The following is a 57,671-nucleotide window of genomic DNA, read 5'->3' as shown; positions in this document are numbered from 1 at the left end:
TAATATACTACACGTTGATAACAAAAATATGATAGAGGAATTAACGGGAATAGATGTTATCATAAAGGTAAAAGGTGACTGTGAAGATATGGATATTTCCTGTGAAAATTTACTGAAATTATTTAAATAATCATTGACAAAAGATTAAAATGAGTATAATATGTTAGGAAACTAACATATTCAGAAGGTGTTTTAAATGAAAACAAAAAAAGATATAGGCAGGATAATCAATATTTTATCCAATGAACTAAAAAAATCCATGAACAAAGACGCTGCGTGTTACGGTGTAACGGGGATACAAAGCAAAGTGCTTTATTATATCAGCAAACAAAAAAGTGATATATTCCAAAAAGATATAGAAGCACAGTTCCATACAAGCAGAGCCACTGCCAGCGGGTTATTGCAGCTTTTGGAAGAGAATGGACTCATCAGAAGAGAATGCGTAGACTATGATGCAAGGCTCAAAAAAATAATAATAACCCAAAAAGGTCTTGATATCAAAGAGAGTATCGGAAAAGAAATAGATAAAACCGAGGCTAAATTGAAACTGGGTATTTCCGATGATGAGATAGATACTTTTTTAAAGGTATGCGATAAGATGTTGATCAACCTAAGATAATATTTTTTAATTATATAGTTAGGCACCTTACAGTTATGAAGCTAACTTTAATTTAGGAGGTAAAGAAATGTTAAAGACATTGTTCGGTTCTATCAGAGAGTATAAAAAAGATTCTTTGCTAGCACCTTTTTTCGTCATAATAGAAGTCTTCATGGAAGTATTGATCCCATTTTATATGGCTAATATCATTGACCTCGGAATAGAAAAAGGTAACTTAAATTATATTGTTAAGCTGGGTGTTTTTTTATTTGGCATTGCACTGGTTTCACTTATATGCGGTGTCCTTGCCGGTAAATATGCCGCAGGAGCGGCTGCGGGGTTTGCAAAAAATTTGAGAAAGGATATGTTTCATAAGATACAAGACTTTTCTTTTTCAAATATAGATAAATTCTCAACGGCTAGTTTGGTTACCAGACTCACGACCGATGTAACCAACGTACAAATAGCATATCAGATGATAGTAAGAATGCTCATTCGTTCGCCTATTATGTTATTTTTTGCACTTGTGTTTGCAATCAAAATAAATCTTCAGGTTTCGATAGTATTTTTTATCGCAATACCCGTACTGGGCGTTCTGTTATTCTTCATCGCAATCAAAGCACATCCTCACTTCGAGAGAGTATTCAATACATACGATAAATTAAATAATGTTGTGCAGGAAAATGTTACGGGGGTCAGAGTAGTAAAGGCTTATGTAAGAGAAGATTATGAAGTCGAAAAGTTCGGCGGGATATCAAAGCTTATATTCAAGTTTTTTACAAAAGCAGAAAAAATCGTAGCTCTAAATACTCCTATAATGCAGTTTACCATATATACTTGCATCTTGGCTATTTCATACTTGGCTGCAAGACTCATTACTTTCGGTGCTATGACTACGGGAGAACTTACGAGTATGGTCGTTTATGCTTCACAGATACTTTCCAGCCTTATGATACTTTCCATGGTATTCGTTATGGTGCTTATGGCACAGACGTCTGCAGAACGTATCGTGGAGGTTCTTAATGAAGAAAGTAACCTATCTAACGGAGAAAATCCCAAAACAACTGTAAAAGACGGTTCCATCGATTTTGAAAATGTAGATTTCAGCTACGGCGGAGACGGTGATAACCTTCCTTTAAGGGATATAAATTTACATATAGATTCCGGTAAAACGGTGGGTATCATAGGAAGCACCGGCAGCTCAAAGACATCTCTCGTACAGCTTATCCCAAGACTTTATGACGTAACAAAAGGAAGTGTTAAAGTAGGGGGCGTGGATGTAAGAGAGTACGATATAGAAACACTTCGAAACGAAGTTGCGATGGTTTTACAGAAGAATACTCTTTTTGCAGGTACAATTAAAGACAATCTGAGATGGGGAAATGAAAATGCGACCGATGAAGAAATCATAAGAGCATGCAGACTTTCTCAGGCAGATACTTTTATTGAAGAGTTCCCCGATAAATACGATACCAAAATTGAACAGGGAGGTACGAATGTTTCGGGAGGTCAAAAACAGCGTTTATGTATAGCAAGAGCACTTCTTAAAAATCCCAAAATACTTATTTTGGACGATTCGACCAGTGCTGTAGATACCAAAACCGACGCTTTTATAAGAAAATCATTCAGAGAAGAGATCCCTGGGACTACAAAAATAATCATTGCTCAAAGGATATCTTCCGTAGAAGATGCGGATATGATAATCGTAATGGATAACGGAATGATAAATCAAATCGGGACTCATGAAGAACTTATAAAAGAAAATGAAATATATAAAGATGTTTATAATTCTCAAGTGAAGGGAGGTAAAGAATAATGGCTAACAAAGAAGCAAATAAAAGTAATTATATCAAAACTGCCAAGCGACTTTTGGGATATGTATTCAAATCATATAAGCTGGAATTTTTTGTGGTATTTATAGCTATCATAATAAGCTCTGTAGCCAGTATGTCGAGTTCATTATTTTTGATGTATTTGATAGATGATGTCATCACTCCTTTGCTTAAAAGTGCAGTCCCTGACTTTGCGGGCGTACTGAAAGCGGTAATGTTGTTCGGTGTGATTTATTACACCGGTGTACTTTGTACTTTCATTTATTCAAGGCTTATGGTCAATATCGGTCAGGGAGTACTTAAAAAGATAAGAGATGATATGTTTATCCATATGCAGTCTCTTTCCATAAAATATTTCGATACCCATTCTCACGGAGAACTTATGAGTTTATATACAAACGATACTGATACTTTAAGGCAGATGATATGTCAGAGTATCCCTCAGGTCTTCTCTGCGGTCATTACCGTAATAGCGGTATTCTGTGCGATGTTATTCATAAGCATACCTTTGTCTGTACTTGCAGTCTTTATAATAATATTGATGATACTGGCTACAAAAATCGTAGGAGGCAAGAGCGGTAAATACTTTGTAAGTCAGCAAAAGAATTTAGGTGCTTTAGACGGATATGTGGAAGAAATGATGAGCGGACAGAAAGTAGTCAAAGTATTCTGCCATGAAGAAGAAAGCAAAGCTGAATTCGATGAGTTGAATGAAAGTTTATTTGAAAGTGCGGCAAAGGCAAACGGATACGCGAATATAATAATCCCTATAATAGCGAACTTAGGTTACATTCAATATGTACTAACAGCTATATTGGGTGGATATCTTGCTATTTCGGGCGTAGGTGGACTTACCTTAGGTGCCATTGCTTCATTCCTTCAGTTGACAAGAAATTTCAACTTCCCGTTCAGCCAAATCTCAGGGCAGTTCAATTCGATTATAATGGCACTTGCCGGTGCAGAGAGAATATTTAAATTGATAGATGAAGAAAGCGAAGAAGACAACGGATATGTAGGTCTTGTAAATGCTGTTATAGATGAAGACGGAAATGTAGAGGAAAGCGAAAAGCGTACGGGACAGTGGGCTTGGAAACATCCTCATTCCGACGGAAGTGTTACATATACGCCTTTAAGAGGAGACGTAAGGTTTATTGATATGAGTTTCGGGTATAATCTCGATAAAATAGTTTTAAATAAATTAAACCTTTATGCAAAACCGGGACAGAAACTTGCTTTCGTGGGTTCCACTGGTGCAGGAAAGACTACGATAACAAATCTTATTAACAGATTTTACGATGTAACAAAGGGTAAAATAAGATACGACGGTATAAATGTAAATAAAATCAAAAAAGCCGACTTGAGAAGGTCTCTCGGTATAGTTCTTCAGGATACGAACTTATTTACAGGGACCATTATGGATAATATAAGATACGGTAAATTAGATGCTACAAACGAAGAAGTATATGAAGCAGCTAAACTTGTTAATGCGGATAAGTTTATAAATATGCTTCCTCAGGGATATGATACGATGATTTCGGGAACGGGAGAAGAACTCTCACAGGGACAAAGACAGCTACTTTCAATAGCAAGAGCGGCTCTTAATAATCCTCCTGTTTTGATTTTGGATGAAGCCACATCGAGTATCGATACCCGTACCGAAAAAATAGTTCAGGACGGTATGGATGAACTCATGAAAGGCAGGACGGTTTTCGTAATTGCCCACAGGTTATCCACAATACGAAACTCCGATGCAATAATAGTTCTTGAACATGGAACGATTATCGAAAGAGGGGATCATGAACAGCTTATCAATAAGCATGGTACTTATTATAGACTGTATACCGGTGCCTTGGAACTATCATAACTTAATAATAAAAAGACAGCTAATGCTGTCTTTTTTAATTGTCTTTGAGTTTTTTATTTATATTTTCCGCTTCCTTTTTATAATACATATAAAAGAAAAACCATATTGCAAGTGAAATAATTATCCAAAATGCTATTGACAATATTACTGCGCCGAGTCCGAAACCGGTGGGAACCCAGCCTGCCATATAGGCACATATCATATAAATACAAAAGCCTGTTCCCATATGAACGGTGAATTGAAGGAATTTTGATATGTTTTCATAATCGTAAACTATACTCGGAACCGTAAAACCTATCCCGATTATAATCGATAACACAGCCTGCTTTATATAATCCGAAGTACTCATCATAAAAGAATTATCCTGCCCCATTATAAGTGCAATTATAATACCTATTATAGTAAACATCGTACATCCCCAGGCAATCCCGCCTAGTATCAGTTTTATTATTTTTTTCATTTTTATCCCTCCTATAGTCCCAGCTTTTCTTTAAAACTCTTTAAATATCTTCTGGAAATATAATCTTTTACTTTGTTTTTCATTACTATCATCATCGTGCAGTTGAAAGAAGGCTCTACATAATCTATCTTTTTGATATTTACTATGGTGGATTTGGAGATCCTAATAAAATCTTTTCCTAAGAGTTCTTCCACCTCATATAATCTTTTATTCGTATAACATTTTTTATCATTTAAGTATATCGTGGTTCTTCCTTCTTCTGTTCTAATTATTTCCGCTTCGGCTTTATCGATTATTATTATTTTTTCGTTATAATTTCCCGTTATGATATTATCTTTTTTAGATAATATTTCATTGATGTTTTTTATTTCCTCCGTTATCTCATCAGTAAAGATAACTGCGTAGGGTTCTTTTATATTTTTATCAAGTTTAATTTTTACTTTCATATGGATTCCCCTTCCTTAAAATCATAATATAGTATAACTATAATTCTGTCATCTGTTTTTATATAAGAGGTTAGAAATATAGGGTAAGATACAAAAATTAACATATTTAAAGAATATTTATTTAATAAAGAGAAATAATATAGGGATATAAAGTTAAATATAGGAGGATAAAATGGAAGTAGTTATTGATAGAGAAGGCTGTATTTCATGCGGACTTTGCGTTTCAACATGCGAAGATGTATTTCAGTTTGCTGATGACGGGAAAGCCGAAGTTATCAAACAGCCCGAAGGGGAAAATGAAGAAACGATGGCAAGAGAAGCCGCAGAAGGCTGTCCTGTTGCTGTTATTGGTGTAGAATAAGATATAAGGCTCCGCCTTAAAATCCGCCAATTTTTATCCGAAGCAATAAAAATTGGATTTAAATTCTTTCGCTCAAATGGCGCGAGCCTTATAACGCAGCCATATCTCATGAAAAATCTACCCGATTTTTCTATGAGTGGCTGCTACCCCTTCCCATATATTATGTAAGTAGTGTCAATATTTTATGGGGTGGGACATAATAGAATAAAAAAGAGATATAATGTTTATCTCTTTTTTTATTTAAAATTTTTATTTTATAATCTTGTAAAGTTCGTCTTGTTCGGGAGGGGATAATATTTCCTTTTTATTATTTTTAATAGTATAAATTTCTTTTTCTTCCGTTAAATATCCTATAGTGCTTGCGGGGATATTTTCTTTTTTTAAATCTTCAATCAGCTCTTTGTCGTTTTTGGTTATAAATAACATCACACCGCTTGAAATAAGTTTATACGGGTCTATACCGAAATGTTCTGCAATTTTTTTTGTTTCATCCAAAATCAGTATATCGTCAGTATTTATTACGGCTCCGAGGTTTGAATTTGTTGCCATTTCCCAAACTCCTCCGAAAATCCCGCCTTCAGTTGCGTCGTGAAGAAGACTTACTTCATGATTTCTTGCTATCAATCCTTCTTTTATCACGTTAGTGTGATTTATGAGTTCCCTCGTTTTTTCAAACTCTTCTTTTGTTAAGATATTTTTTACTTCTTCTTCTAAATCAAGAGCGGCTATTGCGCTACCTTCAAGTCCCGCATATTTGCTCATGACTACTTTATCTCCCGCACTTGGCAAAAATTCTTTTCGCTTTTCTTTTCTTCCTATACATACACCGCTTAAAATAAATTTATTTACGCTGGAAGTGACTTCCGTATGACCTCCTATGAGATCCACATTATTTTCATCGCAAGTCAAAAGGATATCATCGATTATTTCTTCCACATCTTTTATTTTTGCATATGTTGGGATAAGCATGGTTATCATTATAGCTACCGGTCTTGCCATTGCGGTAGCTATATCGTTGCAGGAAATATTTACGCATAGTTTTCCAATGCCGTTCTTGCTTCCTGTAATAGGGTCGGTGGAAATAATGAATAAATCATTTTGAAAGTCCAGCATGGCTGTATCTTTTCCTATACCCGCACCTATTTTTACTTCTTTATTTTTTATTTTGATTTTATTAAATAAAATTTTTTCCAATGTTTCGTTTGATAATTTTCCGTTTTTCATATTTTAATTTTTCTCCGTCTGATTTATAAATATTTTATCACATTTTGGTTAATACTCATAGTGAATACTTTTTAGGAGATTTTTAATGAATATCAACTGTACTTTGGACTGCAAACATCAAGAAAGCGGGATGTGTACTTTATATAAAGTTCCCCTTTATATTTCCGGACTAAGTGAAAAATGTATGTACTATTTACCAAAAGATGAGAATAAGATTTTAAAGAGTAATGAACATGATAAAATCCATTTAAAATAAATGGATTTTTTTTATGTTCATAAGTCAAATTAAGTTGAAAAATAGTATATATTTTGTTATTATAACGGTGTGTGTAACAAAAGGAAAAATGGAAGTAAACATTAGTTTTAACATGTCTTATATTAACTTGGAGGTAATTAGGAAGTTATGGAAAATTTAGACCCAAAAAAAGTATTAGCAGATTTAACTAAAAATGCTAATAAGTACTGCGGTGCTGTAAATCCGATTTGTTTGGATGATTATGTAGCATTCGGCGGCTATGAAGCGAGCAGTAAAGTTGTTAATAATGAAGTGGATGTTATCAGTATCCTTAAGGATGCAAACCTTGTAGCCAGAAAAAAATTAAATGAGCTATGTGCCGATAGGTGGAGCGGAGCCGAAACCGTTGTATGCGAAACGGAAGATCCTATGGCTACTCTTGATTTAAAAGTTCAAACGGAAGCTCCTCATGTGATCGTGGAAGCTATGATAATTTTTATGCATGTAAATAATGCTAAAAAAGGTGTTATCGTTGTAAATGATGAACTTGCATATAATAGGCTCAATAAAGCTGTAACCGATGCGAAGAATGCTGGTCTTAACGATAAAGATATTATTGTAAGTAAAGTATCCATAGACGGTTTAAAAGAAAATGCACAGCTTCTTGCAAATGTAGTTGCAATCGTACAAAACAGTTATAAACCTGCTCCTGCAAAAGGATTAAAGGGAGTTGCTATCGGAGGAAAAGTTAAAAATCCCGGCGTATATGAAATCGAAGACGGAACTACATACAGAAAATTAATAGAAGAAATAGCAGGCGGAGCCACAGGAAAAGTTAAAGCAATCAAAGTCGGTGCTCCTTACGGGGAATATTTATCCAGTGATATATTAGACGAAAAAATCAATTTCATGTCTCTTATGATGAACGGTATGGTAAGGGGTACCGCACTTATCGTAGTATTGGATGAAAGTACCGATATGGCAAAAGAAATTTCTGATTATCTTGGATTTTTATTAAATGTTTCCTGCGGAAAATGTTTTCCTTGTAAAGTCGGAACGAAGAGAATGGATGAAATGGTAAAAGAAGTTGTAAAGGGAAATGCAACTAAAGAAAACTACAATATGATAAAATCTATTGCGGTGAACATGAACATAGGTACACTTTGCCCTATAGGTCAAAAAGGTGCGGTTCCTGTTTTGACGGCTTTAGAAAATTTCAGAGACGATTTTATAAAGGAATAGTTAGGAGTATTAAAAAATGGTAAATTTAAAAATAAATAATGTTGATGTTAGCGTAGAAGAAAAAACAACTATCCTTGAAGCTGCAAGACAAATAGGTATCAACATTCCGACTTTATGTTTCTTGGAACATAATAAAATCGGAGCTTGCAGAATGTGTGTTGTTGAAATCAAGGGTTCCGATGTTCTCAGAAGTGCATGTAACTTCCCTGTAAAAGAAGGAATGGAAGTTTTTACGAATTCTCCTAAAGTAAGAGAATCGAGAAAAAATACTTTGGAACTTACTTTATCCGACCATAACAGAGACTGTACGACATGTATAAGAAGCGGGAACTGTGAACTTCAAACTTTGGCGAACGACTTGGGAGTAAACACGGTTCCGTTCAAAGGAGATTTTTCTTCGGATACATATGATGATAAATCACTTTCTGTAGTAAGAGACGAATCAAAGTGTATTTTCTGTAAAAGATGTATAAATACTTGTGCTAAGATACAAGGTATCGGGGCTTTGATAGGTAAAGACAACGGATTTGATTCTAAATCAAGACCTGTAAAAGGAGATGTCCTTGCTGATACGAATTGTATAAACTGCGGACAATGTATCATAAACTGTCCTGTGGGTGCATTGACTGAAAAAGTTAATGTTGATGAAGTTTGGGAAGCACTAAGTGATGAAAACAAACATGTTGTTGTTCAGCCTGCTCCTGCGGTAAGAGCCGCTTTGGGCGAAGAATTCGGATATGAAATCGGAACAGATGTTACAGGTAAAATGGTTGCTTCAATGAGAAGACTCGGCTTTGATAAAGTATTCGATACTGATTTCGGTGCTGATATGACTATTATGGAAGAAGCCTATGAACTTGTTGACAGAGTTACAAACGGAGGAACTCTTCCTATGGTTACAAGCTGCTGTCCTGCATGGGTAAAAATGTGTGAACAGGAATATCCGGAACTTTTGGATAACCTGTCTTCGTGTAAATCTCCTCAGGCTATGACAGGCGCTTTGATCAAAACTCATTATGCAGAAGTAAATAACATTGATCCTAAAGATATTTATGTGGTAAGCGTTATGCCTTGTGTTGCTAAGAAATTCGAAGTAGCAAGGGAACAACTTAAAGAAGATGATTTATTCGACAGCGATGTATGTATCACAACGAGAGAACTTGCAAGAATGATAAAAGAAGCGGGTATAGACTTCAAAAACTTGGATGATGAAGATTTCGACCCTATCTACGGAGAAAGTTCCGGAGCAGGCGTAATCTTCGGTGCAACGGGCGGTGTTATGGAAGCAGCTGCAAGAACAGCCGTTGAAGCCATAACAGGCGAAGTATGCGAAAATGTTGACTATGAAGCTGTAAGAGGATTGGACGGACTTAAAGAAGCAACTATAACCGCCGGAGATAAAGAAATAAAAGTTGCTGTAGTACACGGCGGTGCAAATATTAAAAAGCTTATGGATAAAGTTAAAAAAGGCGAAGCGGATTATGACTTTATCGAATGTATGGCTTGTATTGGAGGCTGTGTAAACGGAGGAGGACAACCTATCGTTAATTCTCAGCTTATAAATGCAGGATTATCTCTTCCACAGGAAAGAGCAAAAGTCCTTTATAACCAAGATAAAAATGTAAGACCTGTCAGAAAATCTCATGAAAATCCATCAGTTCAAAAAGTATATAAAGAATTCTTGGAAAAACCAAATTCACATAAAGCTCATGAAATACTTCATACTACATACGTAGACAGAAGCAATGACTTTGTAAAATAATAAAAAAATTAAGGACCTTGCATTTGAGGTCCTTTTTTATTGTTAATTTTATTAAATTATATTGTTATTAAAATTATGATCGATATTTAATTTTATTTATCTTAATAATTACTTATTTGAAGTTAGAGAACTAATGGTTTATTCATATTAAGAGTTTTAATTTTTGATTATATCTTATTACCTAACTTATAAATGTAAATATTAAACAAATCATTATTATTAATGTCGGGAGGATTCTGGTCAAATCACTTTGAAGATCATCTGCTTTTTGGGGGCTTCTGATCTTTATAATGAATTTATATAATATATATCCGATGACAGCTCCGAAAATATTGGTAACTAAATCATTTATATCAGTTGCTCTGTATAGAGTAAACAGCTGGCTTATTTCAATCATTAATGATAATCCAAAGGCAAAGTATATTACCTTTGCCGGGCTTTTGTAGGAACGACTGAGCATTGGGAGTAAAAATCCTAAAGGTACAAAGCAAAAGATATTTAGTATAAATTCTGCTCCAATTCCATTATCCAAGGGGATTAAGTTGATATTTGGATTGAAAAAGGGTTCTCCCAAGCGCGATAATCTAAAGAATTCTTTTAGTGTCGGTATCCCAACAACATTATTAAATAATAGACATATATAATAGTACATTAAAACAGAACATATTATTATTTTAGTCTTAGGTAATTCTGTGTTGTTTTTAAAAGCTATATATAAAAATATACAAATTGGTAATAACCCAATAATAAATACAGGTTTTAAATATAATGTATCCATAATAGCTTCAAATAAACTTAATTGAATTTGCATAGTGAAATTCCTGCTTTCTTATTTTTATAATTTTTTTAAGAATAAAAACAAAGCTAATTATAAACTTTTAAAAGTATAAGAAGTATAATAACAATTATCATCATAATACTTCCTAGAATTATAATAATTTTATTTGTGAGTCCTTCTTTTCTGAATATTGATTTTAATAAATTATATATACCTATTCCTAAAATCCCTCCGATCACATTATATATTATGTCGGTTATATCACTTGCGCCTATTGCAAGGATATATTGAAGCGCTTCGAAACAAAAACTAACGAGAGAGAATGATACTATATTTTTAAAAAATGAATTATGCGGTAAAAGGATCTTTAAAAATAATCCGAAAGGAATAAATAATATCATATTTCCAAAAATATCAAGCTTATTATATACACCTTCAAATAGATCGTTGAATGGTATCAAGTTTATACTTCTTGAGAAGTATCTACCGTCTTCGAATAGTCCCACGGGCGTCACATACTTGAATAATATATTGCTTAATAAAAAGTAAATATAAAATCCTATTATCAAATATAATAAAATCTTCCAAACGGATACATATCTTTCGCTTTTCATGATCTTCCCTCCTTATACCAAAAATATAGCATAAACTTTTTAGGATATTATTTAGAAAATATTAATATATTATGAAGATAATTCATATAAAAAAGACTTAAGCTTTAATTTGCTTAAATCTTTTCATTTTAAGTTATTAATTTAATAAATTTTCTATTTCTATAGTTTCCTCTTTATCTTTTTTATCACTTTTTATGAATAAATAAACCCCTGATAAAATGATAAGACCTCCAATGATTTGGAAAGGAAGTACTTTTTCGCCGAATACCAGAAAATCATAAAAGGTACAAAATAAAGGTCCGGTGAGACTTACTACACTTACTACCGTTGCGGAAACGTACTTTACGCATATATTCATTATTGCGTGTCCCAGTATTGTGCAGAAAAACGTAAGTCCGAAGCAGTTTAGATACATCATTGCCGGATAGCCGGTAAAAGGTGTTTTTGTTATTATTGCGCCCAAACCTAAAATCACTGCACATGTAGTAAATAATATAGCAAGGAACGTATATTCTTTGACTCTTTTAAGTACTCCTCTCGAACATAATAAGTAAGCACAAAAGAATAAAGCCGTCATCATTGAAATTATAAATCCTATGAAAGAATTATTTCCTTTTGAATTCAAATAAGTAAATATCCCTATGAAGAGGATACCTATTATTGCTGCTATCATTCCAAGAATACTTTTATTATTTATGGTTTCTTTAAATAAAAAGTAGGATGCTATCGCTATAACGATTGGCTGAACCGCACTTGTTATGGTTGCTATAAATCCGTTTGTGTACATAAGGGAAGAAAAATAACAAAGAAAGTGTAGTGCCATAAATATTCCTGCGAGCATACTAAATAATTTTTCTTTAGTCGTTAAAGTAAGAAAGTGTTTTCCTTCCTTATATAAAGCAAAAGGCACTACGATCAGTGCTGAAAACCCTAATCTATAGAACCCTATTATAATCGGCATGGCACCAAAGCTTAGTGCATTCTTGGTAAAAATCACAGCAGTATTGGCAAACATGATCGAAAGTACCAATATGATGTAAAATTTTTTATTTTTATTATCCATTGCCCGTCTCGTATATGATTTTAGGCTACACACCCACCATCGACATGATAAAATCAAATGCTTTCCCATAAGTGAACTCAAGCCAGGTAGTTTCGGGGCACATCATAGCACTTACTTACCACTGCTTGCTCTCGCACCTGGTGGAGTTTGTAAGGTATGATTGCACGAAGCCCAACTCTCAACATCCAAGTATGGGTGCAAACCTTAATTTTACCAGCCTCAAAGTGGGAATTCAGTCTTGCTGCAGCGGATTGCAAGTACAGGGCACCGCTAACTCCCCACCTAGTGTAGCTAGTTATAAATTATAGATTTTTTCTTCTCTTAAGTCAAGTAAAATAAAGGATATTTTTATACTCCACTGTATATTGTGGTGGCAAAAATTACATTCCACAATCGTTCTTCAAAATTTGACAAAATACTTTATTTAAGGTATATTTTAAATACTATAAATCTTTAAAGGATGTGATTATTGTAGTATGAAAAATAAACTTTTAGAAAAATTAAATACTATAAAAAAATCAAAATCGGAAAAAGACATTAATGAAAATAGTATAAATGAAATAAAATCCGAAACAGAAAATATTCAAGATATTGAAGACGAAAAATTGAATGATTTAGTTGATATCGAAGAAACAAATAAAGATGTTGATTTAGATAAAGCATATGACGATAATGTTTCTTCAAAAGATGAAAGTATAATATCGAAAGAATCATTTGATGAGGGAAAAGAGAGAGTATCTGTGAACGAAGAAATAGACGATGATACTCTTAAGGCAAAAAAACTTATCGAAGAAGAAAATATGGATGTTATCGAAGCTTTGGAGCATTTGGATAAAATGGATGAAGCCGAAGAAGTAGATGAAAATGCTAATAAGAAAAAAGCAAAAGATTATTTAAATAAAAAATTGATACCTATTTGCATTTGCTTTTTTATAACCGCTATGGTCGGTCTTTCCGCACTTCTTATAAATATGTCTACTCTTAACATAAGTATAATCGTGGATGATGAAAAACCCGTAAGTGTAAAACAAATAGGTACTTTGACTACGTCACAGGCTCTTGCAAAAGCAGGTATTTCGCCATCAAGCAAAGATACCATATCAAAACCCTTAGATGCGGAACTTAAAAATAATGACGTTATAAATATTACAAGTGCGGATAAAGTTTTGGTTACCAATGGTAAGAAAATAGTAAAAGTCGATACCGGACTGACAAATAAAAAAGATATTGTCAAGCAGGCAAATTTTAAAGTAGATAAAAATAAAAAAGTATCTTCCATAAAGCATAAGAATACTTCAGTATATGCGGTACTTGATAAAAATCAAAAACTTGTCAACAAGACACAAAAAGTAAAATATAAAACTGTTTATAAAGAAGTAGATACTCTTGACGGCGAAGATGAAAAAGTAGTAAAGGAAGGACAAAACGGTAAACTTAGTTTTATAAGCGTTGTGACTACGAATTCCAAGGGAAAAGTCGTTAACACAACTCATTTGACTAAGACAGTGGTTAAACCGGTTCAAAACAAAATCGTTGAAGTAGCGAAAGATTCCGATGATACCATAATGCTTCCTGATGCAGACGGAAAGGCTCCGGTTAAGTACAATCAAAAGATAACAGTTAACGTTACAGCTTACTGTGGATGTGCGGTGTGCTGCGGTAAATCTACCGGAAGAACCGCAAGCGGTACATATGCCACTGCGAACAGGACAATAGCGGCTTGGAGCGGACTTCCTTTCGGGACCAAGGTTTATTTCCCATCTATGGCAAACAGACCTAACGGAGGTATATACACTGTTGAAGACAGAGGAGGGGCTATAACTTCGGGAAGGATTGATATTTACTTCTCTTCTCACTCGGAAGCATTGGCTTTTGGAAGAAGGACAATGGACGCATACATACTTAAATAAAATATAACACATTGGATATCCAATGTGTTTTGTTTTATTTAATGTGACTTTGATTTTCACTTTTTTACTATTTTACTGACTGCTATTACTATTATCAGTGATAATATATTTGACATTACAATCCTTATGATTTGTAGTTCGTCTATTCCAGTAGATGATACTACATGGATAGTATTTGATATAAAGTTATTAAAGAAATGTTCGGACATATTTATCCATAGTGTACCCGTCATTGAAACACAAAGTCCCCATTCTATTCCGAGTATTCCCGCAAGTACTATATAGCCTATCCCCATTACTACAGCTGTCTGTAAATTCATCGTTTTATCATATAGACTCACCGCAACCATGACAAAATGCCATATCCCAAATAGCAGTGCCTGGATATAATTTGCAGTTTTGCAAGAATATTTTTTTTGTCCCAGGTTAAGGAACAATCCTCTAAACAGTCCTTCTTCCGCAGCTGCATTTAGTATATTTACTACTATACATATCATAACGGCGGTTAACGACGCATTAAGACTGTTAGATGCACCAGTCAGTGCGAAATTTGTAATAAAAAATTTTATGGAAGGGCTATGTCCATTTACCGTTAATATCAGTATTTCTATAAAATATGAAATGGTAAAAGTTATTATTCCCAAAGATATTCCATAAATTATTCCTTTTAGTATTCCTTTAAATTTAAATCCTATATCTGAAAATTTAAGCTGGAAACTTTTCAGTGAAATAAATAATATAAAGACTATGAATATCTTGGTTATGATATTGTCCGCTATAAAAGTCATATCTGTTCTTATGAATAAAAATTCTATATATTCCACAGCTGAACAAATAAAAAATAATAAAAGAATCGTTTTCATGATTTTTTTATTTTTCAATTTTAAAATCTCTCAATATATTTTCTATTTGTTCATCAATTATTTTTTCATTTAATGGTATTACTAAACTTGAGATTCTAAGTCCTTCAAGAAGGAAAATTATATGATTTATTGTTTTGTTTATTTCCACCTTGAATTCTTTATTTTTGATTCCATTTTGAATAATTTTATATAGTGTTTCATAAGCTATGCTGTATTTTTTACTTAGATTTAAATTTTCTTTATTATTAAATTTATAAAATATATATTCGTATGTAGCTACTATTAAGTTGTTATTTTTATTAAGAAGTTCTTTTTTTACTTCTTCAAGAAAATATTTTATTATATCTAAATTTGATAAATTTTGAGATATTAAAAGTAAAGATTTATCATTATTTTCTTCTTTTTTTATGACCTCTTCAAAAATTTCTTGTGTATTTTTAAAATATAGATATATACCGCCTCTGCTGATATTACATCTATCAATAATATCTTTCATGGTTACATCTTTAAACCCCTTTTCTTTAAATACCTCAATCGCATTATCAACTATAAATTGTTTTTTATCCTCTGATTTGCTCATTATATTCCTCCTGTAATAAAATGACACTAATGTCATAAATTAATCATATGACATTAGTGTCATTTTGTCAATTAAAAATAATAAATAAAAAAGGATAGAATAATCTATCCCTTTACTTTGATACTTCTTTTTCTTCAAAAGATGATGTGAAAGCATCTATAACTTTGTTATTATCATATGATATAACATATATCAAATAATTGTTGTTTTCATAATAGCTTCTGTTTACCACTAAATTATATTCTGTCTGATTTTGACCTTTCCACGTATTTTCATATCCGATCATATAATTATCTATGGATTTTTTAACTTCTTCTTTTTTATCCGGCTTTACTTTTGCAAGTATATATAGATTGCTTTTTGTCCTCAATGCGGATTGTCTTATTATCAGTTCTTCTAACATGCTTTCGTCTATTTTATAGATTTTATTGATTTCTTTCTCGTTCGGAGAAGTCATATTATAAAATATTGGAACATTTTTATTATCCTTTTCATATGTAAGTTCCTCTATTATATTAGCTGTCTTTCTGAGATTTAAAGTAGTTATATATTCTTTTTTACCGCATCCCATAAATAATGTAGCACAAAATATAGTGACTATTGATAAAATAGCTATTCTTCTTTTCATTTATTCCCCTCGTTTTAAAATTTCATCGGCGATATTAGTTATAATAGTATCAACATTTAAATTTTTAATATAATTATATTCTCTTAAAGTATTAATAGTATAACAATTTACTTCAATATTACATTCTCTCGCTTTATCCATTATATTTTCATCAATGCATAAAAATTGTGGATGTATGGCGTCAAAGCTATTTTCTTTTGCATAATTTATTATATTTTCAAAAAAGCCTTCATATAATGCTCCGACTTTTAATGTTTTATCTATTTCTTTTATATTTTTAAGTGCTCTGTGGTCGAATGAAGAAAATATGGTATAGTCTTCCATATTATAATCCTTTATCATATTTACTGTTTTGTGTTCAATATCATTATAAAGGTATGAAGAGCTTTTTAATTCTACGTTTAAGTTTATATCAGTATCGGTAAATAAATCAAGTACCTCTTCAAACAGAGGTATATTATCTTCATTATTTATTTTGATTTTTTTGATTTCGTCATATGTAAGTTCTCCTATATATTCATTGATATCACACATTCTTTCCAGTGTGAAGTCATGAAAAACCACTAACTTATTATCTTTTGTTAAATGTACATCAAGTTCGATACTGTCTATATCATATTTCATAGCTTCTTTAAACGAACTTATTGTATTTTCTGTCTTTTGTTTTAGCATTCCTCTATGTGCGCATATTTTTGACATATTATTCACCTTCTTTGCTCTAATATATATTACTTAAGAGGTAAAGTAAATAGGTTTAATGTTTTCATAATTTATATTTAATGGAATATAAATAATTATAAGTAAGTAGGAGGAGAATATGATAGATTTAGTAAATAAAGAGTTTGTTAACCTTGGAAATAACAGTGCGAATTTGATTTGTGATATAAAAGAAAAAAATGATACTTTTGAAATAAATTTAAAATTGGAGAATTTGCCTGTCAGCGAATATGCGGTGGTATTTATAATGAATACTAAAGAATATACTTCTGCTATATTTGAAGTTAAGAGTTTAAAATCGGAAAATAAAAAAATAAATGTTGAAAAAGAAAAAGTCAAAACCTTCGATAAAATAGAAATAGTTGATATTTATTCCGGAGATGTTTTGTTTGAGTATGTTAAAGAGGAAGAGATTGAAAACTCGGAAGAAGAAAAGGAAATTGAAATCCCTTTTTTAAAAAATAATGAAACTATAAACGATGAAAAAGAAATCGTAAAAGAAGATATAACGATAATAAAAGAAGAAAAAAACGAGAATAATAATAACATAGAAGAAGTCAAAGAAGAAATCAAAAATGAAATTTATGAAAATGAAGACGAAAGTTTCGAAAAAGAAGAAATAACTGATTTTAAAGAGGAAAAAGTTATAGATAAAAAATATGAAATTATAAACGAAGAAATAAACAGTCCTATCACCGAAAAAGATATGAAAAAAAATATTTCTTTAGAAAATGAAGTTCGAAATACTGAAGAGGATGTCGAAGCATTAAGAGGATTATTTGAAATTTTTTCACCAAAAAACAAAGATAATTCAGATGACGACAATCATGAATTTGAAGCTGCCATAGATAATATCAGTGATGATAATTCTAATGAGAAAAAAAATGATGAATTTGAGTTTGTTGAAGAAAAAACTGAATTAGAAAAAGAAGAAGTTCCAAAAGTAGTTATAAATGCAAATGATGTTTTGGTAGAAGACATTATGGAGGAATTTCAAGTAGATAATCTTCCTAAAGTGGAGGGAGATCATAAATTTTTTATCGTTGATGAAACAGATGAAAGATTAAATGATATCAACATTATATATAATGGTTTTGTAATGCCTATGCTATATCCTTATATGGGATATAAAAATTTAGAACTGGAAAACGCGATTTTACCTAATTGGATTTTTGGAAAACTATTCGAAGACGGAGAAATAAAGTATTATGTTTACGGGATTTTGGGAAGTAAAAATGATAAGACACAGCCGTTTTTAGGCTCAACTGGATTTATTTATTATGAGCCGAGTGCTTATGACGGTTTTGGATACTGGCTTATGTATATAAGTGAAAAAACAGGTAAAATATGCCTTCTTTAATATACAAATAATACTTTATAATCAAGTTATTACCAGCATATAAAAATCCTTCTTTTTAAATAATAATATAGAAAGGAGGATTATAAATGAATAAAAAAATAATGACTATAGCTTTAGCTTCATTTATGATGCTATCGACTTTTGCAGGCTGCGGTAATGTGGGTAATACCGATACTACCAAGAATAATGACAATGCTGTTGAAAACGCTGCGGACGATGTGAAAAACGGTGCCGAAAATATAGGTAATGATGTAAGAAACGGTGTGGATAATGCTGCGGATGATGTAAGGAACGGTGCTGAAAATGTTACCGACGGAAATGATAATGTAACAAAGAATGATTCTTCGTTAACACCATATCAATTTGATTACAGCGGAATGTACAGACAGTATACCTCTAATGATACCGGATATTATAATTCATCATCAACTGCTAAGCATAAGCAGGAAGGTAACGCTGCATACAGTGAAATCAAAAAGATTTCCGGAATCAGTGATGTAAAAGTTGTAATAATAGATAACAAAGCATACTGCGGAGTAAAAACACAAGCAGGCGCAAATAGCTTATCGACTAAGAAAAAAGCAAAAATCGGAAACATCATTAAAGAAAAATACCCTCAAGTAAAAAATGTGTACTTTTCTGATAAAGTTAACGGATACACTTCTTTAGTTAACGTTATCGGAAATGATTTAAGAGATATAACCGATGATGTTTTAAATTTGTTTGATATAAGATAATGACATTAAAAAGTCTCTTTGATTTCAAAGGGACTTTTTTTATTATGTTATTTTTATATTAATATTTAATTAAATTTTAGCATTTTTTCTAAAATAATGTATAATAAATAATATAGCTTAAACTTTTGTTTAGTTTTCTTAGTATAATTAAAAATATTAAATTGTTATTTGTTGGGAATAATAATATTTAAATAATGATAAATATTTAATGTAAGTATTCATTTACTAAGTGATATTAATATAAAAATGAGGTAAGGTAAATAGAATGTCTCAGATAACATCTTTTTTTAATCAGATATTTCAATCTTTTACTATATTATCGGCGATCGATATTCTTATAATGACTTTTATTATATATGCTATTATTAGGCTAATAAAAGGAACTCAAGCGGAGCAGGTAGCAAAGGGAATAATCATAATTTTGGTAATAACCCAAGTCAGTGACTGGATCGGGTTGGTTACCGTTAATTTTGTATTTAAAAATATAATTACCGTTGGATTACTGGCATTACTGATAATGTTTCAGCCTGAGCTTAGAAAAATGCTTGAAACTATCGGTAAAACAAATGTTAAACATTTAAAAGATATATTTATGGAAAAGGATTTGGATTCTCCAAGCGTTGCCGTGGATCAAATAGTTGAGAGTGTAAGTGCATTATCAAAAACCAAGACCGGTTTACTTGTTGTAATCGAAAGACAAGTTCCGCTTGATGATGTGGTTGAAACTGGAGTCAAACTTGATAGTTTACTAAGTACGGAACTATTAAATAATATATTTCAGTATGCTACACCGCTTCATGACGGAGCCGTTATAATAAACAGCGAAACCCTTAGGATAAGAGCAGCCGCTTGTCTTCTTCCATTGTCACAAAACAAAAATCTTTCTACCAGTATAGGAACAAGGCATCGTGCTGGTATCGGTATAAGCGAACATTCAGACTGTGTATCACTCATGGTTTCCGAAGAAAACGGAGTTATCTCTTATGCTATAGGGGGTAAACTTTCAAGATTTGTAGGAGAAAGAGGAATAAGGAGAATATTGACTGAAATATTGATAAAAGAACCTTCTCATAAAAATGGTAAATCTAAAATACTAAGGAGAAAAAACAGTGATGGGAAAAAATAATAGCACAATAATGACATTATTGATTTCTTTTCTTTTAGCTTTACTTTTATGGGCATATGCTACGAGTGACGGTGATAATATGGCTTATAGCAGGATAGAGGATATTCCTATCGCAATTACAAATACAAATAATTTAGATCAAAATGATTTTGTAGTAAAATTATCAAAAGAAAAGATTGAAAGTATAAAAGTATACGGAAAAGGCTCTTTGGTAAAAAGTATGAATAGTCAAAATATCCATGCAAGTGTGGATTTAAAAGATATTTCTTCAGAAGGGACCTATACTTTAAATATAAATATTAAAGGTATCCCAAGTGATGTTACCGTTGTTGATCAATCTCCTAATGTTGTAAAGGTAACGGTTGATAAAATGGGTAATAAAGACATAAGTATCCCATTGATTAAGCAGACCGGAGAACTTAAGAAAGGGTATAGTGTCCTATCCCTTTCTTCCAGTGTAGACAGTGTGCATATATCGGGACCTTCAAACAGTGTAGACAAAGTAAAAGCCATTGTCGGTACGGTAGATGTTTATAACAGAAGCGAAGATTTTACTTCAAATGTTAATTTATATGCTGTCGATGAGAATGGTAAAAAAATAAAAGATGTCGATTTATCTCCTAAAACTACGAGCGTTAATGTAAATATAGGGAGGACCAAAGACGTTGATATAAAGGTAAAAACGAAAGGGAAGTCTAAAGACGGCTATAAAATTACAAGTATAACTCCTAATAAAACTAAAGTAACAATTTCAGGTCCTGAAGATGTATTGAACTCAATCGAAACAGTAAATACCGAAGTTTTGGATTTATCAGATATAACTTCTTCAATTGATAAGAAGCTGAATTTAGTTTTGCCTGAAGGAGTTCATGTAGTGGATTCGAAGGATACCGTGGATGTCAGTGTTGCTGTTGACAGAGATAAACAAAAAACAATATATATAACATCGTTTACTTTTGATAATCTACCTGACGGACTCAGTGCAGAAGTGATCGATGACAAAGTCGGTGTTTTACTTTCGGGGGACAATGCTTTATTGAATGAAATAAGCGAAAAAAACCTTGTTGGCTCACTTGATTTATCGGGATTGACGGAAGGAACTCATTCTGTTGCAATAAAAATCAGTACCCAGGGATTACCTGACGGCGTAAAAATTCAAAGTGTAAGTAAAAATACAGTAAGCGTAAAAATAACAAAAGGACAAATATAATAGTGAGAAAATATTTAATTGAAAATATAAAAATAAATATAGAAAGTCTAACTCATAGCGGAGAGAGAGAAGTAATAATCAATAAACTTAAACTTACCGAACAAAAGGTTAAGGATTTAAAAATCATAAGGAAATCGCTAGACGCAAGAAAAAGGAATACTGACGGGATTTTCTATGTTTATTCCGTTGTACTTTCGTATCCGACAAAACCAAAAGCAAGAAGTTTTAAGGTAAGCGTATATGAAAATAAAAAAGAGAATTTAATCAATTATAATAAGAATAAAGAAATAAAACCTATTATAGTGGGAAGCGGTCCAAGCGGATTATTTGCCGCACTTTATCTTGCTAAGATGGGGTATAAACCTATTATTTTTGAAAGAGGCGAAGAAATAAAAGACAGAGTCGGAACAGTAAAGGATTTCTTCGATAATGCGGTTCTTGATGAAAATTCAAATGTTCAATTCGGTTTAGGCGGGGCAGGGACATTCTCTGACGGAAAAATTAATTCAAGGATCAAAAGTCCGCTTAAAAATGAAGTTTTAGATACTTTTATAAGCTGCGGAGCTCCAAGAGAAATAAAATATTTAAATAAACCTCATCTCGGAACGGATAAACTCAGAACAATAGTCGATGATTTAAAAGCTTTGATAGAATACTATGGAGGAGAGTTTAAATTTTCATCAACTGTAACCGATATTATTGTAGATAATGATAAAGTTAAAGGTGTCGTAGTTAATGATAAAGATGAGTTTCTTTCCGATGTAGTTATCATGGGAATCGGTAACGGTGCAAGAGATACATTTAAGATGTTACATAAACATAATGTAAGTATGGTAAGTAAATCTTTTGCTTTGGGATTTAGGGTAGAACATTTAAGAGAGGATATAGACAGATGTTGCTACAGTGATTATGCCGGACATAAAGTTTTGGGGGCTGCTGACTATAATCTTACATATCATGATGAAGAAACCAAAAAGGGTGTTTATTCTTTTTGTAACTGTCCGGGAGGTGTAGTTGTTGCGGGAGCAAGCTCAAAGGGACAGGTAGTTACAAACGGTATGAGCTTCAGAAGCAGGAATATGATAAACACCAATTCCGCTATCGTTGTAAATGTGAATGAAAATGACTATGGAAACGACCTATTTTCAGGAATAAAATTTCAGGAAGATTTAGAAAGAAAAGCTTATGAAATGGGCGGAAGCGACTATAAAGCACCATATATGAGTATATATGATTTTTTAGGCTTAAAAGGAAAGACAAATGTCAAACCGAGCTATTTACCGGGAGTAAAAGAAAGCGATTTGAATCAGCTTCTACCCGAAAATTTAAATAATGCAATAAAAAATTCTTTGATTTCATTTAATAATTTTTTTGAAACATTTTATAACGGGATAATTACCGGAGTAGAAACGAGGACCTCTTCTCCCGTAAGGATTTTAAGAGATAAAAATACATTAGAAAGTGAAAATATAAAGGGGCTTTATCCTATTGGTGAAGGCGCAGGATATGCCGGAGGTATATTATCAAGCGCAGTGGATGGGATAAAAGCCGCACTTGCCATAAACGAAAATTAATATTACATAGGAGGAAATTATATGGGAAGATTATTTGGAACAGACGGAGTAAGAGGGGTAGCAAATACGCAGTTGACATCCAAATTGGCGCACAAAATAGGATATGCGGCTACAATAAAATTAACAAAGGATAATGATAAAGCACCTACTTTTGTGGTAGGTATGGATACAAGGATTTCAGGAGACATGATTTATGCCGGATTAGTAAGCGGGATAATGTCTGCAGGAGGAAATGTTTTAAATGCAGGTATCATACCAACACCTGCTGTTTCCGTTTTAGTTAAAGAGTTCAATGCCGACAGCGGTATAGTTATTTCCGCTTCTCATAATCCATATGAATATAACGGAATAAAGTTCTTCAGTAAGACGGGGCATAAACTTCCGGATGAAGTGGAAGATGAGATAGAACGATATATATTCGACAAAGTAAGAGACAGGAATATTGTCGGAGATAAAGTAGGAAGAGAAACTAAAATTGCTTATCCGGGAGATATTTATATAAAATATTTATTATCTAAATTAAATATAGATTCTTTGGAAGGTCTTAATATCGTATTGGATTTAGCAAACGGTGCTACATATAAAGTCGGACCGGAAATCTTTAAAAAACTAGGTGCCAATGCTGTCTTGATCGCAAACGATCCTAATGGAGTAAATATCAATAATAAATGCGGTTCCACAAGTGTTAAGAACTTATCAAGTAAAGTTTTGGAGACCAATGCTGATTTTGGGATAGCTTTTGACGGCGACGGTGATAGAGTCATTTTTGTAGACGACAAAGGTAAGGAATTTGACGGAGATAAGATAATGTACCTCTTAAGCTGTTATTTAAAGGATAAAGGCAAATTGAATAAGGATACTTTAGTTCTTACGGTAATGAGTAATCTTGGCGTAAAAAAAGCTTTGAAGGCTAAAGGCATAAATATCAGTGAAACCGGGGTCGGTGACAGATACGTTGTGGAAAGAATGTTGGAAGAAGGATATAATATCGGCGGAGAGCAATCTGGTCATGTCATTATCTCTGATATAAATTCTACCGGCGACGGAATAGCTACAGCTTTGCTTGTTTGTAAAGCGGCGAAAGAATATGGTAAGAATGTAACGGAGCTTACAAAAGATTTGGTTATTTATCCTCAGGTACTGGTAAATGCAACTGTAAATAACGACAAAAAGAATGATTATGATAAAGATGATGTTATAGTGTCTGCTATTAAAAAGATAGAAGAGAAATATGCGGGAAACGGCAGGGTCCTTATCAGAACAAGCGGAACAGAACCTTTGGTCAGAGTTATGATTGAAGGTGAAAATCAGGATGAAATCAAGAAGGATGCGACTGTACTTGCTAAATTGATTGAAGAAAGATTAGTTTGATATGTCAAATAAAACTGCAGTAATAAGCGGAGCAAGCGGTGATATAGGTATTTCCCTTGCTCATGCTTTTTATAATGAAAATTATGATTTAGTACTGTTATATAATAGAAATCAAAAATCCATAGATGATTTTATTAAAGTTCATAATAGTAAGGATATAAAGATATTACCTTTAAAAGCCGATTTTACGGATATAAAAGAGATAAATAATGTTATTAATGAGATAAAAAGTAATATTGAAAATATAGATGTTTTAATAAACAATGCGGGAATCAGTTTAATTAGATTTTTTGACGAAACGAGTTTAGAGGAATGGGATAATGTTTTCAATATAAATGTAAAAAGTGCATTTATGTTATCAAAAGCATTTATTCCAAATATGATAAATAGGAAAAAAGGAAATATAATAAATATTTCTTCAATGTGGGGGATAAGCGGAGCCAGTATGGAAGTTGCTTACTCCGCTTCAAAAGCTGCTTTGATTGGTATGAGCAAGGCTCTTTCCAAAGAAGTCGGGCCGAGCAATATAAATGTCAATGTGATAGCACCCGGAGTAATTGATACAAAAATGAATAATAATCTTTCCGATGAGGATTTAAAAATATTATCTAAAGAGACTCCGATCGGTAGACTTGGAAAACCGGAAGATGTTGCAAATATGGCAGTATTTTTAGCAAGTGATAAAGCGTCTTTTATAACTGGACAAGTTATAAGTGTGGACGGCGGATTTATATTATAATCAATTTGACAATGGTCATTATAAAGTGTATATTTTATTGTAATATCAAAAATGTGTTAGGTGAAAAAAAGAATGAAAGTAAACATATTAACCGATTCTACAGCAGATTTAACTAAAGAACAAATGAGTGAACATGATATCAATGTGTATCCTCTAAATATTTATTTTGGGGAAGAAGAATATATAGATGGAGTGACTATCAATCATAGAGAATTTTTTGATAAGTTATCTACCTGTACGGAACTTCCTACGACCAGTCAAATTCCTGTAGGACAGCTCAGGGATTTATTTTTGAAATTTACCGAGAATGGGGAAGAAGTAGTTGTAATAACGTTGTCGAGTAAGCTCAGTGGTTCTTATAATTCTGCTTTACTTGTCAGAGATTCTTTGGATATGGACAGGAAAAGCAGGGTTCATCTTATCGATTCAATGAGCGTGACCTTAGGACTGTGTAATATAGTTCTAGAAGCATGCAAACTTAGAGATAAAGGTTTAAAAGGCAAAGATATAGAAGAAGAAATAAATAGGATTAAATCTAAAAGTACTCTTTTGGCTTTAATCGAAGATTATAAATATCTTGTAATGGGAGGCAGGCTTTCAAAAGCAACTGCATTTATAGGAAATACTTTAAATATCATGCCTGTGATTGAAATCACCGGAGGTGAAGTAGTTCCTATAAAAAAAGTAAGAGGAAGGAAGAAAGGTTATCAATTTATAATAGAAAAAGCAAGAGCGTATGGTATAGACACCTCCAAAGCTTTTTTCATGGGGCATATTGATGATGAAGAAGCTTTTAAGCATTTTGAAGAATATATGTTAAATAATTTTGATGAATTGGAAAATATCGATATATCTCCGGTAAAAAATATCGGAGCGGTTGTCGGAACTCATGCCGGTCCTCACTGTGTAGGAATAGCTTTCTTTAAAAAATAAATCAAGGGAAATAATATGGCTGATAAAAATAGAAATGATAATAAAGATAAAGAGAATAATAGACTTGCAATTACTTTAGGTCTTGGTTTATGTTTCGGTACTGCATTTGGGATATTTGCCTAGAGATTATAAATAATATATAATATAAAAATTTGATTTTGGAAGATCATAAAATACATAAATAGCAACAAAAAAAGTCCTTATCGGACTTTTTTTAGTTTCTTTTTTCTTTAACTTTAGCAGCTTTACCCACTCTGTCTCTAAGGTAGTTAAGTTTTGCTCTTCTAACTTTACCTTGTCTTGTTACTTCGATTTTATCGATTCTTGGTGAGTGTACCGGGAAAGTTCTTTCTACTCCAACACCATAAGAAATTTTTCTTACTGTGAATGTTTCTTGAACTCCGCCATGTTGTTTCTTAAGCACAATACCTTCAAAAACCTGAATTCTTTCTCTTTTTCCTTCAACAACTTTAACGTGAACTTTTACAGTATCACCTACGTTAAATTTAGTTACATTAGCTTTAAGGTTTTCGTTTTCAACTAGTTTTAATAAATCCATCGTTTGTGCCTCCCTTCATCTTCAAGCATTCTTACTTACTTCTTAAGCAGAGGAACACCCCTAATAGCTATAGTAATCAGACTTATAGCCTAAAAAGTATATCATAACCGTAAGATTTATTCAACCGATTTTTAATTTTATTTGAATAAATCTTCTATTTACTTATATTTTATCCTATTTTAATAAAATATTAAAAAATATTATTGTGTTTATGGTAAAAGAATATCAAAGAAACGTTATCACAAAAAGGGGAAATTTTATGAAAAATATATTAACAAATAAAAAAATATTTTTTACCTTTTTATTTGCAGTATTATCTTTGTTTATAACTTTTAACAGTGTGTTTGCCGTAACGGCATATCCATATAAAAGTATTATATCTCAGCCTGACGGAACAAATTTTAATGCTTATTTTAAAGGGGATGAATACTTTAGTTATTATATCGATGAAAATAATAATGTTATTGTAAAAGACGATGAAGATAACACTTGGAAATATGTAATAAATGAAAATGACAAACTTGCCCTTGGTTCTAATGTAGCTGTAAATGCAAAAAACATCAAATCTTCAAAGGATAAAAATATTAAAGCAAGTGTTTTTAAAAATGATACAAAAAAGAAAGAATACTTAAAACTACAGGAGAAAAACAGTACTTTAAGGAAGAGAGAAACTCCCGATCCTATAGATTTATCGAAGGTACCTATTTCTAAAAGCAGCAAAACATATAAAGGACTTAAGGATAAAAACTCTACAACAAGGGAACTTCCTATGGTAATCATAGATGTAAGTTTTCAAGACATAGAGACAGAGAACACCGAGAAATGGTATGACACTATTTATAATGATCCTAATGGGATAATAGCGTATTATAAAGAAGTCTCCAATGATAAGTTTACGGTGGCTCCTGTCAAAGAAACCAATACGACTCATCCGGGAACTATAAAAGTAAAACTCGACAGAAATCATGGTAATCGGGGTGCAGATTTTGTCAGTGATGATTTCGATAAAGCAATTCAGGAATCTCTAACAAAAGCCGGCTCTACAATAAATTTTAAAGATTATGATATAAATAAAAACGGAAAAATATATAATAACGAACTTGCGGTAGTCATTATTTTCGCAGGATATGAAGCTGCTGTTCCGGATCCCGCTGAACCTAATTTTTGGGCAAGTCAGACAACATATTGGGAACCTTATTTAAATGCTAATGATACATATATAATGAACTTTGTCGGATTTGCGGAAAAGCTTAAACAAACTACTTCTCCTGATGAAGCTATGAACGGTATCTCTACGCTTTGTCATGAACTCGGACATTATATTGGACTGCCTGATTTATATGATGTTGATTATGATGCAGGTGTATGGTCCGATTTTGCAAATGTTGAATATCTAAGTTTGATGGATGGTGGGAACTGGGCTTTTGAAAAGCATGAAGGTTATGTAAAAACTAAGTATATTCCTTCTCATTTAGATGCACTTTCAAAATGGATGTTGGGTTATTATGATGAATCATATATAAATAAAAGCGGAGAGTATACGCTGCATACTGCATCTGATAAGGATAAATATAATTTTTATATAATACCAACAAATGATGCAAATAAATATTTTATTATTGAAAACAGGCAATTTAAAAATTTTGACAGAGTTTTAGGTCCATCATATAAGGCAACATATGGTTTGGATAGGTGTGATCCCGGTATAGTTATTTATAGAGTTGATTCTAAAATAATTTATGAAAATTATAATACGAATACGGTTAACAGCAGTTATCATTCACCGGGATTAAGCGTTATAAAACCATTTGGCACAACTCATTCATTCCCTTCACCTATGTGGAGCGATTTTATCTATAATTTAAATGATCCTGAGAATTTTGAAAAAGTTCCGTATATGGGAATGTTGGGAAGAGAACCCGGTTATAGGACTGATACAGGTATAAAGATTGATACAAATATTTCATCTTCAGATGAAATGACAATTAAAGTTGAGCTTCCAAATGCAAAAGTAAGCTCCATAAAAGCTAAAAATCCCGATCTGAACAACAAAGGCGGGAAGGTTTCTTTTTCCGTAAAAGGTAAAAACTTCTACGGAGATATGACACTCAGTGTGTTCGATAAAAACGGAAATAAAATAAATGAAGATTGGGCTAATAAGGTAATTAAAAATGAAGATGTATATAATATAACGACAAGGAATGCAGCAATCAACTTTCCTGAAAATGCTACAAAAGTAAATAAAAATTATTTTGTCAAAGCTTCTTTCAATAACGGAAAAACTTATGATAAAGTTGCTTCGAATTTAACGGTTAAGACTTCATATAAAAAACAAGAAAACAGTAACAGCGATAAAAGTAATATTTCAATCAACAAAAATTCTAAATCACCAAATTCCGCAAAGACTTCGGATGAAGAAAATATGAATGTTTGGTTTATCATTCTATCAATTTCTGTATTGGGAGTTATAGGTATAGGGTTTAAGCTCAGACGTAATGCGTAAATAATAAAAAGAGCCATTACTTAGGCTCTTTTTTATTATTTATCATATACGTTTAAGATTTCTCCATAGAATATCATATGATAATCATTATTTCCTTCATAAAATCTTTTTTCAATGTTTTCATAGTCAATTATCCCTGTCGGGTCCATAGATTGTTTATATACGATTTTACATTCATAATGTACTTTTGCTTCATTTATTATAGGACTTTCTACACTTTTGGCGTCGCATAATGTGAGACCTGTTTCTTTATATTTATCAAAATCTCTTCCCGACTTTGTTCCCATAAATGCAATTTCTTTTTTAATTGTATCATATTCCGGTACACTTACGGTAAATGAGTCTGCATTTTTAATAAGGTCATATGTATTCCTTGAAAATCTAACCATAACAGTCATAATTTCTTTACCCCATACTCTTCCGACCGTTGCCCAGCCTATTACCATAGTGTTGACTTTATTGTCATTCTTTACATTAAGAAAAACTCCCTTTGGCAGCTGTTTATTAAGTAAATCAAAAGCTTCTTTTGTTTCCATTTTAATTTCTCCTTGTAACTATATTTAAATATTACATATTTATTATATCACTCTTCATTATTATAACATAGAAGAAAAAAGTCGAAGTTTAGTTTTTATACTTCATTTTTTATGGCATTGCAATGTATATCATTAGTGCTTATCTATTTTATATATAGTAGAGATCAATAATAAATTAGATTATAAAATTAAACAATTTAAATTATGTAAGAACATATACGCTTGCTACGATAATATCAATTATAAATATAAATCACATTAGGAATGATTTTGGTGAGGAAGAATTTGCGAATAAATACGGAAGTATAGTATTTAATATTTCAACAGTGATTTGTGTAATTGGTTTCATTTTTCTTCCTGTTTGTGCATACTTGACTTAAAATAAAAGGCTCTTAGTAAACTAAGAGTCTTTTTATTTATTTATTTTATATTCCATTAGTTCTTCTACGAATGGAGATAAACTATTACGGTCAACCATTATAAAGAGTTTTTCCTTTGCTCTGGTCATTGCTACGTAGAACAGTCTTCTTTCTTCCGCATATAAAAAATTTTCTTTATTTTTTAGAAGTAATTTTATAAGATTATCATCTGTTATATTACAGGGAAAACCCATTAAGTTATTGAATGTATTTAATATGAAGACATAGTCACATTCCAGTCCCTTTGCTTTGTGTACGGTCATAAAGTTTATATCTAAATCCGGTCTTCTGATTACCTTTATATTTACCTCTTTTTCTTCATTGACTGTAATTTCAGTCTCTTCGGTTTTTGCATATCTTAGGATATCTTTTTTATACCTTCCGAGGAGCATTACTTCACTTCCAATCGGAAGAGAATATAGTTTATCCAAAAATAGTTTTGTTAGATTATTTTTATTGGGTGAAGTTACGAATTCCACCGAAGAAACCCCGGCTCTTTTACTTTTAAGTTCTTTTTTTATTTGGTGAGGATTTTGAAGAATAAATTTATTTGATAAATTTGCAATATTGCTGTCAAATCTATAATTATTTTCTATTAAATACTTTTTAGCATTATATTCTTTTTCAAAATCATAAAATATATTTATATCACTTCCCGTGAAACGAAATATACTTTGATAATCGTCTCCCACAGCAAAAATTTCACTTTCTGATTTTCTGTATATGCTATCCACAAGTCTCATTCTGGAAGATGATATATCCTGAAATTCATCTATGAGGATGTATTTATAGTCCTTTAAATATAATCCTTTATTTACATAATCCGTAGCTTTTAATATCATATCGTTAAAGTCGATTTGATTATTATGATACAAGATTTTTTCATATGCTTCATAAATAGGAAGCACCAACTTGTAAAATGATTTGGATCTTATTTCTTCGGCTTTATTGTAATAGTTATCTATTTTTAATACATTTTCACTTTTTCTCGCTGTAGTCTTCATCAGGGTAATAAAGTTGGCTATCAATTTTTTTATAAAAGAAATATTATATGCAAAGACTCTGGATATTTCTTCATCTATATCATCGTATGAAAAATCTCTTTTTATATTATATTTATCTAATTCTTCATTCAACTTATCCGCGAATTGATTGTTTTCAAAGTCATAAGAATAAGTGAATATACATTTATCTTTAAAGCCCGGATATGTATTTAAAAAATTTATATATGCATCATAATTTTTTTGTGCCACTCTTTTATTTTTAGGATATCCCCATAAAGGTTTATTCCCCTCTTTATCGATGTAAAGGTTAAATATATATAAATCGTAATCAGGAAGATAAAATCCTGAGCATAGCTTTCTGAACTCATCTCCTAAGGGATTTGTCATAAAGTATTCATAATTTATCTTATGAAGAAATAAATAGTTGGATATCACATTTTCTTCAAATGTCATTTTATATTCATTATCAAGGCTTATAATAGCTTTTTCTTTAAGATATTTGTATTCATGTTCTTTCTTATCGAAGCTTTTAAATGGTACATACTCATGATAGTGGTTTATAAGAAAGTCGTAGAATTCATAATACTTTCCCTTTTTTAGTCTGATATCCAAATATTGGCTGACAAATTTACTTACTCCGTTTTTATAAAGGGTAACGTCGTATCCGTCCACACTGTTTATTATACTTTTACCCAGCTTATGAAAGGTAAATACATCTATATCTTCATGGGTTACTCTTCTTATTCTTTCTTTGAGCTCGTTTGTTGAGGAATTCGTAAAGCTTAATATGAGTATATCCTCTTTATTTGCTTTCCTTTTTTCAATCAAATATTTAACTCTTGCGAGAAGAGTCGTAGTTTTTCCGCAGCCCGCACCTGCTATTGCAAGTATATTTCTTTCTTCGCTGTTTACACATTCCGTTTGAGTTTTATCAAGTTCTTTTTCTTCTATGTTTGTAATTAAATCTTTTTGTTCATTCATAAATTTTATTATATCACTTTTATCAGTAACACAAAATATTATTTCTCATATTATATAAGTGTATAACAAATAAGAACATAAACTTAGGAGGATTTAAAAAGTGGAAGAAAGAACATGTAATACTAATACAAGAGGTGTGGAATGTCTAATTGTTGATAAGGTTTATGATGCCTGCTCAAAAAGAGAATGTATTCAAAATATGACATTTGACTTAGCGTTGAATGGAGATATCTCAGAATATACTTTCCTTTATGCACAATTCGGAGATTCTGAAGTTGAACAATATGAAGATGAACCATTCTTCACAGAAATGGATGAATGTCATGCAAGACTTAAATGTGTTGTAGCTATTCCGATTTATGCGGTACTTAGAAGAAAATGCGACTGTTCAATAGTAGCAGTTGAAGCTAAACCTGTATGCGGCAGCACTGTACAATCAGACAATAAAATCAGAATTCCTGTAAGTACGGTTATGGACTTAAACAGAAAATTCGTAAGACAAGGCAGATTTGCACCTGTAGCTGAATGCTTTACTGAAGCTAACTGCGTAAACAGATCAGGCGGTTGTCAAATATCTATGACACTTGGTTTCATGATCGTTGTAAGTGCAGTATCTAAAGTAAGCTTAAAGGTTCCTACATTCGGATATTGTCCAATACCTGAAGAATGCAGAGAAGAAGAATGTGCACCAAACTTCTGTGAAACATTTCTTAGTGAAGATATTTCAGCATTTAGGGATTTTTTCCCATCTAACAGCTCATGTGACACATGCGGATGCGATGACTAATATCTATTATTATTAAAACATATTATGTATTAAAAAAACGAGGGATAATCCCTCGTTTTTTATATAAATGTATTTAAATAATCTGATACATCTTCAGGTATTTTAAAATCAAATTCCATTTTTGCAATACTTAGTGTTACGTAATTGATATCTTTATAAGTTATTATCTTTGCTACCTGAATGAATTTTGTAGAGTTATCTTTGCTTCCTTCTTTTTTAGTTTTGTTTTTGTACATAACGAATTCTGCGTCTTTCTTTGCATCCTCGGGAAGTTCTTTTATTTTCCATTCATCAAGTTTAAGTGCATTGACGAAGTCTTCGATATTGTTATGACCAGAAATCATATCAACTCTTTTATCGTCTATGATAACATCGATCCTATCGCTGTTATTTATAGTATCATTGTAATCATCTATATTAAAACCATCGTTTACGTTAAATCCGCATCCTGCAAATCCTGTTAGTAACAATACTGATAATAGTATCACAAATATTTTCTTCATTTTCTTTCCCTCTTTAATAGATGTTTTATTTTAAGTTTTCAGGGTTTAGTCCTTTTAGTTCGTCTAATACAAATACTCCGTTTTTTCTGATCAGTACATCGTTGAAATAAATTTCTCCGCCGCCTTTTTCTTCTGTTTGTATCAATACAAGATCCCAGTGAAGAGAAGATTTGTTTCCGTTATCCGCATCTTCATAACAACAGCCCGGAGTAAAGTGAATACTGCCTGCGATTTTTTCATCGAATAAAGTATCAAGCATAGGTTCGTTAATGAATGGATTGATACCTATAGCAAACTCTCCTACGTATCTTGCACCTTCATCCATATCAAATACTTTATTTATTCTTTCATTATTGTTTGATGTTGCTTCCACGATTTTACCGTCTTTAAATGTCAATTTTATATTTTCATAAATAAATCCAAGGTGGTCGCTCTTTGTATTATAAGAAATAGTTCCGTTTACACTGTCTTTAATAGGTGCGGTATAGATTTCTCCGTCGGGTATATTCATATTGCCGCAGCATGGTATTGCATTCATTCCTTTTATAGAGAATGTTAAATCCGTACCCGGACCTTTAATCCTTACTTTGTCGGTTTTTTCCATTAATTCTTTTAATGGTTCTACCGCCTTAGCCATTTTAGAATAATCAAGACAGCATACATCGAAGAAATAATCTTTAAAAGCGTCTTTGCTCATTTTTGCACTCTGAGCCATCGAGCCGTTAGGATATCTTAAGATTACCCATTTTGAATTATCTACTCTTTCTCTTAATACCGGTCTTAAAACCGAGGATTGTAATGATATATTATCGCTTGGAACGTCGCTTAATTCACTTGCATTGTCTGAACATCCGATACCGATATATGCATCCATTCCTTTCATTTGATATAATTCATAGTCATTTTGAAATTCAAGCTGTTCTTTGCTTACGCCCATTAAAATTTCTCTATTTATACTTGAGTCGGTAAGTTTTAAATAAGGAAAACCTCCCGCTTTATAAACTTCTCTTACAAGTGCCTTTACCAAGTCTCTTGTATCTTCTATTCCTCCGGCATTTATAAGTACTTTTTCGCCTTTTTGAACGTTAGTCGAAAAAGTAACGAGATTATGTGCCAGTTGTTCTATTCTTTTGTCCATAATAAATTATGCCTCCATATATACTAATTTGTTATATATTATTTTACCATATTTTATTAATATTTATTATAGATATGGAAAAGAAATATTTTTTTTGATAGAATATTAAAAAACGCAGAGAGTGGTAATATGAAAAATAATGTAGTAATAGGTAAAATATTCAATGTTCATGGGATAAAAGGAGAATTAAAGGTTCGTCCTTTGACTGATGATATCAATAGATTTAAGATTTTAAAAAGATGTTTTATAAAGAATAAAGAGTATGAAGTATCGGCTGCAAGAATAAACAAAGACCAAATAATTTTAAAGCTTAAAGGTCTTGATGATAGGAATGAAGCTGAAATATTAAAAAATGAATATGTGGAAGTACTTAGAGAAGACAGCGTAGGATTGGAGGAAGGAGAATACTTTATAGAAGATTTAAAAGGGTTAAAAGTATTAGATGAAGACGATAATGAAATAGGTATCATGTCGGATGTCCTTACCAACGCTGCCATTGATATTTATGTATTTAAAATTGAAGGTAAGGAACAAATGCTTCCTGCATTGAAAGAAAATATCTTGGAAATCAACATTGATGAATATATAAAAATAAATTCCAAGAATTTGGTTTATTAGGGGATACTATGATTTATAATGTACTCACTTTATATCCGGAAATGATAGAAGCCTACAAAGAAGTAGGGATTATAGGCAGAGGTGTAAAAAGCGATAGGCTGCAAATCAATGCTATAAATATCAGAGATTATTCAAAGGACAAGCATAAAAGAGTCGATGATGAAATCTACGGCGGGGGAGCGGGAATGCTGATGAAAGCTGAACCTGTGTATGACTGTGTGAAAGATATAAAAAAAGACAGAGATGTCCCTGTAATTTATTTTTCTCCGAGAGGCAGGACTTTTAACAGCGAGATCGCCAAAGAATATGCAAACCTTGATGAAGTAATTCTTTTATGCGGACATTACGAAGGGATAGACCAGAGAGCTGTAGACCTTTGTGTAGATGAAGAGATAAGCATAGGGGATTATATTTTAACAGGCGGACATATCGCTTCTATGGTATTTATGGATACTGTAAGCAGGTACGTAGACGGGGTTTTGGGTAACAGCGAAAGCTATCAGAATGAGAGCTTTGAAGACGGACTGCTCGAAGCAAACCAGTATACGAGACCCGAAGAGTTTATGGGAATGAAAGTTCCCGAGGTGCTTATGTCGGGACATCATAAAAAAATAGAAGAGTACTATAAAGAGGAAGCACTAAAAGAGACTAAGATAAGAAGAGAAGATTTGCTTTAGTAGTAGAGTATTTTGAATTGTATAGGGGCGCGGAGTCTGCTTGCAGGTGAAGTGCCCCGTTATGTAATAAAAAAGAAACCTTATTAATAAGGTTTCTTTTTATTTAGTACTAATATATTATTTATTTTTACTTTCAAAATATTTATCAATACCGGCAGCGGCAGTTTTCCCTGCTCCCATTGCTTTGATAACAGTGGCTGCACCTGTAACGGCATCACCACCTGCAAATATTTCCGGACGGTTCGTTGCAGCATCGTCGTCTGTGTAAATACCGCCTCTTTTGTTTTCTTCAAGATTATCGGTAGTTTCCAAAATTAATTTATTTAATTTTGTTCCTATTGCCATGATTACGCAGTCTACATCTATAACGTAGTTTGAACCTTCTATTACAACCGGTCTTCTTCTTCCCGAAGCATCAGGTTCTCCAAGTTCCATTTTAACGCATTCTATTCCGCATACTTGACCTTTTTCATCTCCCAATACCTTAACGGGATTTGTTAGATAACGGAAGTCGATTTCTTCTTCCACTGCATGATGGATTTCTTCCGCTCTTGCAGGTATTTCTGCTGCAGAACGACGATAAATCAGATATACTTCTTCTGCACCCATACGTTTTGCACATCTTGCGGCATCCATCGCAACGTTCCCTCCTCCGACAACGGCAATCTTATTTGCTTTTAAGATCGGTGTATCGTATTCAGGAAGGTATGCTTTCATTAAGTTGATTCTTGTTAAGTATTCATTTGCGGAACATACTCCGATTAAGTTTTCTCCGGGTATGTTCATGAATGATGGAAGACCCGCTCCCGTACCGATAAATACGGATTCGAAACCTTCTTCTTTCATTAATTCATCAACTGTTATGGATTTACCTATAATAGCGTTAGTTACGAATTTAACGCCTTTATCTTCAAGTTGTTTTACTTCTGCAGCTACTATTTCTTTTGGAAGACGGAATTCAGGGATACCGTAAACCAAAACGCCGCCTGTCTTATGTAAGCTTTCGTATACTGTAACGTCGTAGCCTTTATTTATCAAATCTCCCGCACAGGCAAGTCCTGCAGGACCTGCTCCTACAACGGCAACTTTATGACCGTTACCTTTAACAGGTTCTACTTTTTCATCTTTGAAGTTTGCAGCATGCCAATCGGCAGCAAATCTTTCAAGACGACCTATAGCAACAGGTTCACCTTTTTTCGCGTGAACACATTTTCCCTCGCATTGAGTTTCCTGAGGACAAACTCTTCCGCAGATAGCCGGAAGTGAATTTGTTTCTTTTATTATTTGATATGCTTCTTCAAATTCTCCCTCTGCAATTTTAGCTATAAAATCAGGGATTTTAACCATTACAGGACAACCTGACATACATGGTTTCTTACGGCATTTAAGACATCTCATGGCTTCGTTTATTGCCATTTCTTCTGTATATCCGTTAGCAACTTCTTCAAAATTTTTATTACGTATGTCGGGTTTTTGTTCCGGCATAGGGTTCTTTTCTTTAATTAGATTAATCATGGTAACGAACACCTCCAGTCAAACGGCAAACATGTGCTCTGTCTTCAGCTTCTTGATCTGCATAATATGTACTTCTTTGAATAAGTTCATCCCAGTCTACCAAAGAACCGTCAAATTCCGGTCCGTCGACACAAACGAATTTATTTTCTCCTCCGATAATACATCTGCAGCCTCCGCACATACCCGAGCCGTCTATCATATAAGCTGTTAGAGATGCAACAGAAGGAATACCATGTTCTTCGGCAAGTTTACATACCAATTTCATCATGATAGGAGGACCTACGGCTACAACCTCATCATATTTATTTCCTTGTTCAATTAATTGTTTAAGTTTATCAGTGGTAAAAGCTTTTTCTCCGTAAGAACCGTCATCCGTAACCATATATAGGTTATCTGTTCCCGCACGGAATTCGTCTTCCAGGATTACCAAGTCTTTATTTTTAAATCCTGTAATCATATCTACTTCTATACCATGTTTGTGCATTCCCGTAGCAAGGGGATAAGCAAGGGCATTACCCGAACCACCGCCAACTACGCATACTTTTTTAAGTCCTTCCATGTGTGTAGGTTTTCCAAGAGGACCTACTATATCAGCAAAACAGTCACCTTCTTCAAGCTGGTCCATTAACATTGTTGTTCTTCCGACTGTTGCATAGATTAAATCTATTGTTCCGTCTTCTTCATTATGTCCGGCCATTGTAAGAGGGATCCTTTCGCCGTATTCATCGGTACGAAGGATGATAAATTGTCCCGGTCTGGCTTTTCTTGCAACAAGAGGTGCATATATTACCAGCCATGTCATATTTTCATTTAATTTTCTTTTTTCGGTGATTTCAAACATCTTCATTTTTAGCATCCTCCTGCCTTTTTATCCATGCTTTTCTTTTGCATAACTAGGTTATCATACCTATCCATTGCAGCTTCTTCAGCTTTTGTAAACAACTCTTCCGCTCTGTCAGGGAATTTAAGTTTAAGTGAGTTATAACGAACTTCACCCATGATAAAGTCTCTGTAGCTTTGAGTTGGAGCTTGACTGTCAATAGAAAGAGGATTTTTGCCTTCTGCTTCAAGATCCGGATTATATCTAATCAAATTCCAATATCCCGAACGAACCGCATTTTTCATTTCTAACATAGATCTGTTCATTCCTGCTTTAACACCATGGTTTATACAAGGAGCGTAAGCTATGATAAGTGAAGGTCCGTCATAGTTTTCCGCTTCTCTTAAAGCTTTTAGTGTTTGTTCAGGATTAGCGCCCATAGCGATTTGTGCTACGTAAACATATCCGTAAGCCATAGCGATTTGTGCAAGGTCTTTCTTTTTAACTGCTTTACCTGAAGCCGCGAATTTAGCTACAGCACCTATAGGCGTTGATTTTGAAGACTGTCCTCCTGTATTGGAGTAAACTTCGGTATCAAATACCATTACATTGATATTTTCCCCTGAAGCCAATACATGGTCAAGTCCGCCGTATCCGATATCATAAGCCCAGCCGTCGCCGCCGAAAATCCATACAGACGGTTTTATAAGCATATCTTTATTATCTATAACGTATTTTGCATATTCGTTGGAATCAGCTATCTTTTCACATTCTTCAAGTAAAATTTTACCTGTTGTTTCAGCTGCTTTTGCATCGTTCATTGATGCTATCCATGCTTTTGCCGGTACGCCGATAGTATCAGTTAATTTTTCAACTGCACTTTTCATTTCATTTCTACGAGCTTGCATTGACATAGCCATACCGAAACCGAATTCTGCATTATCTTCAAATAAAGAGTTAGCCCATGCAGGACCTCTTCCTTCTTTGTTTACAGTATAAGGAGTACTTGGAGCACTGCATCCCCAAATAGATGAACATCCCGTTGCATTTGCAATGAACATTCTGTCTCCGAATAACTGAGTAATGAGTTTAGCATAAGGAGATTCTCCGCATCCAGGACATGCTCCGGAGAATTCAAGAAGCGGTTGTTTGAACTGAGAACCCTTTACTGTATCTTCCTTGAACGGAAGTTCTTTTTCCTCAATATTATTAAATAGATAATTATAATCTTTTTGTTCTTCTTCAACTACGTCTGCGTCCGCAGGAACCATTTGAAGGGCTTTGTTTCTAGCAGGACAAACTTCTACACATAGTCCGCATCCGCTGCAGTCAAGGGCTGAAATACCCATTGTAAATAAATTATTTTTTACGCCTTTCATCTTAACTGTAGTTCCTTCAAATCCTTCTGCTTCTTCGCTGTCTAAAACGAAAGGTCTGATTACGCCGTGAGGACATACATAAGAGCACCAGTTACACTGCATACAATTTTCATGTAACCAAACCGGTACATCCGTAGCTATACCTCTCTTTTCATATGCAGCGGTTCCCGCAGGGATCATTCCGTCAGCGGTCGATAAGAAAGTAGAAACAGGTTCTTTATCTCCGTTTAGAGTGTTTGTAGGTCTTAAAATGTTATTTAAGTAATCTGTATGTACTTTGTCTCTGCCCACCATTTTAGCTTGAGGTTCATCGTCAGGTACATCTTTCCAGGAAGCCGGAACTTCTACTTTATGAACATTTTTTATACCTTCATCTACTGCCGCAACGTTCATATCAACGATTTTCTGACCTTTTTTACCGTAGGTCTTGTTGATGGCATCTTTCATATATTTAGCTGCATCTTCGATAGGTATTATGTTAGCGAGCTTAAAGAATGCCGCTTGAAGCACGGAGTTTGTTCTCCTTGCACCGAGACCGATTTTCTTAGCTATAGATACGGCGTCACAAGTATAGAATTGAATATCGTTTTCTGCTATATATCTTTTGACTTTAGCAGGAAGGAATGTTTCAAGTTCTTCATCACTCCACACGCAGTTTAGTAAGAAGTATCCGCCCGGTTTTACATCTTCAACCATATCATATTGGTTTAGATAAGCTGAGTTGTGACAAGCTACAAAATCCGCTTGTTTAACGTAGTAAGTTGATTTGATAGGTTTATCTCCAAATCTCAAGTGAGAAATCGTTACCCCGCCTGATTTTTTTGAATCATATTGGAAGTAAGCCTGAACCTTTTTATCTGTATAGTCACCGATGATTTTTACACTGTTTTTGTTAGCTCCTACAGTACCGTCGGCACCGAGTCCCCAGAATTTACATGCTACTGTTCCTTTTGGTGCAACGTTTGGATATTCTTTTGTCGGAAGCGATAATTCAGTTACATCATCAGTAATGGATATCGTAAAGTTGTTCTTTGGATTTTCGATCCATAGATTTTGGTATACTGCCAAAATATCTCCCGGCTGTGTGTCTTTAGAACCAAGACCGTAACGTCCGCCGACTATTTTTGCATTTTCAAAATTTGTACCTCTTAGAGCTGAGATAACGTCTAAGTATAAAGGTTCACCGACTCCGCCCGGTTCTTTTGTTCTGTCCAATACAGCTATTTTCTTAACTGTCTTAGGTATTACATTTAAAAGATATTTAGCCGAGAAAGGTCTATATAAATGAACTTCGATTATACCTACTTTTTTACCTTTTGCATTAAGATAATCCACTATTTCTTCCGCTGCTTCGCAAACAGAGCCCATTGCAACAATTATTTCCGTTGCGTCTTCAGCACCGTAGTAATTAAATGGTTTGTAGTCTGTTCCGATTTTTTCGTTTACCTTATCCATGTATTCCGCAACGATATCAGCTGTTATATCGTAAGCCGTGTTACATGCTTCTCTATGCTGGAAGAATGTTTCCGGCTGTTCTGCAGAACCCATAGCATGAGGATGAGCCGGATGAAGTGATTTTTCTCTGTAAGCTTTAACTGCATTCCAGTCAACCAAATCTTTTAAGTCTTCATAATCCCAAACTTCGATTTTTTGATTTTCATGAGATGTTCTGAAACCGTCAAAGAAATGAACCATTGGAAGTTTACCTGCTATTGTGGCAAGATGAGCTACCGCAGCTAAATCCATTGATTGCTGTACACTGTTTGATGCAAGCATTGCAAAACCTGTTTGACGGCATGACATAACGTCCGAATGGTCTCCGAAGATAGACAGTGCATGGCTTGCAAGTGCTCTTGCTGCAACATGGAATACTGTAGGAGCTTGTTCTCCTGCCAGTTTATACATGTTAGGTATCATTAAAAGAAGTCCCTGAGAAGCTGTGAATGTTGAAGTATAAGCTCCCGCTGCTATTGCACCGTGAACCGCTCCCGCTGCTCCTCCTTCCGACTGCATTTCTACGATTTTAACTTTTTCATCAAATATATTCTTTCTTCCGTCCGCTACCCATTCATCCATGCTCTCTGCCATAGGAGATGACGGAGTAATAGGATAAATAGCCGCAACTTCAGAAAAAGCATATGCTACATGAGCGGCTGCTGTGTTTCCGTCCATTGTTTTTAATTTTCTCACCATGATTACTCTCCTTCCCTGATGCCAAGAGCATCTCTTTGCAAGTAGTTATATTCGGGAACTTCTTGCTCAACGATTACGCTTCTCGGACACATATACTGACATACTTCGCAGTTTTCGCATAGATCACTGTCTATAACCGCATGTGCGTCTTCCATATATATTGCTTCGTTAGGACAGTTTACTTTACAGTCTTCACATCCGATACATGCCGAGTCGCAAACCTTTGCTTTATCTTCATAATCTTCTGTGGAAGAGCAAGGAACTAATTTTATTCCTTTATATGGTACCATAACTATTAAATCCTTAGGACAAGCATATGTACAATCTTTGCATCCTACGCATTTATCAGGGTCTACTTTAGCGGTTCCGTCTACAATGCTTATCGCATCATATCTGCAGACTTTTGTACAATTCCCCTGTCCAGTACATCCCGTTGTGCAGATATTATAATCTTTAGGATTGATTTTAGCCACTGCTTCCGAACAGTCTGTAATTCCTAAATTTTCATAAACTTCACTTGCTTTTTTGCCTCCGTTACATTTTACGAATGCAACCTTATCTTTTAATTTAGTTAAATCATGCATTGTATCTATGATGATTTTTTTCTTGCATTTTACTGTACATGCTACACATCCAACACATTTATCATAGTCGATAACAGCATGATTATCTATGATTTCTATAGCTCCTTCGGGACATGCTCTAACGCAGTCCGAACATGCGATACAGCCAAATCCGCAAATCTCTCTTGTCTTTTCATCGTCTTCTTCTTTTGAAGAGCATGGAATGAAGTTTGTTGCGTCTCTAGGTATCATAGTAATGATATTTTGAACACAGCTTTCTGCATTTGCACAGGCTCCGCATCCGCTGCATTTTTCTTTATCGATTATTACTCTTCCGTTAGAAAGTGTCATAGCATCGAATTTACAAAAATCGATACATGAACCAATCCCGATACATCCGTCTTTGCATTCTCCTCTTTTAAATCCAAGGTTTGCTGCTTCAGCGCAAGATTTCAAGTCCTTAAATCTTTCTTTACCGGCAGAATCCCCGTTACAGAGAATAAAGGCTACTTCATCTTTAACTTCAACTGACTCAGTGCCCATGATTTTAGCAATTTCATCGACCTTATCTTGTGTGCACGCAGGACAAAGTGCGACGCTTGCTCCGTTTGCAATAGCTTCGGCACATTCCTGACATGTCTCTTTACCACATCCGCCGTAACCACCGCAATTAACGCCCGGTAGAAGCTCTACTATTTTAGCTGCTTCTCCAGCCGCATTATGATTGGTACTCATAATGAATTCCTCCTTTACCTTTACCTACTAAAACTTACTTAAAAATTACAAGGATTATTTTTAATAAAAGTCTAATTTAATCTTACTATCAAGGGGGGTAAAAGTCAATTAAAAAACCGATTTTCCTAAGCTTAGGGATATTTTGTAATTGTGCTTTAAGATAATTATGAAACCCTTTTTTATGTTTGTTTTTGTTTGTTTATTTGTAAATTTAAAAGTCATTAATAGACTTTATAAAATTAGATAACATAAATATTTGACTTATTAAAGTAAAATATAAAGTGATAAAATCAAATTAATAAACAATAAATGTTTTTAAATAATAAAATATTTTATAAAATCGTATCATTATAGATAATAAAAAAGAGAATAATCACTATTCTCTTTTTTATTATCTATTCTAATTTATTAAAAGATTTCGTCTTCAGCTCTTCTGGCATACATTTCTTCAAGTTCTTTTTTATGATATAGATACCCTTCATCATCATAATACCTTGCATTCATCGGACATTTCTTTATGCATGCACCGCATTTGATACATATCCCATTATATTTTCTGATATCATCTTTATCGATAGAACCCATAGGGCAGACTTCAGCACATAATTTACAGTCATTACAGCGGTGATTGACCTTAGGCAATACTTTTCTTATATCGATCTTATTACCGTTTCTGTCTCTCGGAGTATAGTAAGGTCTTATGGGAGTTTGACCTTTTACATTTATTGGCTCTTTTGTATATGTATCTAAAATACCTATTCTATCAATGGTTAAATCTATAAGCTCATCTGCGACTTTTAAATCTTCACTGCCCGGTCTGTTCTTTGCCAGGATATTTGAAAAAGAATGTTCACCGACAAAGGCTCCCGCCGCAATGGAGTGAAAATTATTTTCTTCCATTATATCTCTAAGCTCAATAAGAGCGTCATCGTAATTTCTGTTTCCGAATAAAACTACAGGAACGCATAAAGCGTTATTTCCTTTGATATTATTTTTTAAGAACGGAAGAAGTACATTCGGTACTCTTCCAGCATAAACCGGGACAGCAAAAATCGCCAGCTCATCTTCTTTAAAATCAAATGTTTCTTCTCTTTTTTCTTTAGGGGTAAAATCTATAATATTTAAATCAATATTTAATTTTTTAGAAATATTATCTGCGATATATTCTGCTATTTTTTTAGTAGTACCTGTTGCACTGAAATAAACTGCATATACTTTCTTAATTTTCATTTTAATTACCTATATAACCCTTTTAAAATATAACATATCAATAAGTTTTTTACCCTCTTCATACATTTCATGATCATAATTATCAATAAAGAAATTTTTCTTTCTCATAAAATATGTAAATCCAAGGTTTTTATAAAAAGATATTGTTTTATCGCACTCTCCGGTTCCTAAGATTATCACTGATGCTTTATTCTTATAGTGTTCAAAAATAAATTTAACCAGCTTGCTTCCATATCCTTTTCCTTGATAGCTCTCATATATTGATAAATTTTTTATTTCATAAATTTTATTGGCTAACCTTAAAACTGTTATTTGACCGACTAATTCGTTTCCTTCATAGCAAAGGAACATATTTGATTTTTTTAGGTACTTACTTATCATATTTTCGTCTTCGTCACCTAAATACAATAGATCCATAAATCGTTCTTTCTCTGATTTTACCTGCTTTATCCTCATTTCGATATCTCCAAAACTAAATATTATACTACTATTATCCCCAGCAGTTTTGCAAGCTCCATAGCCTGCATTTCGCTTACTTTAGCACCCTTTATTTCTAAAAAGTTGTCCGATAGTATGATACCGTCTATAAAACTGTCTGAAAAATCAAGTCCTTTTAAACTTGTTTTAAAAAAGTTTGACATAATAAATTTGCAAGAATGTATATCCAGTCTTCTTATTTTACATTCGCTGAAATTTGCATTTGTAAAATCACTTTCATGCATACTTACATAATCAAAACTTGTTAAGTCGAAGTTGGAATATTTTAAATTACAGTCTTTTATCAAAGTATCTTTGATTATTGATTTAAAGAAATCCGCACCCACTCCTTTTGATAATATAAAATGCACTCTGGAAAAATATCCTTCATTAAAATCACTGTTGGAAAAGTCACAATTTTTAAATAAGACGTCTACAAATCCCGATTTCTTAAATGAACATTCCAAAAATCTGCAGTTTTCAAAAATCATATCGGAAAAGTTGAGTTCTGAAAAATCTTCATTACTGAATACTTGGTCTTTGATATATTTATTTTCTATATCCAGGTCTTCATCTTTTGCTTCTTCCGTTAAATTATAGAAATCTTCCGTTTCTTCCAATTCCTCTATGTTTAAGTCCAATTCTTTTGTTTTCATAGATATATGATACTATGTTTAAGTTTTTAATACAAATATTATTAATAAAAAGTTTACTTTGTTAAAGTGAACTTTAAAATAAACTTAATTGTTCTTTTTTATATTTTTTTATGATAGATTCATCTATTTGGTCGTGGTCGTACATAATATTATTTTTAATACATTCATTTTTGAATTCTTCCCAAAGAAGTTCCTGATTAGGAGAAGAACACCAATAAGTATTGCCGAATTCTTTTATATACCTGTTTTTGATTCCCGGGAAAGATTCATCCAGCTTTTCATAAAAATATTCTCTTTGATTTTCTCTTAAAGATACCGCAAAATTTGGGAAAGTGTAAACCCAGTCTGCTCCGTTTTCTTTAGCTTTTTTAACGATAGAAGTAATATTTTCTTTTGTATCGTTTATAAAAGGCAGCGTTGGTGTTAAAAGAACTCCAACGTTTATACCCCTTCCGGATAATTTTCGTATAGCCTCAAACCTTCTTTTACTGGAAGGTGCATTAGGTTCTATTTTCTTAGTGAGTTCGTCATCTGCAGTGGTAATTGTGATATTTACCGTAGTACTCGAATGTGAAGCTATCTTCGATAATACGTCTATATCTCTCGTTACTAAATCGGATTTTGTTATTATACTTACTCCGTACATAAATTTATCGATAAGTTTTAAAGCTTCTCTCGTTAATTTTTCTTCTTTTTCAAAAGAATTATAGGGGTCACTCATTGCACCTGTCATTATAATTCCTTTTTTCTTTTTTACTCTAAGCTCTTTTTCAAGTATCTCTAACGCATTTTCTTTTACTTTAACTTCGTCAAAATTTTCAATGTTATAACAATTACTCCTGCTGTCGCAGTATATACATCCATGTACGCAGCCTTTATATAAATTCATGTTATAATTTGCATTGAACCAGCCATGTTCCATATAACCGGAAAGTATTGTTTTTGCGGGTAATTTTTTCATAAGTTGTTTTATCAGCCTTTATTGTTATATTTATTTAATATTATATAATTAAAGCACAGATATCAATCTGTGCTTTAAAATTATTTAAATAAATTTTTTATTTTATTTTTTGTATCATCAAAGAAATCTTCTATTTTGTCTAAATCGATTTTAGATTTTACTGTTAAAGCCAGTTCTTTAACTTCTTCGTCCGGAAGATCTACACCAAATAAATCTTCGATTGTTTTTGTAGGTTGTTTCTTTAAATTTTCTTTAAAATTTTCATCTTCCTTAGCTTTTTTTATGATTGCTTCAAGTTTTTCCTTTTTATCTTTAGTAAAATCTTTAGATTTATTGATAAATTCTTTTGTTTTATCTTCTGCTTTATCATAGAAATCACTTTCTTTTACTTTTTCTTTATATTCCTGAACCTTGTCTTTTGCGTCATCAAAATATTCTGCTCCTTTATCTATAAGTTCGGAAGTTTTTTCTTTTGATGTTTCAAATATATCTACTATCTTACCTTTTGTTTCATCTTTCATATTGATACCCTCTATTCTTTTATTTAATTTAATTCTATGTAATTAATATTTATTTATAAATTTAAAATTTTTTATAAAATTATTTTAAATATTTATTTTTTATAAATTCCAAATCATCGTAAAGAAGATCTTGTTTAGTCATGAAAAATTCGTCCATTTTCCCCCCATGGTCGAAGTAATCCATATATATTGCGGCTTTTGTAAGAACCCTATCTTCCATTATATCTTTTCTTGCTTCCAAGTTTGCGATTGCTATTGTCATGAATAATTTATGCATGCCCATTACAGGGTGTTTTGGGTCATGAAGGAGGATATCTGTAATTTCTTCCATAGATAGTCCGTCTTTTAAAACTTCGTAAGTATTGTTTACTTCTTCTTTGATTAGCTTATAACTATTATCTGCATTTATCTTCATATTAAATCACTCCTTTTCCTATATTATACTTTAATTTTCATAAATTACTACTATTATAAAAAAAATTTGATATAATCAAAATATTAAAGATAATGGGAGGCTAAAAATGTCAAATAATATGGTAGCAGATCATGCAATAAGGCCTGTGGAAAATGATACTATCTTTACAATATCAGCCAAGGCAAGCGAAGCTGTTTTGAAATACGGTGCGGAAAATGTTATAAATTCTTCTATGGGTGTGTTGCTTGAGGATAACGGAGATTTTGTTGCATTTGAAAGTGTATATAGTTATTTAAAAGATTTGGATAATCCTAAAATTGCTGCTTATGCGAGCATAGAAGGGGACAGTGATTTTTTACAAGCGGTAAAAAAAGCATGTTTTAAAAACCATATGCCCAATGCATATATAGAAGCTGTTGCAACTCCCGGCGGTTCCGGAGCTATTCATCATGCGATCTTTAACTATACGAATATAGGAGACAGTATCCTTACTTCTAGTTTATATTGGGATCCATATAACACGATGTGTGTGGAAAACAGCAGGAAATTAGATACTTATAATATGTTTAATGGTAATGGCGGACTGGATATAGACGCGTTTAAAGAAAAGTTCGATTATCATTTGAATAAACAAAAAAGGCTTCTTACGATATTCAATACTCCTGCTCATAATCCTACGGGGTATTCAATATCTGATGAAGAATGGGATAAAATTATAGATATTCTTAAACAAGGGGCTTCAAATAAAGAAAATAAAATCATAGTTCTAGTCGATGTGGCATATATAGATTTCTGCGATGAAAAATTTGACAGGCGTGCATTCATGGAAAAGTTTGCGGGGCTTGAAGAAAATATCTTGATTTTATTTGCCTTTTCCGCTTCAAAGGGATATACGATGTACGGACTTAGAAACGGAGCACTTCTTTGTGTAACGAGTAAAGAGGAAATAGCAAAAGAATTTTTCTATACAAATCTTCATTCAAACAGAGGTACTTGGTCTAACGGAACGAAAGGTGCTATGAAAGTTCTTACTGATATAATAAACGATGAAAACGTCGGCAAGCCTTTTTATGAAGATAGGGAGCATTATGTAAAACTCTTGAGAAAAAGGGCAGATGTTTTCTTGGAAAAAAGTAGCGAAGTAGGTTTGGAACTTTATCCTTATAAAGATGGATTTTTTGTTTGTATACCATGTAAAAATCCTTTGGAAGCTTGCGAGAAATTGATGAAGAACAATGTATTTGCCATTCCTCTTCAAACGGGGCTTAGATTTGCGGTTTGTGCGGTAAGTGAAGATAAATGTATGGTTGCTCCTAAGAAAATAAAAGAAGTTTTAGCGGAATGTGATGAATAATCAAATAAAAAACAGAGACGGCTCTCAACGGAGGGTCGGCACTAAAAAGACTGTACGACGGAGAAAGACCGTAAAAGCTTCAGGGAAAAATGCTGATACCAAAAGAGGAGCTGCGACGACTTCTGTCAGATATGATGAATATGGTCGTCCCTATAGAGTTAGAAGAGTAAAAAAGAGAAAGTTCAGAAGAAGAGTCAAGGAAGTTATTATTATTGTTATCGCTTTACTTCTTGCATGGGGAGTTTTCGTTGTAGTTCACTACAAGCCTTTTAATACCACTACTATAAATAATGTAAAACTTCGAGGAGTTTTAAAAGAACAGATAGTTTTTGAGGGACCGGATAGTGAGTATATACAAACAGGGAAAACATATAGATTTAAAGTCAAGGATATGGTAAAAGATATCTTTAATACAAAGGTAACCGAAGATATAGACGCTAAATCAATAAAAGTAAAAGTTACCACAAACGGAGTTAGGGACTATGTAGATATAAAGAACAATACCATAAAAGTAAGCGACAGTATATTAAGCGGTTCAAGAGTAGACGTAATTGTAAGTTATAATAATTTGAATAAATCATATAGTTATAGTATAAAAGATAACTTAAGTGAGGAAATTGGTAAAAATATGATTATAACTAACCCTAATGAATATGATGCTGTCGTAAACAAAAACAGGCATTTGCCAAGTAATTATAAACCTAAAGATTTGGTAGAGGCAAATGTGGATTATGCTCAGTCCAACTTGGCTGTAAGACCTCTTAGAAAAGAGGCCGCAAAAGCATTGGAAGCCCTTTTTGCAGACGCAAAACAAGCAGGATATGACTTTTATGCATTAAGCGGGTTTAGGTCTTACAAAATGCAGGTTGATGTTTATAAAGACAATATTGCCCAGTACGGAAGCGAAGAAAAAGCTAACTTTTATTCGGCAAAAGCGGGAGAAAGTGAGCATCAGCTCGGTCTGTCTATGGACGTAACTACAAAGGAAGTTGATTTTAAATTGACAGAAAGCCTTGGTAATACCGATGCCGGTAAATGGCTGGAGGATAACTGTTATAAAAACGGATTTATAATAAGATTTCCTAAAGGTAAAGAAAAAATCACAGGATACAGTTATGAACCTTGGCATGTAAGATATGTAGGAAAGACTTTGGCTAAAGTGCTTCATGATAACAAGTTAACATTAGAGGAATATTTTGAAGAAAAATAAAAAAGAATTCAGTACAACTTATATTTATAAAACAGACAAAAAGTACGAGGGAGAGAATGTATACTATTTTTTAGAAAATGAGTACGACTATTCTTCTCGTACTTTTAGATATATCATACGAGAAGGCAGGCTTTTGATTAATGATAAAGACGCTATGTTCGTCGATATATTAAAAGAAGAGGATATAATCAAAGTATCTTTTCCCGTAGAGGAAGCTGATGCTCCTTCTACCGATATGAAAATTGACATTATATATGAAGATGATGATATAGCTGTAATAAATAAAAAGCCCGGAATGGTAGTCCATGTAACGAAGTCACATCCTTTGGACACACTTCAAAATGCAATATATCATAAATGGGAAATCGAAAAAAAACATTTTAAAACAAGATTTGTAAACAGACTTGATATGGATACTTCGGGTATAGTTGTAATAGCCAAAAACAAATATGTTCATCATTTCATTCAAAATCAAAGTATAAATAATCAAATTGATAAAAAATATGTTTTGATTGTAGATGGGATAATGGACCAAAAAGAAGGATATATAAATGCTCCCATAAAAAGGGCCGAGGGACATCCTCTGAGGCGTATCGTAGCTGAGGACGGTAAAGAATGTATAACGAAATATAAAGTTATAGAGGAATTTAAAAATCATTCTTTAGTGGAAGCAAAGCTTATTACCGGCAGGACTCATCAGCTTAGAGTTCATTTTTCTTATGTTGGACATCCTATCCTTGGAGACAGTTTATATAACGAAAATAAAAGTGAACTTATATCTCATCAGGCTTTGCATGCAAAGAGCATTTCTTTTGTTCATCCGAGAGGAAACAAGCCTATGACCTTTGAAGCCGAGCTTTTTGATGATTTTAAGGATGTTTTGGAAATATTAAAAAAGAGTTAAAAACGTTGAAATTTAATATTTGAGGTATATAATAGTAAAAGTATTAATTTTCGGGAGGAAATGTGATTTGAGTGCTGCTAAAAAGAAGAATTATTTAAAGGGAGCCGCCGTGCTTGCCTTTGGCGGAATAATAGCGAAATTTTTAGGTATGTTTTTAAAACTGCCTTTAGTAAGAATATTGGGCGACTTCGGAATGGGGTTATACGGAAATGCATATCCGGTATATACATTCCTTCTTGCGATATCTGTAATAGGACTTCCCGTTGCCATATCAAAAATGGTTTCCGAGAGGATAAGTCTTGGGAAATATGACGGAGCTTACAGAGTATTTAAGGTTGCTATCGTAACTTTAGCCGTTATCGGAGCGATATGCTCCAGTGTAATGTTATTTGGGGCTCATTTCTTTATTTCCGTATTTAAATGGCATCCCGACACTTACTATTCCATACTGGGATTATCTTTTGCTCCTCTTTGCGTATGTATACTTTCATCGTTTAAAGGTTTCTTCCAAGGTATGCAGAACATGACTCCTCCGAGTATATCTCAGATAGTAGAGTCTATAACAAGAGTTGTTGTAGGTCTTGGACTTGCAGTATTTTTATATAACAAATTAGGAGTTGCTTTCGGTGCCGCAGGTGCTACTTTCGGTGCTACCGCAGGTGCATTTGTTGCCAGCTTCTTTTTATTCTTATGCTTCTTGAAAGTAAGACCTAGACTTAAAAGACAGATAAGCAGACAAACCAGTAAATCAACTGAAGATGCAAGAACAATTTTAAGAATACTTGCTTCTATTGCAATACCGATTACTCTTGCATCTTTAGTTACATCTTCAATGAATTTAATAAACTCTTTTACGGTTTCAGCTTTTCTTCAAAAGGCAGGATTCAGTGTAAATGAAGCCACGGTACTTTGGGGACAGCTATCACAAAGAGCTCAGACCATCATAAGTATTCCTCTTATTTTGTCTTCTTCTCTTGCGGCAAGTCTTGTTCCGACAATAAGTGAATCCTTTGTAAAGAAAGATTTAAAACAAATAAGGCAAAAGACTTTCTTAACGTTTAAAGTTGTTTTAATGATTGCTCTTCCTTGTATTGCAGGCCTTGTAGTTATGTCAAGTGAAGTGACCACTTTATTGTTTGGTGATGCAAACGGTGCTAATATGCTTAGGATACTCGCTATAGGAATCGTATTTACAATGATTTCGACAACCATGCAGGGGATTTTGCAAGGTGTCGGACTTCTTAATACTCCCGTTAAAAACTTAGCTGTAGGCTGTGTTATAAAACTTATTTTGAATGTAGTACTGATACAAATACCGTGGCTTAATATCTACGGAGCTATACTCGGGACTCTCGGTGCGGACTTGGTCGTTGCAAGTCTTGACTACAGAGCAATAAAAAAATTCCTCGGTTCCACTTACGGCGGTCTTGGTATGGCATTTATCAAAAACCTGTTTTGTGCGGCTGTTATGGGTATAGTTTGTTTCTTTGTTAAAACGTTCCTTGGCGGAATTCTTAGTAACAGTATATTGACCGTAGTCGTTATATTGGTTGCCATGGTAGTATATCTTGCACTTATTTATATAACAAGAGTTCTCAATATAGAAGAAGTAAGAAGTGTTATAGGAAAATAATAATGAAAGCTACAAATAAAAATACAATAAGCGAAATAACCAATAAATACGATTTCAGATTTAAAAAGGATTTGGGGCAGAATTTTCTTACAGATGAAAATATAGTTTTAAAGATAGTGGACTCACTTGAACTTACAGATGATGAAGTCGTTCTTGAAGTCGGTCCGGGAATGGGCAGCTTGACTCAAAAGCTCGCTGAAAGAGCTTATAAGGTATATGCTGTTGAAATAGATACCAGAGCCGTAAATATGCTTGAAGAAACCTTAAGTGAGTACAATAATATTGAAATAATCAATAAGGATATATTAAAGACCGATTTAAGAGAAATACTTGAAGATGCTATTAAAGAAAATAGAAAAATCAAGTTTATTTCCAATCTTCCGTACTATATTACTTCACCTATTTTAATGAAAGTCTTGGAAGATAAAGTTATGTTTGAAAATATAGTGGTAATGCTTCAAAAAGAAGTCGCTACCAGGCTTAATGCTAAAGTGAATACAAAAGATTATTCATCATTTACCATTGCGGTTGATTATTATGCCGAAGTAGAAAGGCTTTTTAATGTACCGAAGACTGTTTTTGTGCCTATGCCAAAAGTAGATTCCACTGTTTTAAGAGTGGTACCAAGAAAAGAAAGTAAAGTTGATGTAGATAATCAAGATATGTTTTTTAAAGTGGTTAAGGCTGCTTTTATGAACAGACGAAAAATGGTATTTAATTCCCTTGCAAATGGACTTGCCGTAAATAAAGATTTACTTAAAAATGCACTTTTAAATTCAGGGCTCGATGAAAAGGTAAGAGCCGAAAATATAACCATAGAGCAATTTGCTAAATTATCCAACGAGATAAATAATATAAAAAAATAAAAAGAGCTTTAAGCTCTTTTTTTATTTCTGTTGTTTTTTATTTTTTTACTGTTTGGTTTGCTTTTACCGCTTTTATTTGTAAGTTTCTTTTTATGGACTTTTGTTTTTTTATTTGGTTTGGTGTTCTTATTGAATTCTCTTTTCTCAAATACCAAACAGTCCGGAGATGTTCCGATCAGGTCAGTTCTTCCTATTTTTAATAAAGCTTTTTTTACTCTTTCTTTGTTCTCCGGTTTATAATACTGCATTAAAGCTCTTTGCGTTTGTTTCTCTTCGTAGGTCTTTGGAATAAAGACCTTTTCATTCGTCAGCGGATTTTTCCCGGTGTAGAACATGCACGTTGACAGCGTTCCCGGTGTCGGATAGAAATCCTGAACTTGTCTCGGTCTTAAATTATTTTGCTTTAAATAGACTGCGAGTTCTACAGCTCCTTCAAGCGTACATCCGGGATGAGAAGAAATAAAGTAAGGAACCAAAAATTGATTAAGTCCCATTTTTTTATTTGCTTTTTTATATTTATCTACAAACTCTTCATATACTTCTCTGCCCGGTTTTCCCATTTGTTTGAGTGTTTTATTGTTTATATGTTCGGGTGCGATTTTAAGCTGTCCGCTTATATGATATTTTACTAATTCTTCCAATACTTTGGGATCCTTTTCCAAAAGCAAATAATCGTATCTTATACCGCTCCTTACAAATACTTTTTTTACATTCTTTACTTTTCTTGCTTCTCTTAAAACATCGATAAACTCGCTGTGGTCCGCATTTATATTTTTACATGGGGTAGGGGATAAACATGTCTTATTAAATCCTATACATGTTCCATGTTCCATTTGCTTATTACATGATGGGTGTTTAAAGTTTGCGGTAGGGCCTCCTATATCGTGTATATAACCTTTAAACCCATCTAAGGTAGTCAACAGCTTGACTTCCTCAATTATACTCTTTTTGCTTCTGGACTGAACCATACGTCCCTGATGAAATGTAAGGGCACAGAATGAACAGTTGCCGAAGCATCCTCTGTTTGATGTTACGGAGAATTCGATTTCCTTTATTGCCGGTATTTCTTTTTTATACATCGGATGAGACTTTCTTGTATATTTAAGTCCGTATACCTTATCCAGTTCTTCTCTGTTTAAAGGCATCATTGGCGGATTTTGAACGAGATAATTTTTATCCATGAATTGTATCAACGTCTTGCCCGTTATAGGATCTTGGTTTTGATACTGAGCTTTAAATGCTTTATTATAATTTTCTTTGTCTTCATTAACTTCTTTGAAAGATGGAATGATTAAAGAATTTTCTATATTTTCTATTTTAGCTGTTATATAACAAGTCCCTCTGACGTCTTTTATTTCTTCAAGCTGCTCACCGTTTCTTAGTCTGTTTGCTATTTCTCCCAATACCTTTTCTCCGCTTCCGTAGGTAAGCATATTGGCTGTCGAGTCCGTTAATATGGAGCGCCTTACTTTATTATCCCAGTAATCGTAATGAGCAAATCTTCTAAGACTTGCTTCAATTCCTCCGATTATTATGTTTACTTTTTTATACGCCATTCTTATCATATTTGAATATACAATAACTGCTCTGTCCGGTCTTTTGTTTGCTTCTCCTCCTTCGGTATAGACATCGTCATTTCTCTTTTTCTTTGAAGCTGTATAGTGATTGACCATGCTGTCTATATTTCCGCTGTTTACCAAAAAAGCATATTTAGGTCTTCCGAGTACTTTAAAGGCTTCTTTATCTTTCCAGTTGGGCTGGGGGATAACACCGATATTAAATCCCAGGCTTTCGAGGTGTCTACCTATGATTGCGGTACCAAAAGAAGGATGGTCTATATACGCGTCTCCCGTAACTATTATAAAATCCAGTTGGGAAATATTTTTTCTTTCCATTTCATATTTTGTTGTTATTAAAAATTCATTATTTATTTTCATATTAATTTTCCCTTAAACAGTATAATAAAAAATTGTTATCAAATATTACGTCGACTTTTTTTTCATCTATTAAATATGAAATGAATGCTTTTAAAGTTCCTTCTACCAAATGGTATTGTACATAATTTATTTCTATTTGATAGTAATCAAATACTTTTTTTGTAATGACATTTAAACTTAATGGTCTTTTTAAAATATCCAGAAGTAAATTTATTATTTCAAATACCTTATTTCTATTTAATTCGATTAGATTTTTTAAGTTGCTTGAAGCTTCTGCATGAGTAGGGATAAAAAAATCTCCTTTTAGTGTTTCTAGATAATCGAGTGTTCTTAAAAAGTTTTTTATATCATAAATTGTAGCTATATGATATTTATTTAATACTTCCTTTGGGAACAAGCTGTCTCCAACGAAATATACATTATCGTCTGTCCTTACACCTATCATATCATAGCTGTGTCCCGGAAGGTTTATTATTTCAAGTCCTTTCGGTATATTATTAAGATCAACCGAAGCATTGCTTGATTTTGCCATTAAAAACTTTTTTTGAAGCCTTTTGGGAGGGTATGCTCCGTAAATAAATGCCGGTTCCAATATCGTATATTTGGTAAAAGCGTGCTCTATTTCATTTGTGCTTATTTTACATCCCGTTCTTTTTTCTAAAGTATCGTTTCCGCCGATGTGGTCTGCATGAGAATGTGTATTGATTATACCTTCAAGCTCCCATCCTTTTTCATCTAAAATTTTTAAAACTTTTTTTGCATAGTCTTTTCCGTTTCCGGAATCAATCAAATATATTTTATTATTATCGTATCTGTAAAAACCTATTTTATTGGGTGAGTCCATATAAAAAGTATTATTACCTACTTGAATTAATTCGTACATATATCATACCTCAAAAATATTCTTAAGCTATTCTAACATAAAAGTATAAAAAGACAAAAAAAGAAAGGCATTTGCCTTTCTTTTTTATGTAATTAATTTATTTTTTGTTTGCAATATGATGAGGACCCATAGAATCAGGAGCAGAATATTTTTCTCTTCTTAGTTCATATAATTCATCAATAACATTTTGTGGGATTGTAGCTTTTTCTACGATACCCATTGCTCTTGCTGCAAATTCTTGTTGTGCGATGAATTCTAAGCTTTCCATTCTATAGTAAGCTGTTAGTACATCAGGACCGAATGTTACGGCACCGTGATATCTCATTAATACTGCGTCATGGTATTCTACATAATCTTCGATATCTCCGCAGATTTCGAATGTTCCAGGTAAACCGTATTTGATTACAGGGATTTCACCTAAGTTAAGTGCTGCTTCTGTACAGATTGGTTTATCTAAAGGCATATTAGCTGCTGCAAATACTGTTCCGTATAGTGGATGAGCATGAACTACCGCATTTACGTCTGGTCTTAACTGATATATTTTATAATGAAGTTTAAATTCACTTGTACCTTTCCATGGACCGTTTTCTTCAACTAAATTACCGTCTTTATCTACTATACACATCATGTCAGGTGTCATGAAACCTTTGCTTACTCCTGTTGGTGTGATTAGGAAGTTACCATCATCTAATCTTATTGAAATGTTACCATCATTTGTAGAACAAAGTTGTCTGTCGTACATTTTACGTCCTACGTCACAAATCGCTTCTCTTAACTCTTGAATATTTTGACTCATTTTTTCCTCCTTGAGACATATAAATCTTTATTTAATCGTATTATATACTATTTAAAATTAATTGTAAAGTACTTTTGGTCACTTTTTTTATTAATGTTACATATGTCACCTGCTGTTAAGTTTTAACAAAAATTATTTTGTTAAATTTTTCATATAAAGTGCTTTAAACGCTTATATAATAAGGAATAGAAAGGTTATGACAAAATGGTAGTAACGTTTACTTATTGACATTTAAATTTTTTTTAATTATAATTAGTTAAAATAATTATTAGAGCTATTTATGGGTAAGATAGATAGTTTAAGGAGGAGATACCAATGGCAGATTTAGAATTTAACAAAGACCTTATATTTTTTGATGTGGAGGCTGACAGTAATTTAGATGCACTTGATAACGTTGCACACAAATTATTAGATCTTGGTTATGTAAAAGAAAGTTATGTAGAAGCGGTAAAAGAAAGAGAAAAAGTATTTGCAACAGGACTTCCTGTAGAAAACTTTGCAGTAGCTGTTCCTCATACAGATGTTGAACATGTTAACAAACAAAGTATTTGTGTTGCTACTCTTAAAAAACCTGTAACATTTGAAGTTATGGCAGGTGCAGGAGAAAAATGTGAAGTTTCGATTTTATTCATGTTAGCATTAAAAGAACCACATCAACAATTAGCTATGCT

55 protein-coding genes and 1 other RNA gene (2 of these 56 cut by a window edge) are annotated in these 57,671 nt (G+C 33.0%); 27 read left to right on the top strand and 29 right to left on the bottom strand.

Features of this window, described 5'->3' with window-relative positions; genetic code table 11:
• The 4 genes from bioD to ANASTE_RS07180 all read left to right on the top strand — a co-directional run.
• Positions 1-130, top strand: the final stretch of a protein-coding gene (gene bioD / locus ANASTE_RS07195; RefSeq protein ID WP_007050328.1) for a dethiobiotin synthase. It extends 554 nt beyond the left edge of the window; only the last 130 of its 684 coding nucleotides appear in the window; its start codon lies beyond the left edge, outside the window; it ends in the stop codon at positions 128-130.
• 66 nt (positions 131-196) lie between these two features.
• Positions 197-619 (top strand): MarR family winged helix-turn-helix transcriptional regulator, encoded by a 423-nt coding sequence (locus ANASTE_RS07190; RefSeq protein ID WP_007050327.1) that lies wholly within the window; start codon positions 197-199, stop codon positions 617-619.
• Positions 620-686: 67 nt separating this feature from the next.
• Positions 687-2,414, top strand: a complete 1,728-nt coding sequence (locus ANASTE_RS07185; RefSeq protein ID WP_007050326.1) for an ABC transporter ATP-binding protein — start codon at positions 687-689, stop codon at positions 2,412-2,414.
• On the top strand, positions 2,414-4,294 hold the full coding sequence (locus ANASTE_RS07180; RefSeq protein ID WP_007050325.1) for an ABC transporter ATP-binding protein: 1,881 nt from the start codon (positions 2,414-2,416) through the stop codon (positions 4,292-4,294). Before ANASTE_RS07185 ends, ANASTE_RS07180 begins: the two co-directional genes overlap by 1 nt.
• 34 nt (positions 4,295-4,328) lie before the next feature.
• On the opposite strand, the gene ANASTE_RS07175 is transcribed toward ANASTE_RS07180, so the two are convergent.
• Positions 4,329-4,754, bottom strand: a complete 426-nt coding sequence (locus ANASTE_RS07175) for a DUF3021 domain-containing protein (protein WP_007050324.1) — start codon at positions 4,752-4,754, stop codon at positions 4,329-4,331.
• An 11-nt stretch (positions 4,755-4,765) separates the two neighbouring features.
• On the bottom strand, positions 4,766-5,200 hold the full coding sequence (locus ANASTE_RS07170) for a LytTR family DNA-binding domain-containing protein (protein WP_007050323.1): 435 nt from the start codon (positions 5,198-5,200) through the stop codon (positions 4,766-4,768).
• Positions 5,201-5,372: 172 nt separating this feature from the next.
• Between ANASTE_RS07170 and ANASTE_RS07165 the strand changes: the two genes are divergently transcribed.
• Positions 5,373-5,561 carry a ferredoxin gene (locus ANASTE_RS07165; RefSeq protein ID WP_007050322.1) on the top strand — a complete coding sequence of 63 codons (189 nt, stop codon included), beginning with the start codon at positions 5,373-5,375 and terminating at the stop codon, positions 5,559-5,561.
• A 249-nt stretch (positions 5,562-5,810) separates the two neighbouring features.
• Here ANASTE_RS07165 and ANASTE_RS07160 read toward each other — a convergent pair whose 3' ends face one another.
• Complete coding sequence (locus ANASTE_RS07160) at positions 5,811-6,785, bottom strand: AIR synthase family protein (RefSeq protein WP_007050321.1); 975 nt, start codon at positions 6,783-6,785, stop codon at positions 5,811-5,813.
• A gap of 85 nt (positions 6,786-6,870) precedes the next feature.
• Here ANASTE_RS07160 and ANASTE_RS11960 point away from each other — a divergent pair, with 85 nt between their 5' ends.
• The 3 genes from ANASTE_RS11960 to ANASTE_RS07150 all read left to right on the top strand — a co-directional run bounded on the left by ANASTE_RS11960 (position 6,871) and on the right by ANASTE_RS07150 (position 10,024).
• Positions 6,871-7,041, top strand: coding sequence for a hypothetical protein (locus tag ANASTE_RS11960; RefSeq protein WP_007050320.1), 171 nt, complete (start codon positions 6,871-6,873; stop codon positions 7,039-7,041).
• A gap of 147 nt (positions 7,042-7,188) precedes the next feature.
• The gene (locus ANASTE_RS07155; RefSeq protein ID WP_007050318.1) at positions 7,189-8,262 is read left to right on the top strand and encodes an NADH-ubiquinone oxidoreductase-F iron-sulfur binding region domain-containing protein; all 1,074 of its coding nucleotides are present in this window, start codon (positions 7,189-7,191) and stop codon (positions 8,260-8,262) included.
• Between the two features lie 16 nt (positions 8,263-8,278).
• A complete protein-coding gene (locus tag ANASTE_RS07150) occupies positions 8,279-10,024 on the top strand; it encodes an NADH-dependent [FeFe] hydrogenase, group A6 (RefSeq protein ID WP_007050317.1) in 1,746 nt (581 codons plus the stop codon).
• Between the two features lie 181 nt (positions 10,025-10,205).
• On the opposite strand, the gene ANASTE_RS07145 is transcribed toward ANASTE_RS07150, so the two are convergent.
• From ANASTE_RS07145 to ffs, 4 genes are all read right to left on the bottom strand, one after another.
• Positions 10,206-10,835 carry a VanZ family protein gene (locus tag ANASTE_RS07145; protein WP_007050316.1) on the bottom strand — a complete coding sequence of 210 codons (630 nt, stop codon included), beginning with the start codon at positions 10,833-10,835 and terminating at the stop codon, positions 10,206-10,208.
• A gap of 53 nt (positions 10,836-10,888) precedes the next feature.
• Entirely contained in the window at positions 10,889-11,416 is a 528-nt protein-coding gene (locus ANASTE_RS07140) for a VanZ family protein (RefSeq protein WP_007050315.1), read from the bottom strand.
• Between the two features lie 136 nt (positions 11,417-11,552).
• Positions 11,553-12,479: a DMT family transporter gene (locus ANASTE_RS07135; RefSeq protein WP_007050314.1), complete on the bottom strand. Its 927-nt coding sequence runs from the start codon at positions 12,477-12,479 to the stop codon at positions 11,553-11,555.
• A gap of 25 nt (positions 12,480-12,504) precedes the next feature.
• An RNA gene (gene ffs, locus ANASTE_RS11750) (signal recognition particle sRNA large type) lies at positions 12,505-12,770 on the bottom strand.
• 185 nt (positions 12,771-12,955) lie between these two features.
• On the opposite strand from ffs, the gene ANASTE_RS07130 reads away from it, so the two are divergent.
• Positions 12,956-14,389: a 3D domain-containing protein gene (locus ANASTE_RS07130; protein WP_007050313.1), complete on the top strand. Its 1,434-nt coding sequence runs from the start codon at positions 12,956-12,958 to the stop codon at positions 14,387-14,389.
• Positions 14,390-14,445: 56 nt separating this feature from the next.
• On the opposite strand, the gene ANASTE_RS07125 is transcribed toward ANASTE_RS07130, so the two are convergent.
• The 4 genes from ANASTE_RS07125 to ANASTE_RS07110 form a co-directional block, all read right to left on the bottom strand.
• Positions 14,446-15,270 (bottom strand): CPBP family intramembrane glutamic endopeptidase, encoded by an 825-nt coding sequence (locus ANASTE_RS07125; RefSeq protein ID WP_007050312.1) that lies wholly within the window; start codon positions 15,268-15,270, stop codon positions 14,446-14,448.
• On the bottom strand, positions 15,260-15,859 hold the full coding sequence (locus ANASTE_RS07120; protein ID WP_198004108.1) for a TetR/AcrR family transcriptional regulator: 600 nt from the start codon (positions 15,857-15,859) through the stop codon (positions 15,260-15,262). Before ANASTE_RS07120 ends, ANASTE_RS07125 begins: the two co-directional genes overlap by 11 nt.
• Positions 15,860-15,944: 85 nt before the next feature.
• Positions 15,945-16,460: a DUF4358 domain-containing protein gene (locus ANASTE_RS07115; RefSeq protein ID WP_007050310.1), complete on the bottom strand. Its 516-nt coding sequence runs from the start codon at positions 16,458-16,460 to the stop codon at positions 15,945-15,947.
• Positions 16,461-17,159: a glycerophosphodiester phosphodiesterase gene (locus tag ANASTE_RS07110; protein ID WP_007050309.1), complete on the bottom strand. Its 699-nt coding sequence runs from the start codon at positions 17,157-17,159 to the stop codon at positions 16,461-16,463.
• Between the two features lie 118 nt (positions 17,160-17,277).
• Here ANASTE_RS07110 and ANASTE_RS07105 point away from each other — a divergent pair, with 118 nt between their 5' ends.
• From ANASTE_RS07105 to ANASTE_RS07070, 8 genes are all read left to right on the top strand, one after another.
• Positions 17,278-18,537, top strand: a complete 1,260-nt coding sequence (locus ANASTE_RS07105) for a hypothetical protein (RefSeq protein WP_007050308.1) — start codon at positions 17,278-17,280, stop codon at positions 18,535-18,537.
• A gap of 86 nt (positions 18,538-18,623) precedes the next feature.
• Positions 18,624-19,274: a hypothetical protein gene (locus ANASTE_RS07100; RefSeq protein ID WP_007050307.1), complete on the top strand. Its 651-nt coding sequence runs from the start codon at positions 18,624-18,626 to the stop codon at positions 19,272-19,274.
• 265 nt (positions 19,275-19,539) lie between these two features.
• Entirely contained in the window at positions 19,540-20,400 is an 861-nt protein-coding gene (cdaA, locus tag ANASTE_RS07095) for a diadenylate cyclase CdaA (protein WP_007050306.1), read from the top strand.
• Positions 20,387-21,610 (top strand): CdaR family protein, encoded by a 1,224-nt coding sequence (locus ANASTE_RS07090; RefSeq protein WP_007050305.1) that lies wholly within the window; start codon positions 20,387-20,389, stop codon positions 21,608-21,610. Before cdaA ends, ANASTE_RS07090 begins: the two co-directional genes overlap by 14 nt.
• Before the next feature lie 2 nt (positions 21,611-21,612).
• The gene (locus ANASTE_RS07085; protein WP_007050304.1) at positions 21,613-23,184 is read left to right on the top strand and encodes an NAD(P)/FAD-dependent oxidoreductase; all 1,572 of its coding nucleotides are present in this window, start codon (positions 21,613-21,615) and stop codon (positions 23,182-23,184) included.
• Positions 23,185-23,205: 21 nt separating this feature from the next.
• Positions 23,206-24,555, top strand: coding sequence for a phosphoglucosamine mutase (gene glmM / locus ANASTE_RS07080; protein WP_007050303.1), 1,350 nt, complete (start codon positions 23,206-23,208; stop codon positions 24,553-24,555).
• Between the two features lies 1 nt (position 24,556).
• On the top strand, positions 24,557-25,294 hold the full coding sequence (gene ymfI / locus ANASTE_RS07075) for an elongation factor P 5-aminopentanone reductase (RefSeq protein WP_007050302.1): 738 nt from the start codon (positions 24,557-24,559) through the stop codon (positions 25,292-25,294).
• Between the two features lie 72 nt (positions 25,295-25,366).
• A complete protein-coding gene (locus ANASTE_RS07070; RefSeq protein WP_007050301.1) occupies positions 25,367-26,227 on the top strand; it encodes a DegV family protein in 861 nt (286 codons plus the stop codon).
• 214 nt (positions 26,228-26,441) lie between these two features.
• On the opposite strand, the gene rplS is transcribed toward ANASTE_RS07070, so the two are convergent.
• Positions 26,442-26,786 carry a 50S ribosomal protein L19 gene (rplS, locus tag ANASTE_RS07065; RefSeq protein WP_007050300.1) on the bottom strand — a complete coding sequence of 115 codons (345 nt, stop codon included), beginning with the start codon at positions 26,784-26,786 and terminating at the stop codon, positions 26,442-26,444.
• Between the two features lie 259 nt (positions 26,787-27,045).
• Between rplS and ANASTE_RS07060 the strand changes: the two genes are divergently transcribed.
• Positions 27,046-29,289 carry an immune inhibitor A domain-containing protein gene (locus ANASTE_RS07060; RefSeq protein WP_039945317.1) on the top strand — a complete coding sequence of 748 codons (2,244 nt, stop codon included), beginning with the start codon at positions 27,046-27,048 and terminating at the stop codon, positions 29,287-29,289.
• A 35-nt stretch (positions 29,290-29,324) separates the two neighbouring features.
• Here the strand turns inward: ANASTE_RS07060 and ANASTE_RS07055 are convergent, their stop codons facing one another.
• Positions 29,325-29,825 carry a flavin reductase family protein gene (locus ANASTE_RS07055; protein ID WP_007050298.1) on the bottom strand — a complete coding sequence of 167 codons (501 nt, stop codon included), beginning with the start codon at positions 29,823-29,825 and terminating at the stop codon, positions 29,325-29,327.
• A gap of 412 nt (positions 29,826-30,237) precedes the next feature.
• Positions 30,238-32,229 carry a UvrD-helicase domain-containing protein gene (locus tag ANASTE_RS07050; RefSeq protein ID WP_007050297.1) on the bottom strand — a complete coding sequence of 664 codons (1,992 nt, stop codon included), beginning with the start codon at positions 32,227-32,229 and terminating at the stop codon, positions 30,238-30,240.
• A 100-nt stretch (positions 32,230-32,329) separates the two neighbouring features.
• On the opposite strand from ANASTE_RS07050, the gene ANASTE_RS07045 reads away from it, so the two are divergent.
• Positions 32,330-33,016: a hypothetical protein gene (locus ANASTE_RS07045; RefSeq protein WP_007050296.1), complete on the top strand. Its 687-nt coding sequence runs from the start codon at positions 32,330-32,332 to the stop codon at positions 33,014-33,016.
• Between the two features lie 59 nt (positions 33,017-33,075).
• Here ANASTE_RS07045 and ANASTE_RS07040 read toward each other — a convergent pair whose 3' ends face one another.
• Complete coding sequence (locus ANASTE_RS07040) at positions 33,076-33,519, bottom strand: hypothetical protein (RefSeq protein WP_007050295.1); 444 nt, start codon at positions 33,517-33,519, stop codon at positions 33,076-33,078.
• Positions 33,520-33,544: 25 nt separating this feature from the next.
• Positions 33,545-34,660 (bottom strand): aminopeptidase, encoded by a 1,116-nt coding sequence (locus ANASTE_RS07035; RefSeq protein ID WP_039945315.1) that lies wholly within the window; start codon positions 34,658-34,660, stop codon positions 33,545-33,547.
• 126 nt (positions 34,661-34,786) lie between these two features.
• On the opposite strand from ANASTE_RS07035, the gene rimM reads away from it, so the two are divergent.
• The gene (rimM, locus tag ANASTE_RS07030) at positions 34,787-35,275 is read left to right on the top strand and encodes a ribosome maturation factor RimM (RefSeq protein WP_007050293.1); all 489 of its coding nucleotides are present in this window, start codon (positions 34,787-34,789) and stop codon (positions 35,273-35,275) included.
• Positions 35,276-35,283: 8 nt separating this feature from the next.
• Entirely contained in the window at positions 35,284-35,952 is a 669-nt protein-coding gene (gene trmD, locus ANASTE_RS07025) for a tRNA (guanosine(37)-N1)-methyltransferase TrmD (RefSeq protein ID WP_007050292.1), read from the top strand.
• A gap of 117 nt (positions 35,953-36,069) precedes the next feature.
• Here trmD and gltA read toward each other — a convergent pair whose 3' ends face one another.
• From gltA to ANASTE_RS06975, 10 genes are all read right to left on the bottom strand, one after another.
• Positions 36,070-37,467, bottom strand: a complete 1,398-nt coding sequence (gene gltA / locus ANASTE_RS07020) for an NADPH-dependent glutamate synthase (RefSeq protein WP_007050291.1) — start codon at positions 37,465-37,467, stop codon at positions 36,070-36,072.
• Positions 37,460-38,308 (bottom strand): sulfide/dihydroorotate dehydrogenase-like FAD/NAD-binding protein, encoded by an 849-nt coding sequence (locus tag ANASTE_RS07015; protein ID WP_039945732.1) that lies wholly within the window; start codon positions 38,306-38,308, stop codon positions 37,460-37,462. The genes gltA and ANASTE_RS07015 overlap by 8 nt, the downstream gene beginning before the upstream one ends.
• Before the next feature lie 8 nt (positions 38,309-38,316).
• Complete coding sequence (nifJ, locus tag ANASTE_RS07010; protein ID WP_007050289.1) at positions 38,317-41,859, bottom strand: pyruvate:ferredoxin (flavodoxin) oxidoreductase; 3,543 nt, start codon at positions 41,857-41,859, stop codon at positions 38,317-38,319.
• Positions 41,860-41,861: 2 nt separating this feature from the next.
• Complete coding sequence (locus ANASTE_RS11435) at positions 41,862-43,157, bottom strand: 4Fe-4S binding protein (protein ID WP_007050288.1); 1,296 nt, start codon at positions 43,155-43,157, stop codon at positions 41,862-41,864.
• 408 nt (positions 43,158-43,565) lie between these two features.
• Complete coding sequence (locus ANASTE_RS07000; protein WP_007050287.1) at positions 43,566-44,387, bottom strand: EFR1 family ferrodoxin; 822 nt, start codon at positions 44,385-44,387, stop codon at positions 43,566-43,568.
• A 9-nt stretch (positions 44,388-44,396) separates the two neighbouring features.
• Entirely contained in the window at positions 44,397-44,843 is a 447-nt protein-coding gene (locus tag ANASTE_RS06995; RefSeq protein WP_007050286.1) for a GNAT family N-acetyltransferase, read from the bottom strand.
• Between the two features lie 23 nt (positions 44,844-44,866).
• Positions 44,867-45,520: a pentapeptide repeat-containing protein gene (locus tag ANASTE_RS06990; RefSeq protein ID WP_007050285.1), complete on the bottom strand. Its 654-nt coding sequence runs from the start codon at positions 45,518-45,520 to the stop codon at positions 44,867-44,869.
• Between the two features lie 73 nt (positions 45,521-45,593).
• Positions 45,594-46,481: an SPL family radical SAM protein gene (locus ANASTE_RS06985; protein WP_007050284.1), complete on the bottom strand. Its 888-nt coding sequence runs from the start codon at positions 46,479-46,481 to the stop codon at positions 45,594-45,596.
• Positions 46,482-46,561: 80 nt separating this feature from the next.
• Positions 46,562-47,002 (bottom strand): hypothetical protein, encoded by a 441-nt coding sequence (locus ANASTE_RS06980; protein ID WP_007050283.1) that lies wholly within the window; start codon positions 47,000-47,002, stop codon positions 46,562-46,564.
• A gap of 79 nt (positions 47,003-47,081) precedes the next feature.
• Positions 47,082-47,417 carry a hypothetical protein gene (locus tag ANASTE_RS06975; protein ID WP_007050282.1) on the bottom strand — a complete coding sequence of 112 codons (336 nt, stop codon included), beginning with the start codon at positions 47,415-47,417 and terminating at the stop codon, positions 47,082-47,084.
• Positions 47,418-47,523: 106 nt separating this feature from the next.
• On the opposite strand from ANASTE_RS06975, the gene ANASTE_RS06970 reads away from it, so the two are divergent.
• The 5 genes from ANASTE_RS06970 (at position 47,524) to rsmA (ending at position 53,384) form a co-directional block, all read left to right on the top strand.
• Positions 47,524-48,771, top strand: coding sequence for a pyridoxal phosphate-dependent aminotransferase (locus ANASTE_RS06970; protein ID WP_007050281.1), 1,248 nt, complete (start codon positions 47,524-47,526; stop codon positions 48,769-48,771).
• Positions 48,764-49,981, top strand: coding sequence for a M15 family metallopeptidase (locus ANASTE_RS11430; RefSeq protein WP_007050280.1), 1,218 nt, complete (start codon positions 48,764-48,766; stop codon positions 49,979-49,981). The genes ANASTE_RS06970 and ANASTE_RS11430 overlap by 8 nt, the downstream gene beginning before the upstream one ends.
• Entirely contained in the window at positions 49,968-50,885 is a 918-nt protein-coding gene (locus tag ANASTE_RS06960) for an RluA family pseudouridine synthase (RefSeq protein ID WP_007050279.1), read from the top strand. The genes ANASTE_RS11430 and ANASTE_RS06960 overlap by 14 nt, the downstream gene beginning before the upstream one ends.
• A gap of 67 nt (positions 50,886-50,952) precedes the next feature.
• The gene (locus tag ANASTE_RS06955) at positions 50,953-52,518 is read left to right on the top strand and encodes a putative polysaccharide biosynthesis protein (protein ID WP_039945310.1); all 1,566 of its coding nucleotides are present in this window, start codon (positions 50,953-50,955) and stop codon (positions 52,516-52,518) included.
• 2 nt (positions 52,519-52,520) lie between these two features.
• On the top strand, positions 52,521-53,384 hold the full coding sequence (gene rsmA / locus ANASTE_RS06950) for a 16S rRNA (adenine(1518)-N(6)/adenine(1519)-N(6))-dimethyltransferase RsmA (RefSeq protein WP_007050277.1): 864 nt from the start codon (positions 52,521-52,523) through the stop codon (positions 53,382-53,384).
• Between the two features lie 8 nt (positions 53,385-53,392).
• On the opposite strand, the gene ANASTE_RS06945 is transcribed toward rsmA, so the two are convergent.
• From ANASTE_RS06945 to ANASTE_RS06935, 3 genes are all read right to left on the bottom strand, one after another.
• Positions 53,393-55,321, bottom strand: coding sequence for a YgiQ family radical SAM protein (locus ANASTE_RS06945; protein WP_007050276.1), 1,929 nt, complete (start codon positions 55,319-55,321; stop codon positions 53,393-53,395).
• A gap of 1 nt (position 55,322) precedes the next feature.
• A complete protein-coding gene (locus ANASTE_RS06940; protein ID WP_007050275.1) occupies positions 55,323-56,204 on the bottom strand; it encodes an MBL fold metallo-hydrolase in 882 nt (293 codons plus the stop codon).
• 97 nt (positions 56,205-56,301) lie between these two features.
• The gene (locus ANASTE_RS06935; protein WP_007050274.1) at positions 56,302-57,000 is read right to left on the bottom strand and encodes a class II aldolase/adducin family protein; all 699 of its coding nucleotides are present in this window, start codon (positions 56,998-57,000) and stop codon (positions 56,302-56,304) included.
• 315 nt (positions 57,001-57,315) lie between these two features.
• Between ANASTE_RS06935 and ANASTE_RS06930 the strand changes: the two genes are divergently transcribed.
• Positions 57,316-57,671 carry the 5' portion of a PTS sugar transporter subunit IIA gene (locus ANASTE_RS06930; protein WP_007050273.1) on the top strand. The gene runs 124 nt beyond the window's last position, so 356 of the gene's 480 nt are visible here — the first part of the coding sequence; its start codon is at positions 57,316-57,318; its stop codon lies off the right edge, out of view.

This window comes from Anaerofustis stercorihominis DSM 17244 (genome assembly GCF_000154825.1).
In the GTDB taxonomy this organism is placed as follows: Bacteria; Bacillota; Clostridia; order Eubacteriales; family Anaerofustaceae; genus Anaerofustis; species Anaerofustis stercorihominis.
Note: the sequence above shows the minus strand (reverse complement) of the source record. Positions and strands in the feature narration are given on the sequence as shown.

What these genes read in the sequence shown, in the direction of transcription:
- ANASTE_RS07190 (WP_007050327.1), top strand. Translation starts at nt 197, where the DNA reads ATGAAAACAAAAAAAGATATAGGCAGGATAATCAATATTTTATCCAAT.
- ANASTE_RS07185 (WP_007050326.1), top strand. Translation starts at nt 687, where the DNA reads ATGTTAAAGACATTGTTCGGTTCTATCAGAGAGTATAAAAAAGATTCT.
- ANASTE_RS07180 (WP_007050325.1), top strand. Translation starts at nt 2,414, where the DNA reads ATGGCTAACAAAGAAGCAAATAAAAGTAATTATATCAAAACTGCCAAG.
- ANASTE_RS07175 (WP_007050324.1), bottom strand. Translation starts at nt 4,754, where the DNA reads ATGAAAAAAATAATAAAACTGATACTAGGCGGGATTGCCTGGGGATGT.
- ANASTE_RS07170 (WP_007050323.1), bottom strand. Translation starts at nt 5,200, where the DNA reads ATGAAAGTAAAAATTAAACTTGATAAAAATATAAAAGAACCCTACGCA.
- ANASTE_RS07165 (WP_007050322.1), top strand. Translation starts at nt 5,373, where the DNA reads ATGGAAGTAGTTATTGATAGAGAAGGCTGTATTTCATGCGGACTTTGC.
- ANASTE_RS07160 (WP_007050321.1), bottom strand. Translation starts at nt 6,785, where the DNA reads ATGAAAAACGGAAAATTATCAAACGAAACATTGGAAAAAATTTTATTT.
- ANASTE_RS11960 (WP_007050320.1), top strand. Translation starts at nt 6,871, where the DNA reads ATGAATATCAACTGTACTTTGGACTGCAAACATCAAGAAAGCGGGATG.
- ANASTE_RS07155 (WP_007050318.1), top strand. Translation starts at nt 7,189, where the DNA reads ATGGAAAATTTAGACCCAAAAAAAGTATTAGCAGATTTAACTAAAAAT.
- ANASTE_RS07150 (WP_007050317.1), top strand. Translation starts at nt 8,279, where the DNA reads ATGGTAAATTTAAAAATAAATAATGTTGATGTTAGCGTAGAAGAAAAA.
- ANASTE_RS07145 (WP_007050316.1), bottom strand. Translation starts at nt 10,835, where the DNA reads ATGCAAATTCAATTAAGTTTATTTGAAGCTATTATGGATACATTATAT.
- ANASTE_RS07140 (WP_007050315.1), bottom strand. Translation starts at nt 11,416, where the DNA reads ATGAAAAGCGAAAGATATGTATCCGTTTGGAAGATTTTATTATATTTG.
- ANASTE_RS07135 (WP_007050314.1), bottom strand. Translation starts at nt 12,479, where the DNA reads ATGGATAATAAAAATAAAAAATTTTACATCATATTGGTACTTTCGATC.
- ANASTE_RS07130 (WP_007050313.1), top strand. Translation starts at nt 12,956, where the DNA reads ATGAAAAATAAACTTTTAGAAAAATTAAATACTATAAAAAAATCAAAA.
- ANASTE_RS07115 (WP_007050310.1), bottom strand. Translation starts at nt 16,460, where the DNA reads ATGAAAAGAAGAATAGCTATTTTATCAATAGTCACTATATTTTGTGCT.
- ANASTE_RS07110 (WP_007050309.1), bottom strand. Translation starts at nt 17,159, where the DNA reads ATGTCAAAAATATGCGCACATAGAGGAATGCTAAAACAAAAGACAGAA.
- ANASTE_RS07105 (WP_007050308.1), top strand. Translation starts at nt 17,278, where the DNA reads ATGATAGATTTAGTAAATAAAGAGTTTGTTAACCTTGGAAATAACAGT.
- ANASTE_RS07100 (WP_007050307.1), top strand. Translation starts at nt 18,624, where the DNA reads ATGAATAAAAAAATAATGACTATAGCTTTAGCTTCATTTATGATGCTA.
- cdaA (WP_007050306.1), top strand. Translation starts at nt 19,540, where the DNA reads ATGTCTCAGATAACATCTTTTTTTAATCAGATATTTCAATCTTTTACT.
- ANASTE_RS07090 (WP_007050305.1), top strand. Translation starts at nt 20,387, where the DNA reads ATGGGAAAAAATAATAGCACAATAATGACATTATTGATTTCTTTTCTT.
- glmM (WP_007050303.1), top strand. Translation starts at nt 23,206, where the DNA reads ATGGGAAGATTATTTGGAACAGACGGAGTAAGAGGGGTAGCAAATACG.
- ymfI (WP_007050302.1), top strand. Translation starts at nt 24,557, where the DNA reads ATGTCAAATAAAACTGCAGTAATAAGCGGAGCAAGCGGTGATATAGGT.
- ANASTE_RS07070 (WP_007050301.1), top strand. Translation starts at nt 25,367, where the DNA reads ATGAAAGTAAACATATTAACCGATTCTACAGCAGATTTAACTAAAGAA.
- rplS (WP_007050300.1), bottom strand. Translation starts at nt 26,786, where the DNA reads ATGGATTTATTAAAACTAGTTGAAAACGAAAACCTTAAAGCTAATGTA.
- ANASTE_RS07060 (WP_039945317.1), top strand. Translation starts at nt 27,046, where the DNA reads ATGAAAAATATATTAACAAATAAAAAAATATTTTTTACCTTTTTATTT.
- ANASTE_RS07055 (WP_007050298.1), bottom strand. Translation starts at nt 29,825, where the DNA reads ATGGAAACAAAAGAAGCTTTTGATTTACTTAATAAACAGCTGCCAAAG.
- ANASTE_RS07050 (WP_007050297.1), bottom strand. Translation starts at nt 32,229, where the DNA reads ATGAATGAACAAAAAGATTTAATTACAAACATAGAAGAAAAAGAACTT.
- ANASTE_RS07040 (WP_007050295.1), bottom strand. Translation starts at nt 33,519, where the DNA reads ATGAAGAAAATATTTGTGATACTATTATCAGTATTGTTACTAACAGGA.
- rimM (WP_007050293.1), top strand. Translation starts at nt 34,787, where the DNA reads ATGAAAAATAATGTAGTAATAGGTAAAATATTCAATGTTCATGGGATA.
- trmD (WP_007050292.1), top strand. Translation starts at nt 35,284, where the DNA reads ATGATTTATAATGTACTCACTTTATATCCGGAAATGATAGAAGCCTAC.
- gltA (WP_007050291.1), bottom strand. Translation starts at nt 37,467, where the DNA reads ATGATTAATCTAATTAAAGAAAAGAACCCTATGCCGGAACAAAAACCC.
- ANASTE_RS07015 (WP_039945732.1), bottom strand. Translation starts at nt 38,308, where the DNA reads ATGTTTGAAATCACCGAAAAAAGAAAATTAAATGAAAATATGACATGG.
- nifJ (WP_007050289.1), bottom strand. Translation starts at nt 41,859, where the DNA reads ATGGTGAGAAAATTAAAAACAATGGACGGAAACACAGCAGCCGCTCAT.
- ANASTE_RS11435 (WP_007050288.1), bottom strand. Translation starts at nt 43,157, where the DNA reads ATGAGTACCAATCATAATGCGGCTGGAGAAGCAGCTAAAATAGTAGAG.
- ANASTE_RS07000 (WP_007050287.1), bottom strand. Translation starts at nt 44,387, where the DNA reads ATGAAAATTAAGAAAGTATATGCAGTTTATTTCAGTGCAACAGGTACT.
- ANASTE_RS06995 (WP_007050286.1), bottom strand. Translation starts at nt 44,843, where the DNA reads ATGAGGATAAAGCAGGTAAAATCAGAGAAAGAACGATTTATGGATCTA.
- ANASTE_RS06990 (WP_007050285.1), bottom strand. Translation starts at nt 45,520, where the DNA reads ATGAAAACAAAAGAATTGGACTTAAACATAGAGGAATTGGAAGAAACG.
- ANASTE_RS06985 (WP_007050284.1), bottom strand. Translation starts at nt 46,481, where the DNA reads ATGAAAAAATTACCCGCAAAAACAATACTTTCCGGTTATATGGAACAT.
- ANASTE_RS06980 (WP_007050283.1), bottom strand. Translation starts at nt 47,002, where the DNA reads ATGAAAGATGAAACAAAAGGTAAGATAGTAGATATATTTGAAACATCA.
- ANASTE_RS06975 (WP_007050282.1), bottom strand. Translation starts at nt 47,417, where the DNA reads ATGAAGATAAATGCAGATAATAGTTATAAGCTAATCAAAGAAGAAGTA.
- ANASTE_RS06970 (WP_007050281.1), top strand. Translation starts at nt 47,524, where the DNA reads ATGTCAAATAATATGGTAGCAGATCATGCAATAAGGCCTGTGGAAAAT.
- ANASTE_RS11430 (WP_007050280.1), top strand. Translation starts at nt 48,764, where the DNA reads ATGAATAATCAAATAAAAAACAGAGACGGCTCTCAACGGAGGGTCGGC.
- rsmA (WP_007050277.1), top strand. Translation starts at nt 52,521, where the DNA reads ATGAAAGCTACAAATAAAAATACAATAAGCGAAATAACCAATAAATAC.
- ANASTE_RS06945 (WP_007050276.1), bottom strand. Translation starts at nt 55,321, where the DNA reads ATGAAAATAAATAATGAATTTTTAATAACAACAAAATATGAAATGGAA.
- ANASTE_RS06940 (WP_007050275.1), bottom strand. Translation starts at nt 56,204, where the DNA reads ATGTACGAATTAATTCAAGTAGGTAATAATACTTTTTATATGGACTCA.
- ANASTE_RS06935 (WP_007050274.1), bottom strand. Translation starts at nt 57,000, where the DNA reads ATGAGTCAAAATATTCAAGAGTTAAGAGAAGCGATTTGTGACGTAGGA.